Annotated in this window: 52 protein-coding genes and 1 riboswitch (2 of these 53 running past the window's edge); of the genes, 39 read left to right on the top strand and 13 right to left on the bottom strand. The window is 46.4% G+C overall.

From position 1 onward, the window contains the following. From MKX46_RS14085 to MKX46_RS14060, 6 genes are all read left to right on the top strand, one after another. Positions 1-771 carry the 3' portion of an acetylxylan esterase gene (locus MKX46_RS14085; RefSeq protein WP_341071363.1) on the top strand. Its footprint begins 189 nt before the window's first position, so only the last 771 of its 960 coding nucleotides appear in the window; its start codon lies beyond the left edge, outside the window; its stop codon occupies positions 769-771. 57 nt (positions 772-828) lie between these two features. Further along, a riboswitch (purine riboswitch) is annotated at positions 829-928 on the top strand. Positions 929-997: 69 nt separating this feature from the next. Further along, a complete protein-coding gene (locus MKX46_RS14080; RefSeq protein ID WP_209947677.1) occupies positions 998-2,176 on the top strand; it encodes an MFS transporter in 1,179 nt (392 codons plus the stop codon). An 80-nt stretch (positions 2,177-2,256) separates the two neighbouring features. Then, on the top strand, positions 2,257-2,400 hold the full coding sequence (locus MKX46_RS14075) for an RAxF-45 family protein (protein WP_165145821.1): 144 nt from the start codon (positions 2,257-2,259) through the stop codon (positions 2,398-2,400). A 103-nt stretch (positions 2,401-2,503) separates the two neighbouring features. Then, on the top strand, positions 2,504-4,567 hold the full coding sequence (gene abc-f, locus MKX46_RS14070) for a ribosomal protection-like ABC-F family protein (protein WP_341071362.1): 2,064 nt from the start codon (positions 2,504-2,506) through the stop codon (positions 4,565-4,567). Positions 4,568-5,509: 942 nt separating this feature from the next. Beyond that, positions 5,510-5,683 (top strand): FDLD family class I lanthipeptide, encoded by a 174-nt coding sequence (locus MKX46_RS14065; RefSeq protein ID WP_155271705.1) that lies wholly within the window; start codon positions 5,510-5,512, stop codon positions 5,681-5,683. Positions 5,684-5,804: 121 nt separating this feature from the next. After that, positions 5,805-5,996, top strand: a complete 192-nt coding sequence (locus tag MKX46_RS14060) for an ATP-binding cassette domain-containing protein (protein WP_029518683.1) — start codon at positions 5,805-5,807, stop codon at positions 5,994-5,996. Here the strand turns inward: MKX46_RS14060 and MKX46_RS25600 are convergent. Together MKX46_RS25600 and MKX46_RS14055 are read right to left on the bottom strand one after the other, a co-directional pair. After that, positions 5,993-6,319, bottom strand: a complete 327-nt coding sequence (locus MKX46_RS25600) for an IS3 family transposase (protein ID WP_029518682.1) — start codon at positions 6,317-6,319, stop codon at positions 5,993-5,995. The two genes, MKX46_RS14060 and MKX46_RS25600, sit on opposite strands and share 4 nt — an antisense overlap. Next, on the bottom strand, positions 6,202-6,708 hold the full coding sequence (locus MKX46_RS14055; RefSeq protein ID WP_341071361.1) for a hypothetical protein: 507 nt from the start codon (positions 6,706-6,708) through the stop codon (positions 6,202-6,204). The genes MKX46_RS25600 and MKX46_RS14055 overlap by 118 nt, the downstream gene beginning before the upstream one ends. A gap of 466 nt (positions 6,709-7,174) precedes the next feature. Between MKX46_RS14055 and MKX46_RS14050 the strand changes: the two genes are divergently transcribed. The 10 genes from MKX46_RS14050 to MKX46_RS14005 all read left to right on the top strand — a co-directional run bounded on the left by MKX46_RS14050 (position 7,175) and on the right by MKX46_RS14005 (position 19,594). Further along, a complete protein-coding gene (locus tag MKX46_RS14050; RefSeq protein WP_193373363.1) occupies positions 7,175-7,348 on the top strand; it encodes an FDLD family class I lanthipeptide in 174 nt (57 codons plus the stop codon). 174 nt (positions 7,349-7,522) lie between these two features. Continuing rightward, positions 7,523-8,251 carry an ABC transporter ATP-binding protein gene (locus tag MKX46_RS14045; protein ID WP_029518680.1) on the top strand — a complete coding sequence of 243 codons (729 nt, stop codon included), beginning with the start codon at positions 7,523-7,525 and terminating at the stop codon, positions 8,249-8,251. After that, the gene (locus tag MKX46_RS14040; protein WP_029518679.1) at positions 8,248-9,042 is read left to right on the top strand and encodes an ABC transporter permease; all 795 of its coding nucleotides are present in this window, start codon (positions 8,248-8,250) and stop codon (positions 9,040-9,042) included. Before MKX46_RS14045 ends, MKX46_RS14040 begins: the two co-directional genes overlap by 4 nt. A 13-nt stretch (positions 9,043-9,055) precedes the next feature. Continuing rightward, on the top strand, positions 9,056-9,823 hold the full coding sequence (locus MKX46_RS14035) for an ABC transporter permease (RefSeq protein WP_029518678.1): 768 nt from the start codon (positions 9,056-9,058) through the stop codon (positions 9,821-9,823). Between the two features lie 31 nt (positions 9,824-9,854). After that, entirely contained in the window at positions 9,855-13,034 is a 3,180-nt protein-coding gene (locus MKX46_RS14030) for a lantibiotic dehydratase (protein WP_341071360.1), read from the top strand. A gap of 281 nt (positions 13,035-13,315) precedes the next feature. Further along, positions 13,316-14,917, top strand: coding sequence for an ABC transporter ATP-binding protein (locus MKX46_RS14025; protein ID WP_340886744.1), 1,602 nt, complete (start codon positions 13,316-13,318; stop codon positions 14,915-14,917). Next, positions 14,914-16,296 (top strand): lanthionine synthetase C family protein, encoded by a 1,383-nt coding sequence (locus MKX46_RS14020; protein ID WP_039271784.1) that lies wholly within the window; start codon positions 14,914-14,916, stop codon positions 16,294-16,296. Before MKX46_RS14025 ends, MKX46_RS14020 begins: the two co-directional genes overlap by 4 nt. 349 nt (positions 16,297-16,645) lie before the next feature. Then, positions 16,646-17,878, top strand: a complete 1,233-nt coding sequence (locus tag MKX46_RS14015) for an ABC transporter substrate-binding protein (protein WP_341071359.1) — start codon at positions 16,646-16,648, stop codon at positions 17,876-17,878. Positions 17,879-17,894: 16 nt separating this feature from the next. Next, entirely contained in the window at positions 17,895-18,770 is an 876-nt protein-coding gene (locus MKX46_RS14010; protein WP_341071357.1) for a carbohydrate ABC transporter permease, read from the top strand. Further along, entirely contained in the window at positions 18,770-19,594 is an 825-nt protein-coding gene (locus MKX46_RS14005) for a carbohydrate ABC transporter permease (RefSeq protein WP_029518673.1), read from the top strand. The genes MKX46_RS14010 and MKX46_RS14005 overlap by 1 nt, the downstream gene beginning before the upstream one ends. Before the next feature lie 108 nt (positions 19,595-19,702). Here MKX46_RS14005 and MKX46_RS14000 read toward each other — a convergent pair whose 3' ends face one another. From MKX46_RS14000 to MKX46_RS13990, 3 genes are all read right to left on the bottom strand, one after another. Continuing rightward, complete coding sequence (locus MKX46_RS14000) at positions 19,703-21,388, bottom strand: DUF4179 domain-containing protein (protein ID WP_069010992.1); 1,686 nt, start codon at positions 21,386-21,388, stop codon at positions 19,703-19,705. Next, complete coding sequence (locus MKX46_RS13995) at positions 21,348-21,908, bottom strand: RNA polymerase sigma factor (RefSeq protein ID WP_029518671.1); 561 nt, start codon at positions 21,906-21,908, stop codon at positions 21,348-21,350. The genes MKX46_RS14000 and MKX46_RS13995 overlap by 41 nt, the downstream gene beginning before the upstream one ends. Before the next feature lie 257 nt (positions 21,909-22,165). Then, entirely contained in the window at positions 22,166-23,173 is a 1,008-nt protein-coding gene (locus tag MKX46_RS13990) for an acrylyl-CoA reductase family protein (RefSeq protein WP_029518670.1), read from the bottom strand. A gap of 358 nt (positions 23,174-23,531) precedes the next feature. Between MKX46_RS13990 and MKX46_RS13985 the strand changes: the two genes are divergently transcribed. Further along, complete coding sequence (locus tag MKX46_RS13985) at positions 23,532-24,941, top strand: MATE family efflux transporter (protein WP_029518669.1); 1,410 nt, start codon at positions 23,532-23,534, stop codon at positions 24,939-24,941. A 256-nt stretch (positions 24,942-25,197) separates the two neighbouring features. Continuing rightward, positions 25,198-26,211, top strand: a complete 1,014-nt coding sequence (locus tag MKX46_RS13980) for a LacI family DNA-binding transcriptional regulator (RefSeq protein ID WP_029518668.1) — start codon at positions 25,198-25,200, stop codon at positions 26,209-26,211. Positions 26,212-26,392: 181 nt separating this feature from the next. Here MKX46_RS13980 and MKX46_RS13975 read toward each other — a convergent pair whose 3' ends face one another. Then, on the bottom strand, positions 26,393-27,349 hold the full coding sequence (locus tag MKX46_RS13975) for a sugar kinase (RefSeq protein ID WP_029518667.1): 957 nt from the start codon (positions 27,347-27,349) through the stop codon (positions 26,393-26,395). 340 nt (positions 27,350-27,689) lie between these two features. On the opposite strand from MKX46_RS13975, the gene kduI reads away from it, so the two are divergent. From kduI to MKX46_RS13935, 8 genes are all read left to right on the top strand, one after another. After that, a complete protein-coding gene (gene kduI / locus MKX46_RS13970; RefSeq protein WP_029518666.1) occupies positions 27,690-28,520 on the top strand; it encodes a 5-dehydro-4-deoxy-D-glucuronate isomerase in 831 nt (276 codons plus the stop codon). 78 nt (positions 28,521-28,598) lie between these two features. Next, positions 28,599-29,243, top strand: a complete 645-nt coding sequence (locus MKX46_RS13965; RefSeq protein ID WP_029518665.1) for a bifunctional 2-keto-4-hydroxyglutarate aldolase/2-keto-3-deoxy-6-phosphogluconate aldolase — start codon at positions 28,599-28,601, stop codon at positions 29,241-29,243. A 49-nt stretch (positions 29,244-29,292) separates the two neighbouring features. Next, on the top strand, positions 29,293-30,069 hold the full coding sequence (kduD, locus tag MKX46_RS13960; protein WP_069010990.1) for a 2-dehydro-3-deoxy-D-gluconate 5-dehydrogenase KduD: 777 nt from the start codon (positions 29,293-29,295) through the stop codon (positions 30,067-30,069). A 247-nt stretch (positions 30,070-30,316) separates the two neighbouring features. Continuing rightward, complete coding sequence (locus MKX46_RS13955) at positions 30,317-31,555, top strand: CynX/NimT family MFS transporter (protein WP_341071356.1); 1,239 nt, start codon at positions 30,317-30,319, stop codon at positions 31,553-31,555. After that, the gene (locus MKX46_RS13950; protein WP_165145895.1) at positions 31,536-32,687 is read left to right on the top strand and encodes a winged helix-turn-helix domain-containing protein; all 1,152 of its coding nucleotides are present in this window, start codon (positions 31,536-31,538) and stop codon (positions 32,685-32,687) included. The genes MKX46_RS13955 and MKX46_RS13950 overlap by 20 nt, the downstream gene beginning before the upstream one ends. A 92-nt stretch (positions 32,688-32,779) precedes the next feature. After that, positions 32,780-34,141, top strand: coding sequence for an MFS transporter (locus tag MKX46_RS13945; protein WP_340933584.1), 1,362 nt, complete (start codon positions 32,780-32,782; stop codon positions 34,139-34,141). A 62-nt stretch (positions 34,142-34,203) separates the two neighbouring features. After that, the gene (locus MKX46_RS13940) at positions 34,204-34,794 is read left to right on the top strand and encodes a GNAT family N-acetyltransferase (protein ID WP_049817039.1); all 591 of its coding nucleotides are present in this window, start codon (positions 34,204-34,206) and stop codon (positions 34,792-34,794) included. A gap of 354 nt (positions 34,795-35,148) precedes the next feature. Then, positions 35,149-36,336, top strand: coding sequence for a cation:proton antiporter (locus MKX46_RS13935; protein WP_029518659.1), 1,188 nt, complete (start codon positions 35,149-35,151; stop codon positions 36,334-36,336). Between the two features lie 159 nt (positions 36,337-36,495). Here the strand turns inward: MKX46_RS13935 and MKX46_RS13930 are convergent, their stop codons facing one another. Next, a complete protein-coding gene (locus tag MKX46_RS13930) occupies positions 36,496-37,131 on the bottom strand; it encodes an NAD(P)-dependent oxidoreductase (protein WP_029518658.1) in 636 nt (211 codons plus the stop codon). A gap of 260 nt (positions 37,132-37,391) precedes the next feature. Here MKX46_RS13930 and MKX46_RS13925 point away from each other — a divergent pair, with 260 nt between their 5' ends. The 4 genes from MKX46_RS13925 (at position 37,392) to MKX46_RS13910 (ending at position 42,552) form a co-directional block, all read left to right on the top strand. Beyond that, positions 37,392-38,345 (top strand): alpha/beta hydrolase, encoded by a 954-nt coding sequence (locus tag MKX46_RS13925; RefSeq protein ID WP_029518657.1) that lies wholly within the window; start codon positions 37,392-37,394, stop codon positions 38,343-38,345. A 205-nt stretch (positions 38,346-38,550) separates the two neighbouring features. After that, the gene (locus MKX46_RS13920) at positions 38,551-39,108 is read left to right on the top strand and encodes a glycerol-3-phosphate responsive antiterminator (RefSeq protein ID WP_029518656.1); all 558 of its coding nucleotides are present in this window, start codon (positions 38,551-38,553) and stop codon (positions 39,106-39,108) included. Between the two features lie 56 nt (positions 39,109-39,164). Further along, entirely contained in the window at positions 39,165-40,655 is a 1,491-nt protein-coding gene (glpK, locus tag MKX46_RS13915; RefSeq protein ID WP_165145910.1) for a glycerol kinase GlpK, read from the top strand. Between the two features lie 193 nt (positions 40,656-40,848). Then, positions 40,849-42,552, top strand: coding sequence for a glycerol-3-phosphate dehydrogenase/oxidase (locus tag MKX46_RS13910; protein WP_341071906.1), 1,704 nt, complete (start codon positions 40,849-40,851; stop codon positions 42,550-42,552). Between the two features lie 149 nt (positions 42,553-42,701). On the opposite strand, the gene MKX46_RS13905 is transcribed toward MKX46_RS13910, so the two are convergent. Then, the gene (locus tag MKX46_RS13905; protein WP_029518653.1) at positions 42,702-43,379 is read right to left on the bottom strand and encodes a CidB/LrgB family autolysis modulator; all 678 of its coding nucleotides are present in this window, start codon (positions 43,377-43,379) and stop codon (positions 42,702-42,704) included. Then, positions 43,376-43,747, bottom strand: coding sequence for a CidA/LrgA family protein (locus tag MKX46_RS13900; RefSeq protein ID WP_029518652.1), 372 nt, complete (start codon positions 43,745-43,747; stop codon positions 43,376-43,378). The genes MKX46_RS13905 and MKX46_RS13900 overlap by 4 nt, the downstream gene beginning before the upstream one ends. Positions 43,748-43,878: 131 nt before the next feature. Between MKX46_RS13900 and cidR the strand changes: the two genes are divergently transcribed. Beyond that, a complete protein-coding gene (cidR, locus tag MKX46_RS13895) occupies positions 43,879-44,766 on the top strand; it encodes a cidABC operon transcriptional activator CidR (RefSeq protein WP_341071355.1) in 888 nt (295 codons plus the stop codon). Positions 44,767-44,849: 83 nt separating this feature from the next. Here the strand turns inward: cidR and MKX46_RS13890 are convergent, their stop codons facing one another. Both MKX46_RS13890 and MKX46_RS13885 read right to left on the bottom strand, forming a co-directional pair. Further along, positions 44,850-45,023 (bottom strand): aspartyl-phosphate phosphatase Spo0E family protein, encoded by a 174-nt coding sequence (locus tag MKX46_RS13890; protein ID WP_013312483.1) that lies wholly within the window; start codon positions 45,021-45,023, stop codon positions 44,850-44,852. Between the two features lie 134 nt (positions 45,024-45,157). Next, on the bottom strand, positions 45,158-46,234 hold the full coding sequence (locus MKX46_RS13885) for a GGDEF domain-containing protein (RefSeq protein ID WP_340933577.1): 1,077 nt from the start codon (positions 46,232-46,234) through the stop codon (positions 45,158-45,160). A 169-nt stretch (positions 46,235-46,403) separates the two neighbouring features. Here MKX46_RS13885 and MKX46_RS13880 point away from each other — a divergent pair, with 169 nt between their 5' ends. The 3 genes from MKX46_RS13880 to MKX46_RS13870 are packed head-to-tail and all read left to right on the top strand — an operon-like array spanning position 46,404 to position 49,921. Next, a complete protein-coding gene (locus MKX46_RS13880) occupies positions 46,404-48,776 on the top strand; it encodes an ATP-dependent DNA helicase (RefSeq protein WP_341071354.1) in 2,373 nt (790 codons plus the stop codon). Beyond that, positions 48,766-49,275 (top strand): MarR family winged helix-turn-helix transcriptional regulator, encoded by a 510-nt coding sequence (locus MKX46_RS13875; RefSeq protein ID WP_029518649.1) that lies wholly within the window; start codon positions 48,766-48,768, stop codon positions 49,273-49,275. Before MKX46_RS13880 ends, MKX46_RS13875 begins: the two co-directional genes overlap by 11 nt. Positions 49,276-49,312: 37 nt before the next feature. After that, entirely contained in the window at positions 49,313-49,921 is a 609-nt protein-coding gene (locus tag MKX46_RS13870) for a pentapeptide repeat-containing protein (protein ID WP_029518648.1), read from the top strand. A gap of 81 nt (positions 49,922-50,002) precedes the next feature. Here MKX46_RS13870 and MKX46_RS13865 read toward each other — a convergent pair whose 3' ends face one another. Continuing rightward, positions 50,003-50,596 (bottom strand): hypothetical protein, encoded by a 594-nt coding sequence (locus tag MKX46_RS13865; RefSeq protein ID WP_165145925.1) that lies wholly within the window; start codon positions 50,594-50,596, stop codon positions 50,003-50,005. Between the two features lie 210 nt (positions 50,597-50,806). Between MKX46_RS13865 and MKX46_RS13860 the strand changes: the two genes are divergently transcribed. Then, positions 50,807-51,763 (top strand): nucleoside hydrolase, encoded by a 957-nt coding sequence (locus MKX46_RS13860; RefSeq protein ID WP_013312477.1) that lies wholly within the window; start codon positions 50,807-50,809, stop codon positions 51,761-51,763. Positions 51,764-51,902: 139 nt separating this feature from the next. Here the strand turns inward: MKX46_RS13860 and MKX46_RS13855 are convergent, their stop codons facing one another. Continuing rightward, positions 51,903-53,087 carry a GAF domain-containing sensor histidine kinase gene (locus tag MKX46_RS13855; RefSeq protein WP_340933572.1) on the bottom strand — a complete coding sequence of 395 codons (1,185 nt, stop codon included), beginning with the start codon at positions 53,085-53,087 and terminating at the stop codon, positions 51,903-51,905. Positions 53,088-53,459: 372 nt separating this feature from the next. On the opposite strand from MKX46_RS13855, the gene MKX46_RS13850 reads away from it, so the two are divergent. The 4 genes in view from MKX46_RS13850 to MKX46_RS13835 are tightly spaced (at most 51 nt apart) and all read left to right on the top strand, a layout consistent with a single transcriptional unit that may run on beyond the window. Beyond that, complete coding sequence (locus tag MKX46_RS13850) at positions 53,460-54,065, top strand: hypothetical protein (protein ID WP_029518645.1); 606 nt, start codon at positions 53,460-53,462, stop codon at positions 54,063-54,065. Then, positions 54,049-54,573 carry a hypothetical protein gene (locus tag MKX46_RS13845; RefSeq protein ID WP_165145931.1) on the top strand — a complete coding sequence of 175 codons (525 nt, stop codon included), beginning with the start codon at positions 54,049-54,051 and terminating at the stop codon, positions 54,571-54,573. The genes MKX46_RS13850 and MKX46_RS13845 overlap by 17 nt, the downstream gene beginning before the upstream one ends. 2 nt (positions 54,574-54,575) lie before the next feature. After that, the gene (locus MKX46_RS13840; protein WP_029518643.1) at positions 54,576-54,953 is read left to right on the top strand and encodes a DUF4280 domain-containing protein; all 378 of its coding nucleotides are present in this window, start codon (positions 54,576-54,578) and stop codon (positions 54,951-54,953) included. A gap of 51 nt (positions 54,954-55,004) precedes the next feature. Next, positions 55,005-57,671, top strand: the 5' portion of a protein-coding gene (locus tag MKX46_RS13835; protein ID WP_341071353.1) for an NlpC/P60 family protein. It continues 96 nt past the right edge of the window; only the first 2,667 of its 2,763 coding nucleotides appear in the window; its start codon is at positions 55,005-55,007; its stop codon lies beyond the right edge, outside the window.

The following is a 57,671-nucleotide window of genomic DNA, read 5'->3' as shown; positions in this document are numbered from 1 at the left end:
GGCGGAGCAAAGGTTCATGGGAAGCTGGCTCGTCCCAAGCACCTTACGGAACAAGGGCCAGCTTTGGCCATGTTTCATGGATATTCCTGCGACAGTGGCGACTGGTTCGACAAGGTAAGCTATGCGGCACACGGATTCACTGTGCTGGCTATGGATTGCCGGGGGCAAGGAGGGCTGTCCGAGGATAATTTGCAGGTTCAAGGAACGACGGTTCGCGGCCATATTATCCGCGGGATTGATGACCCGGACCCGGATCGGTTATATTACCGCAATGTATTTTTGGATACGGTACAGGCGGTGCACATTCTGATGTCTATGGAGCAGGTCGACCCTGAACGGATTGGGGCATTTGGCTGCTCCCAGGGAGGGGCCTTAACGGTTGCTTGCGCTGCATTGGAGCCGCGTGTCCGTATGGCAGTTCCGGTATATCCGTTCCTGTCGGACTATAAAAGAGCCTGGGCGCTGGATGCCACTACATCCGCATATGAAGAACTGGTTTATTATTTTCGTTGGTTTGATCCGAACCATGTGCGCGAAGAGGAGCTCTTTCACCGACTAGGCTACATCGATATTCAACATTTGGCAGATCGTATTCGTGGTCGTGTGTTGTTTGTGACGGGGCTGTCGGATATCATTTGTCCACCCTCCACGCAGTTTGCGGTGTACAATAAAATCGTATCAGACAAGGAAATTCTCCTGTATCACGAATATGGTCATGAATACTTACCTTATCTGTCGGATCGTGCCATGAGTGAATTTTTGCGGTTGTAGGGGGTTGAACTTAGCCACAGGCTCCTTTATAGTAATAGCTATAACCTTCGTGAATGCGTAATAAATGAATGCCCCATTTGTATAACCTCAATAATATGGTTTGAGGGTCTCTACCAGGAACCGATAAATCCTGATTACAAAAAGTGTACGTCTTGTACATTTCTTGTGGTCAGGATTTTTTTGCGTAATACGAGGGAATTTACATGACAGCAAAGGAGCTAATGTAATGAACTTCAAAGTAGTTATTTTAACGATTGCGACCTTTACGGTGGGGTTGGTGGAGCTGATTATCGGTGGCGTGCTGCCCCAAATTGCACAGGATTTGAATGTCTCCGTAAGTACGGCAGGACAGCTTATCATGATCTATGCGCTCGTGTACGCTATTGCTGGGCCAACTTTGTTGGCGTTGACCGCCAAAATCGAACGAAAACGACTGTACCTGTGGTCGATGTTTATCTTTATTCTGGGAAGTCTGCTGGCCTTCTGGAGTCCGAATTATGCAGTCCTGTTTGTATCCCGTATCATTACCGCTGCAAGCGGGTCGCTGATCGTGACATTGTCACTGACCATTGCAGTCAAAGTGGTGTCCAAGGCTTATCAGGCCCGTGTCCTCGGTGTCATCTCCATGGGGGTTAGCTCCTCCATCGTGCTTGGTATTCCAGCCGGGGTGCTGATTGGAAATGCGTTTGGCTGGCGGGTGCTTTTCCTGATTATTGCCTTGTTGACGGTCGTTGCTATGATCGTTATCAACTTGTTTATGGAACGGATTCCGACGGAACATGTTGTGCCTATGCGTGATCAATTGAAATCCTTAAAAAATGTTAAAGTCATCAGTGCTCATCTGGTGACCACGCTGACACTGGCGGGCCACTACACGCTATATGCGTATTTCACTCCGTTTTTAGAAAATATGATGGGTTTAAATGCTTCGTGGGTTAGTGTGGCCTATTTTGTCTTTGGGCTGGCGGCAGTGAGCGGTGGTTTTATTGGCGGTTCTTTGGCAGATAGGTTCGGGACAGCGAAAAGTATTCTAGTCGTCGTAGGCGTGTTTATCGCCGTGATGTTCCTGCTGCCACTCTCAATCCACTCGGTTTATGTATTTGCGCCATTATTGATCATCTGGGGCATACTGAGTTGGGCCTTGTCGCCCCCGATGCAAAGCTATCTTATTGAAAATGCGCCCGAATCGGGTAGTATTCAGCAAAGCTTTAATTTCTCCGCACTCCAGGTCGGGATCGCTCTGGGTTCTGCCCTGGGAGGCGTAGTAATTGAGAATAGTGAATCTGTTGCCACGAACGCTTGGGTGGGTGGGGCATTTGTGATTGTTGCTTTTGTCTGCGGCGTATTTTCGATTACCAGAGTCGGGACATCGCAGGCTGTCAGAGGGCACCACTCTGTTTCATAGTTCGCTGAACCATCGCCCTCTTTTATAATACGAGCAAACATGATATACTACACACAATTATGAAGAAGGAGGTGAGGTAGGTGAATCACGAGATGCTGAACAACCGTATTAGCCAGCTGCCGATTGCTATGGCTGGCATTGTTCATGCTTTTCCATACAACGGGAGAAGTCTGTCCAATTTTAATCATATGGTTGTAAACATCGCGAGAAGACGCCTACCTTAACTCGAACGGATTGCTGTATCTTCCGAAGAGTCGCGGGGTTGCTCCTGCGGCTCTTTTTGTGTTACCCGGGTAAGGGTCTTCCTAAATAAAGGAGAGCCTGAACATGTATATAGTTAACGGTCAACAATTGAAAAAATACCACGCTGCCAATCTGATTTTGGATGGTGCATCGTTTGAAATCCATATGGGAGAAAAGGTGGGACTCATCGGCCGCAACGGAAGCGGTAAAACCACCCTATTACGCCTGATCGCACGTTTGTCCCGCCCGGATGAAGGGCAGCTCGTCATCGCCAAGGATGCGAAAATCGGCTATTTACCGCAAATTCCGGCGGAGTTTGAGAGCTTCACCGTGTACGAAACGCTGGCTTACGCCTATCGTGAGCTGAAGGATTGCCGCAATCAGATGAGCACACTGGAACGGGAAATGTCAGATCCGATTGTGGTAGCGGATACGGGTCTTCTGGAGAAGCTGCTGCAATCGTATGCTTCCCTACAGGAACGGTTTGAGCGCAACGGCGGCTATGAAATGGATGCAAATATTGATCAGGTAGCGGATGGTCTGCGTATTCCCAAAGGAATGTATACGCGCAGCTTCGGCTCGCTGTCTGGTGGAGAGAAAACAAAAATAGCGCTGGCATCACAGCTCATCGGACGACCGGATTTGCTGCTGCTGGATGAGCCGACCAACCATCTGGATTTGAAAGGGCTGGAATGGCTGGAGCAATTTTTGCAGGGCTACACAGGCGCGTGTGTGGTTGTATCTCATGATCGTTATTTTCTGGATCGGGTTGCCGTTAAAATGATTGAGCTTGAGGATGGTGAGGCGTTTACGTATTATACAAACTACAGCGGCTACGTTAAGGAAAAGGAAGAACGATTGCTACTGCAATTTGAAGATTATAAGGAACAGCAAAAGCGAATCAAAAAGATGAAAGAGGCCATTCGGCGTTTTGAAGAGTGGGGTCGCAACGGTGATAACGAAAAGTTTTTCAAAAAAGCAGCATCCATTCGTAAAGCACTGGAGCGTATGGAGCTGGTGAAGCGGCCTGTACTGGACCCGCAGGGGGCAGAATTTCACTTAAAACTGGAGGATCGTTCCGGTCGCCGAGTGCTACAGTTTGAAGATATTGTTAAAGCTTATGGAGAGCGTCAGATATTAAGCGGGGCAACGGGCAGCCTGGAATTCGGTGAAAAGGTAGCCTTGTTGGGCGATAACGGCGCAGGTAAAACGACGCTGCTCAAGCTGTTGCTTGGTCAGGAAAGCGTAGATGCAGGCACGGTCCAGTGGGGCACGCGCGTAGAGTACGGATATTTGGCGCAGCAAGAGAGAGAACGGAATAGCCGGGCGACTGTGCTTGCTTACTTCAAGGAAGAAGCAGGGGTGGAAGAAGGCGAGGCACGCGGATTGCTAGCGAAGTATTTATTTTACGGTGCCGATGTGTTTAAACCCGTGAGCATGCTGTCCGGTGGCGAATGGTCCCGCTTGCGGCTGGCGTTGCTGGTCATGAAAAAGCCAAATTTGTTGGTGCTGGATGAGCCGACGAACCACCTGGACATTGACTCACGCGAGGCGCTGGAAGAAGCGCTGGACACCTACACGGGAACGGTGCTGGCGATTTCGCATGACCGCTACTTTGTGAACAAGCTGGCAGGGCGCGTGTGGGAGCTGGAGGCTGGAAAGCTGACCTTTTATCTAGGTAGCTTTGATGAGTACCGAGCGAAGAAGCGTGAGCTGGAGAACGCTCGTTTACAGAGCGACGGGGATACCGGGACACGCCCGACATCTGCAAGCAGAGCCGCATCGGGTGGCAGCTCAGGCTCGGGCACAGATGTACATTCTAGCGCAGCGAGCAATGGCGCGGGGACGGCTGCGCGGGCAGGAGCGACCAGCGGAGCCGATGCGAGCCGTGCTCGCTCCGGGTCGGCAGGTCGCTTGGGGGCACCCGGAGCGAAGGCCGCGAAGCTAACCCGCTCGCCCGCTGTGTCCAGCGAGCGCTTGGAGCGAGCGATTGCCGCCAAAGAAGCAGAATTGGCGGCGACAGATGCCGAGCTGGAGCTGCTCGGCACAAGCAGCGACACGATGCACATGGCGGAGCTGTGGGACGCGCGTGAGCGACTGCAAGCTGAGCTGGACACGTTGCTCGGCGAGTGGGTTGAACTGGAGTAAGTGATAGGCTGGTTGCTGAAGATAGGCAACGTATATTTTATAAAGGGATAGCCCTGAGGTAGCGCGTCTGCTGAGGGGCTATTTTTATATGGTAAAGACTAATGAGAGCGTGGGAACGGAATAACCATATATTAAAATAAATTGGTGTTAATTATTTTTTTATTATGTATGTTTACATATAAAGTAATAGATTTACATTTTGAAGCATGTGATATTGTTTTATTTGTAAGAAGGAAATAATCACTGTTAGATAAATTTTTATAATGGTCAACTAAGATCATACATAAGATTTTCCGCATTGTCATATATGGATATTCCTTGAGTAACGATCTGGTCAGGGTGTGGTTCTAAAACTTATTTGATCTGGATATTCAAGTGAATGAAATTTAAGGCTCATTTGAGCTTCAAGACCGCGACCGAGCGAGTACTCGGTATGAAATGATTTCGTCCATCAAGAAAGGATCCATCTACAATAGGTATTTATAATCCCTTACTAAACTTGCTTGTTGCCAGGTTGTAAAGCGGACTTCGCTATATCTTACTCCCAAAGTCGTTTTCGTGTACTTTTAGGACACGCATCAAAGTTGGATCAAGGCCTTTTATGCATCTTGAATATTGAAGTATATCTTCCAATCTTGAATTCATAAAAAATCAGTTACTAAATATGTTTTAAATAATACATAATTTAACTATACATATAATTATGTATTAGTATATATATTTCTTTTTACTCGATACAAGGAGTTTTGATTAGTCATTTGCAGGATTTTTTTCGGCATAATGCCTGAATAAAGTGTCTAACCATATAAAGAAGATGTCATATGAGGATGTTTCAATAGGTGACGATCTGTTGAGATATCTTTCATATAAATTAGCTTCCTAGATTACACAAAATTATTGTATTTATTATTAAAGATGAATATCGAGAGGAGTTTGGAAAAAATGGAAAATAATATTTTTGATTTGGATGTACAAATTAACAAGTCTAAAGGTTCAGTAGAACCTCAAGTAACAAGTTTGGCGTGGCAATGCACCGGAATGTGCGGCGGAACAGCCAACACTTGTGCTGAAACAGCAGGTGTAAAATGTTTTTCTAATATTGGAGCATTGTGTTGAACAGTGTAACCATGGAATTTGAACTCGAATCCTAATCGAATTAGGGTGAAAAATGGAAGGAAGGGGTCTTTTTAGTCCCATCCTTCCCCTCAATTATGATAGATTTGGAAGGAGAGAAAGAATGTCTAATGTTGTTATGGAGGTTCAGCAAATCACTAAAGTGATTGGGAAGCGTCAAGTAATTCACGATTCTTCCTTTCAGCTTGACAAAGGAAAGATATATGGTTTTATTGGTCCGAATGGAGTAGGGAAAACGACGTTGATGCGCATGATGACAGGGTTGATGCATCCTACAAGCGGGCATGAATGCTAGAGAAGTACAACATCTTTCCGCCAAACGGTAAATAGGTGATGTCCGTAACGAGCTTTTGCAGGGGCGCCTCTGCAAGGAATTGCCGCTTCAGCAGATTTTCTGCTGGATAAGCAGCCTGCAGGCTGCCCAGTGACCTTTCGTTTCTTCATTCTCACGCGGCACTGTAGCCCCTCACGCTGCATCATCCGCTGAACTCGTTTGTGATTCATTCTTTGCTCTGCCCGAAGGAGTGCGGTGATTTTCTGGTAACCATACCGAAACTTATGATGGATGCAAAGCTCTCGGATTTTCTCCACCGTAGCATCTGTGCGCTTTGTCTCCATAGTTGCTTTCCAGCGGTAGTAGGTCGCTCTTGCGATCCCGAGCCATGTACTGGATTCGATCCAGGCCACGGCGACTTCTGGTTCCACCTCTTTTCCAGTTCCTTGTACTTTTTTAGCAGGTCCAATTGCTGCTTCAGGAATCGATTCTCCGCTTTTACTTTTTCAAGCTCCGAAGAGTGTTCCGGACCTTTTCTGTAGCTGTATTGTTTACCTACAGGCTGCTCCAGACGATGCACTTCGCCTTTTCGATACCACCTCATCCATGTTTCTAGCTGTGTCTTATTCCGTATTCCCAGTTGCTCCATAACCTCTCTTACCAGAACTCTTGCCAATCTCATTTCAATCGCTTTCATCTTTATTTCTAAGGGATAACTCACTCTCGTTGCCAACGTAAAAACACCTCCAAGGTTATCTCCATATCTTACGACATGGCTTGATTCTCTTGAAGGTATTTTGATGTGTCTCACGTTATGGGGTCAGTCCCCTTTTTTGTATGGTAAAGAGAATGAGAGAGTGGAAATAGAATAACCATATATTAAAATAAATTGGTATTAATGATTTTTTATTATGTATGTTTACATATAAAGTAATAGATTTACATTTTGCAACATATGATATTCTTTTATTTGTAAGGAAGATATAAATTATTATTAGATGAAGTGTTTGTTATCAACAAAGATCATACATACGGTTGTCTACGTGATATATGGCAATATTTCGAGTAGGTGACGATCTGGTCGGGGTGTTGTTCATATAAAATCCTTCTCTTCTATTGCGAGAAGGAAGGCTTTGGCGGGGTAAACATGAACCTCGCTGAAGGCTGATGGTATATCTAAATGAAAGGGGGGGAATGCAATGGCTGAAAACTTATTTGATCTGGACGTTCAAGTAAACAAATCTCAAGGTTCTGTAGAGCCTAAAATTAGAAGTATTTGGAATTGCTCTAGCGGCTGTGGTGGCGGTAATACATCCCAAACTTGTGTTGAGACATGTTCACCTTGCTTCAGTAATTTAGGAACACTTTGTTAATAAATTTTAGTTGTTTTGCAACTTGCAAAACCTTTATATTGGATAACTATTTAATTTAGCAAAGGAGGAGGGACCTTGAAGTCCCTTCTTCTTCTTTGAGAAAACCTTTGGTTTCCTGGTTGTGAATATCAGAGGCATCCTTATATTTGGATTTAGTAATGGAGGGAAAGTGTAATGTCGGATGTCTTATTGAAAGTTGAAAAAGTATCCAAAAAAATGGGGAAACGGGCTTTATTAAGTGACATTTCCTTCGAGCTTGAAAAGGGGAAAATATATGGTTTCATTGGACCGAATGGAGCCGGGAAAACAACAATGATGCGGATCATGACGGGGTTAATGCATTCAACCAGTGGCTCTGTAAGGATAGCTTCATATGACGTACAGGCGGATCGGGAAAAGGCGCTCTCCAAAGTAGGCGCTATCATTGAGTCCCCGGTCTTTTTTGATTATATGACGGGTAAACAGGTGCTGCGTAATTTGTCTCGGTTGCATCCGAATATTAAATCTTCCGATCGGGAAAAGCATATAGAGGAATTGTTAGAAAGAGTAGGCCTGGATTTGCGTGGAGACGACAGGGTGAAAACTTATTCTTTGGGCATGAAGCAACGCTTGGGCATTGCCCAATCTATGCTGGGTAACCCGGAGCTACTGCTGCTCGATGAGCCTTCCAATGGTCTCGATCCTATGGGAATGAGGGAGTTGAGAGATATTATCCTTCGTTTGCGAAATTCAGAAAATTATGCATTTTTTATCTCCAGCCATCTGCTGGATGAGTTGCAGCAAATGTGTGACGAATTAATTGTGATTAAAGAAGGAACGCTAGTTTGGAAGGGACCCGCAGATCAATTGGTTGAGGAAGGTCAACGGCTAGAGGATGCTTTTATGGAGCTAATGGGATTATGAAGACACTCATTTACAGTGAGTTCGAGAGATTGTATAGCAGAAAATGGTTCTGGCTTCTGATTTTATGTACCCCTGTACTCGCTTATTCCACAGCCAGCTATTTTTTGTATCTCAAGACTTCGGTAGAAGTGTTGTCCAAAGTCTTTGTCATTATAGGCCTGCAAGAAAATTTGTTTTTAATATGCAATATTGCTGTAGCTGCATTAGTAGCGACTCTATATACGGAGCAATTCCGGGGTGGACAGTTGCGTCTAATCTTCATGCGGCGTTTTACTCGGGGACAGATTTTCTGGAGCAAGCTATTGGTTTTACAGGTCTCTGTTCTATTACTCTTACTTATATTGGGTCTGTCTCTTTGGGGTGTCGGAGTATGGCGATTTCCCTATTCTGAAGGCGAAACAAGGCAATATGGAGAGCTTATAATGTATGTATTTCAATATTATGCAAAGGCTTTTGTCTCACTTATGGCTATTGGCTGTCTGTATTCCTACATTGCCATGTGTAGCAAGAGTGTAACCCATGCAATTGGTATTTGTACGACCTATAATCTGTTCTCCTTGCTGTTCGATGGCTTATACCTTAAATTAGCATCTCTATTTTCTCATATTCCCTACATACATGATCTTATAGTCTTTTTATTTATTCCTTATATGCAGTATAGAGGATTGAAGACATCCTTATCCGGAAACCTGTCTGCAAATGGGGCGATTGCCACCGTTGTTATTTTATATCTAATCCTTTTTACATGGGGAGCATATCGTCGTTTTACCAAGGATGATTATTTGTATTAGGAGGATTTTTCTTATGCTAGGAATTTGGCGAAGTGAAATGGAACGAATATGGAATCGAAGATCTACTCTTTTATTATATACAATTTTTCTATTGATGGTTATTGCGAATATTGTCAGTCTTAAAATTAATGGAACAATGAAATTCCGCTTTGGCGAAGGGATTGCCACTGTTAATAATCTGAACTTGCCGTGGCTTATGATGAGTGAAATTTCCCTATTTCTGATCCTGGCATTGTTGCCTATTTTGTATGTGGATCAGTTAAGCGGGGATATTCACTCCGGGGCGTATCGTTTATATGTACTGCGTCCATACCGTCGCTTTCAATTTTGGCTTGGAAAACTGTTCGCATTATCGGTCACGACGATCGTTTTTACGGGTACAGCCTTGCTCATAGGCATACTGGCTGGTTGGACTATTTTTCCCCGTAGCTTAACCTTTTTTAAATACGGCTCAGCAGAGGCTTCCACCTCATTAGATGCTATGTCATATACACTTGTGTTTTATTTGGTATTAACGTTGGTTTGCCTGGCAAAGCTCATGCTAAGTAGTGCAGTGTGTTTGTTCATATCCAGACCTTTATTCTCGTTTATTTCTATTTTATTTATATCTATGTTTATCTACCCATTTTACAAGCCACTTGTGATGTTAATAGATCCTTTCCAGCAAATTATGCTTGCTTTAAGAGTGGATGGTTCCACCAGATTCTGGATGTGTCTAATCGTGATTATATTGATTTGTTCGACTATTAGCTTTGTTCGTTGGCAAAAGAAAACAATTTAAACGTTTGGCTTAGAACGGAGGTTTAATGGGAATGGAAGAGCATCTTTATAAAACCCTGGATTTTTTTATGCTTCGTACTCCTGTGCTACCTATGGAAGAGTTCGGAAAATGCTTTCTAACCAATGTCGGAGAGACTGAAGGAATCAGACGAGTTGCAATAAATCGTCTTACGGAATTATCTCGTAATCCATTTATTCGTGAAGCGTTAGCTGCCTCCAGCCCTACTCTGCTTGAATCTTTAGTACATATCAGCGATCAGGACAATCCGCGCAAACAGGAACAAGTTATCAAATCCTTTATGCGTTATATCACTAGAATGGCTACACGACCTACGCCGTTCGGATTGTTATCTGGAGTCACTTACGGGAAATTCGGAGAGCAGTCTCAGCTCATTTTACAAGAGCCAGATATGTATCGAAAGCGTGCAAGACCGGACATGGAATGGCTAATGAAAGCCGTTGAAATGGTCACAAGCAGTAAGGAGGTTGTCCGCCAGCTGCGGGTTCAGCGTAATACATTAATTTATCGTCAGGGTAACCGGGCTAAAATCCCCTACACGACAAGATGCGGCAGTATAGTCGGTGGAGAAGATCAGAGTGTGTCCGTTCGTGCGACTCAGGTATTTGATTGTGTGATGGAAGCAAGTTCGACCCTCATACCTTATCCGGAACTGGTCAACCATCTACATAAGACATTTGAAAGAGCTGATATAGAGACAATTGACCGTTATGTATGGCAGCTATTTGAGCAAGAGTTTTTGATATCTGAGCTTATTCCTCCTACCACTACTACCGAACCGCTGGACCATATACGATCCGTCTTGAAATTAGTAACGGGTATTGATGAGTTAAAAGAGAATTTTAATAACATCGCGGATACTATTAATAAATATAATCGTCTCCCTATAGGCCAAGGGGAAGATTCGTTGGAGCATTTAAGACGAAAGATGGGCAAAATGTTCAGTGCAAAATCAAGCTTGCAAATCGACCTTTCCCTGGAGGATCGAGGAGTTGTTCTTCCCCAATGTATCCGTAAGGATGTTGAATGTGTTGCCGAATTACTAACTAAGCTTTCGTCGCGAGAGAATAGACCTTTGGATGAATTTTGTGTGGAATTTTTGGAGAAGTATGGTCCATATCGGGAGGTCCCTTTGCTGGAGCTTCTTGATGAGGATACAGGGATGGGTGCTCCGGCAGGCTACAAACATCCATTGAGTAACCGAACACGGCTTCAAAACATGTCACCGTCCCAGTCGAGATCACATCAGGAGAAGCTTTTATTTCAATGGTTCGTATCTTGCATCCATGAAGGAAAACATGAAGTGGTACTTACAGATGCCATGATAGACGCAATGTTAAAAGGGCAGAAATCAGGCAAATGGTTGGCAGCACCTTCTATGGAATTGTTTTTTCAGTTGGTCGCCCCTGATCAGCAGGCTGTAGATCGCGGTGAGTATATTTTACTTCTGGCACCTAATCAGGGGTCAGACGGGGCGGGAAAGACGTTCGGGAGATTTCTGGATTTGTTTGACGAGCCTTTTACTGATATGTTCTCCAGCATTCAATCGGAAGAGCAACGGTTACAGCCTGAAAAGCTGTTAGCCGGAATATCGTATTTACCCAGTTCGGGAAGATCGGCAAATGTAGTATTAACGAAGCATACTCGCCCCTATGAAATCGCAATAGGAACCAATCATACCCTGCCAAAGGAACAGCAGATACATGTTTCGGACCTTGCTGTTGGGGTACGTAATGATCATTTTTATTTGAAGTCGATAAGTCGCAATCGTGAGGTCATTGCTAGGGCTGGACATATGCTCAATGCTGAATTGACTCCTAACATACATCGTTTTCTTTTGGAGGTCAGTGAGGATGGTTATCGCCATTGGTCATCTATGGAGTGGGGATTCGCCACCCATGCCCCTTTTACCCCACGTCTAAGATATAAGCATGTCATTCTCAATCCGGCTACATGGAGAATGACATGGGATGCGGCAACTAGCCTATCCAAGGATATGATTGATTTGGAGAATTTAGTGTGTCAGTTCCAAAAAGAATGGAATCTACCACGTTATGTATATATGATTGAATTAGATAATCGAATTCTGTTGGATATGAATCATCCCTTGCATGTTGAACAGGTTTGTAGAGATCTTCAATCCAAAGGAAAAGTTACTTTAATCGAACACATAGGTGAAGTCGGAGAAACGCCAGTCTCTCGTCACAGTGGACGCTTGGCGGCTGAATTTGTATTTCCATGTATACGTAAACAGGCTGTAGCAACGAACCATTTTGAGGAGGAAGTTGCTGCGACACTAGATAGAAGGCATGAGGATACAAGTTGTCTTTCCTCAGAGGCAACCTGTACCTATCTTCCTGGTGGTCCTTGGTTCTATGCCAAATTATATGGTATGAACAGTCGCCAAGATGAGTTTATTGGTGGTTATTGGGATGAATTTGTGCGGAAGCATCAAGAGGACGGTAACATCCTTCAGGGGTACTTTATCCGATACGCTGATCCAGATAAACATATTCGTGTCCGGTTTAAGCTACCGGAGTTTCTGGAGGGAAACTTGTTTCTTCCCGTGTTTCATCAATGGACAGAGATGCTTTTAAATGAAGGCATGATATCCAGAGTTGTGATCGATACCTATGAGCCAGAAGTAGAGCGTTACGGTGGAAAGAAGCTCATGATGTGGGCAGAACGAATGTTTTCTTGTGACAGTGAAGTGACAGCCAAATTGGTACGTCTCATTAGATTCAACCAGACTTCTTTACAGAAGGACGTTATAGCTATTTTAAGCGTGATCAATCTTCTCTACCAGTTTGGTTACTATAAGGAAGATGCGTTTCAATTCTTAAATCGTCAATTTGATCTCAAAGACTATTTGAAAGACTTTCGCAAGGAACGGAAGTTCTTTTTACAATGGATGGCATCAGATCAGGAAATGACAGCTTCGACTGCATCCAGTCGCGAATCCATAGAAAATATTTTTTATGCAAGAAAAGAAGCAGTAGAGCAATATAATTATATACTCCATGAGCAGGAACGGGAGGGGGGAGCTACCAATACAAGAGAGGATATTATATACAGTGTGATCCATATGCATTTGAACCGATTAATTGGAATTGACAGGGATCGGGAGCGCAAAATAATGATCATGGCCAGACATGCTATGAACAGCCTGGTTCAATATCGGGGGAATCGCTAATGAGTAGCGTACAAAAAAGTACAGATCGGAGGACTTCTTCCATATGGAAGTCTGTACGTCAAGGGCTTAAGCTTTTTGCCTTAGTATTTAACATGAATAAGGTCTATATGCTTTCTAGCATTTTTTTGCATATCATTCAAGGTGTGATGCCCGTACTTACTTTGGTTATCATGCAAAATTTACTTAATAGTATTGTTTCTTCTAGTCCTCATGATATCTCTATAATTATGCTACAATTTGGTCTCTTTATATTTATTCACGTTTTAAAAAGTCTAGTTACGATGAGTCAGAGTTATGTAGAGGGCGTCCTTGAATCTGTGCTGTCCAAGTCATTAAATATCATGATTGGAGAAAAATCAGGCTACTTGGGACTGGCGGATTATGAAAATTCTCAAATCAACGACCAGCTAAAGCGGGCTTCCCAAGAAGCTTCCTATCGACCTTACCAATTATATACACAAATGGCTGGTATTTTATCTAGTCTAGTTACCATGCTGTCTTCGGCAGTTTTACTTTTCTTATGGAAATGGTGGGTTGTGGTTATTCTATTTGTGATTTCACTGGTGTCGGTTTACTCGATTTTTAAGTTAAACAAAGAACAGTTTGAAATCTATATGAATCGTACCCCGTTATATCGACAGTCATGGTATATGACCTATTTGCTTACAAATGATCGTGCGGTCAAAGAAGTGAAGATTTTTAATTTGGGTCCTTATTTACTAAAAAGATATGAGAATTTACTGCAAAGATTTTTTGTAGAAGACAGGCGTATATTGGGCAAAAGAGTTAGAATTACTTTCCTGTACAGTTTGCTTGAACTTTCTGTTCTGTTATGGATAGTGTGGATGGCAATCCAGGAAACCTTTGTGAAAAAAATATTAATAGGGAACTTATATGGCTATATTCAAGCGATTATGCTAACCCAAAGTCAAATGCAGGCACTAATCCAAGGTATTGTTCAATTTTCACAAAATAATTTGTATATGGAGCAGTTATTTGTATTTCTACAGTTGCCTACATCGGACCCCATTCGGCGTCAAAAGGAACAGGCACTTCTGGATCACCCAAAGAGCAGCACCGGATTTTGTATTGAACAAATTTCAATTGAAGGGGTTTCCTTTACGTACCCGGGTCAATCGAAGGCTTCTATTCAGGACATGCATTTAACAATGACTAAAGGACAAACGATAGCCATTGTAGGGAAAAATGGATCAGGAAAATCGACGCTTATGAAAATCCTGATGCAGCTTTATTCTGATTATAGTGGCGTCATTAAAATTAACGACCGTCCCGTTCAGGATTATGATCTGCAGCAGGTTCAAGACAAAATTGGAGCCGTGTTTCAAGATTTCATGCATTATGAAATGTCAGCACGTCATAACATTGGGTTTGGATCATTAGGGCTTATGGAGCAGGATGAGGAGCTCATCCATGCAGCCCAGTGCGCAGCTATAGACCATATTATAGCCAAACTTCCACAAGGTTTGGACACACAGCTTGGTAAATGGTTTGAGGATGGCTACCAACTCTCAGGAGGCCAATGGCAGCGAATAGCAATCGCACGGGCTTTCCTGCGTAAAGCAGATGTGTATATTTTGGATGAGCCAAGTTCCTTCTTAGATCCTGTGGCAGAACAGGATTTGTTGGTATTATTTTTGGAGTTGATGAAGGATAGCATTGGTATTTTTATTACTCATCGGATTTCATCAGCACGTCTGGCACATAAAATTGTGGTAATGGACAATGGTTTAATTGTGGAGCAGGGAACACATAAGGAGCTGATGTTACTCAATGGGCTATACGCAGAGATGTACAACATTCAGGCCAGCTCATTCGATGAAGAAGCTTCCTTAATTGAAAGCGGAGGGAGGGTGCTAGGATGACGACGACTTCATATATTTGTGATAAATGGATACCCATTAATTTGGATATGAAGGATAAAGTAACTGTAATCTTACAAGAGATTTCCAATCGTTACAAAGACCCCGATCAAGTGCGTATGTATATGAAAAAAACGCCCCCGATAGAGGCTGATGGGATGAAGATGGACCGTTGGTCAGATGGAAGTTTGGGAAGTGGGTTCACGGGCATCTGTTTGTTAATGGGTCAGTTGGATCGACTATACCCTGAGGATGGTTGGGATATTGTAGGACACCAATATTTAGAGCGAATTCGTATGATCGTGGAGCAAAAGGGTGTCCATGACTTATCCCTGTATAGTGGATTATCAGGTATTTTGCTGGCTATTTACTCTTTATCCAGGAAGGGCACACGTTATCAAGGAATGCTTGATTCCCTTGCCTCCTGGTTCGAAGAGGCTGCTTTACATAGCTTGGCCCTATGTCGGGAGGAATGGGGAAGAGGACAATTACAAATGAGCCAGTATGACGCCATATCAGGCTTTACAGGGATCGGACGCATCGCCATGTTATTTTCTGACCGCCCGACTATGCATACCATATGGAACCAGACGATTGAATTGTTTCAGATAATGTGCAGCGACCGTACTTGGAATGGACATCCTGTACCTGGATGGTATATTACCACGGAGAATCAATTTCAAGAGAATGAAAAGAAACAATATCCGCAGGGAAATTTTAATTTAGGGCTTTCGCATGGTATCGCGGGTCCATTAGCTTTTCTGAGCCTGTCTGCTCTTAATGGAGCCGACTCCCTCCCTTTAGTGGGCGATATCAACAGACTGTCACAATTTATACATCATTGGCGTGTTCAGGATACTGAGGGCGTGATTTGGCCTGGGCGTGTTTCCCTTGAGGAATGGGTGGATAACCGTCTGCAGCCTGAAAGCACGCAGTATTATCGTGATTCCTGGTGTTATGGCGTACCAGGCATTGCACGTTCGATCTGGCTGGCGGGACAAGCTCTTCAAAATAAAGATTGGATCGAAACGGGACTACGTGCATACTTGGATATAGAAAAAAGGCTCTATCGTAAAGGAGGACTATCTTCTGCGACATTGTGTCATGGTATTGGGGGATTGTTGCATCTGATCCAGCGTATGTATTCAGATACGGGCCATGAGCAGTTAGGTATGATGCGAGACAGGCTACTAGAAGAAGTGCTGGATATGTTCGATACTAATTCGGCGTTTGGCTTTTATGATCATAGCCTATTGGATGGGAGGCTAGCAGAAGTAGATGAGGCTGGCTTTCTGAATGGAAGTGCTGGAGTTGCCTTGGTGTTGGCTTCATTGATAGGAAATGAAAATCCGGATTGGGACGCTGCTCTTCTAATTCGCTAAGATATGTCATGTTATTCCCTAACCTGAACATAATAAAAGTAAGAAAAGATCCAATCGACCGTTTGAAGGCCGGTTGGATCTTTTTTAACATACTAATTCCTCCTGAGACTCAAGGTATTTTCATTAGCATCCTTCAAGCTGGTTCCGCTTACATGGAATCCCAAGGCAGTATATGTTGTACTCCCATTCAATAACCCAATACCTGAACAAAACAGAAAAACAAGAGCGAAGATGAGTACCCTTTTACTATATAACCGCCAAACACGGTGTATCGTTTCTTTTCCATAAGGGGCGGGTATTAATTGTTTAGTCCTGCATAGATTGACATAGGGGAAAAGGAGGTATGAGCATGTGGAGTTGGGCCAAAAAGCTGTCTACACTGGCGGCGATCCTTTTGTTGGCTGTTTTTGTGAGCGCATGCAACAAGGGCGATGATTCAGGTAAGGTGAAAATTGAATTCTTTCAAAACAAGCCGGAGGCCAAGGGTTCATTCGATAAGCTAATCTCTCAATTCAATCAGGAACATCCCGGTATTGAAGTGACACAGGTCAACCCGCCAGAGGCAGAGACGGTGTTATTGACACGGGTTGTCAAAAACGATGTACCTGACATTGTGGGGCTTGGGGCCACCGATACCTACTCCATTTTGGCACAAAGCGGTATTTTTACGGATCTGGCGAATACAGAATTGCCACGTACGATTGATCCGATTTACCTCAAGATGCTTAAGGATGTGACCGGGGTCGATCCTGTGTATGGAATTCCTTATGCTGCGAATGCGAATGGTGTGATGTATAACAAAACGCTTTTTAAAGAAATGGGATTACAGGTGCCCAAAACATGGGATGAGCTGATTGCAACAGCGCAAAAGATCAAGGCTGCTGGCAAAATTCCTTTCTATTTTACATATAAAGATGATTGGCAAACGAACCTCCCCTTTAATGCGCTGGGCCCGAATCTGGTGGGCATTGATTTTTTTCTGCAACGGCGTGAAAATCAGGTCACCTTTCAGGACAAGTATCGCGAGGTTGCTGAAAAGCAGCTGGAGCTATTGAAATACGGGCATAATGATAATTTTGGCAAAAACTATGCCGACGGCAATCGTGCCTTCGCTAACGGGCAGGGATTGATGTACATTCAGGGCTCGTGGGCCATTTCTGAGATTCGCAAAGCCAACCCGAAAGTGGAGCTTGGTTTTTTCCCATTACCGACAGGGAATGACGCAAAGGCGGTCAAGCTGGTGTCTGGTATAGATACGCTATTAGCCGTATCGGAGAGCACTCCGCATAAAAAGGAGGCCGAGGAGTTCATTGCCTTTTTGTTGAAGCCAGAGAATAGCAAGCAATACATTACAGAGCAAACGCTGTTTTCGGCGGTGAAGGGAGTCACGCAGGATGATCCAAGTGTGGCGGAGCTATTGCCGTATTTTAAATCGGGTCGCGTCATTGATTTTGCCGATCACTATATTCCCAAAGCGGTCCAATTGAATTCGATTGTCCAGGCCTTCCTGCAAAACAGAGATATCGACGCTTATCTAGCCAAGCTGGACCGAGAATGGGATAAGGTAGCTAACCGCCGATAAGAGAGGAGGAGGAGACATGAATAAGCGACTAACGACTTTTTACTGGATGACGGTGCCGGCGGTGCCGGCGGTGCTATTGTTTTTTGTATTTTTGACCTTGCCTGCCTTGCAGGGATTTTATTATTCACTCACGAACTGGAACGGCTTTGGTCATCAGTACCACTTTGTCGGGTTTAAGAACTATATTAATTTGTTTCAAGACGACAATGTGGGCAATGCTTACTGGTTTACTTTCAAATTTGCGATTGTGGTTACCATTGCGATTAATATTCTCAGCTTGCTGATTGCCATGGGGCTGAACGCTAAAATACGTTTCCGTAATTTCTTTCGCGGGATTTATTTCTTACCTAATATTTTGAGCGTGTTGATCGTAGGTTACATATTCAATTACCTGTTCTCGAATGTATTTACGATCTGGGGACAGAACTTAGGCATCAGTTCATTATCGACAAACATCTTAGGCAGTGAGCAGTTGGCTTGGGTAGGAGTGGTCATCGTAGCCGTATGGCAGGGGATTGCCTTTAATACGATTCTCTATCTGGCTGGGCTGCAAACCATTCCGACAAGTCTGTATGAGGCGTCCAATTTGGACGGTGCGGGTAAATGGCGCGAATTCTGGAGCATTACCTTTCCATTAATTGCACCGTTTTTTACGATCAATATGGTATTGGCGATGAAAAATTCCCTGATGGTGTTCGATCAGATCGTGGCTTTGACGAATGGTGGGCCGGGACGGGCCACGCAGTCGATATCCCACCTGATATACACCGGGGGCTTTAGAGGTGGAGAATTCGCTTATCAGTCGGCTAACTCTGTTATTTACTTTATTGTGATTGCGATCATTTCCATCTTACAGCTTCGATTCCTCCAGAGAAGGGAGATGGATAACTGATGAAAACTAGTAGACGTACGAACTGGCCTGTGCTGCTTCTGGTAGCATTGGGGACAATATTCATTCTGTTTCCCCTCTATATGACGGTGACGATAGCCCTTAAAAATCCCGAGCAGATGGCACATTCTGCCTTTGCCTTTCCGACCGAACTGCATTGGGAAAATTTTAGTCGTGCAGTGGAAATGACCAATTTCTTCAGCGCTTTTCGGAACAGTGTGATGGTCACGACATCGACGGTTATACTCACTTTGCTAACCAATTCGATGGTTGCTTATGCCATTGCTCGTAATATGCAGCGGCGTTTCTTCAAGGGGTTATATTTTTATTTTGTGAGTGCCATGTTCATTCCGTTCCCCATCATCATGTTGCCGATTGTAAAACTGGCCTCGGGCCTTCATATGACTAATCTGTTGGGTCTCATTATGCTGCATACGGTGTATGGTTTGGCGTTTAATGTCTTCGTGTATGTCGGTTATATTCGCTCCATTCCGGTAGCGTTGGAAGAGGCAGCCACGGTAGATGGTGCGACGACATGGGGCACTTTTTGGCGCATTATATTCCCGCTGATGGCGCCGATTAGTGCTACGGTGGGGATTCTCACTTGTCTGTCCACATATAATGACTTTTTGCTGCCGCTCATTATTATCAGCGATGCGGAGCAATATACACTGCCGCTCGTACAGTATGTGTTCCAAGGACAGTTCAACACAGACTTCAATCTGGCTTTTGCCTCGTACCTGATGGCTTTGCTGCCGATGATTATCGTCTATCTGATTGCACAAAAATGGATTATCAATGGCGTTACGCAAGGTTCTGTGAAGTAGGGCAGGAGCCAATCGTTTTAGGCAGACCGTGCCTTACCAGGAAAATAAAAAGGGGCTCCCTATACCACGGTTCACACAGGTATAGAGGACCCTCTTTTTATAGCATTACTATTTAGATGCTTCGCTGTTGCTTGTCAGAGGCTGCAAGGATACGGTTGTCTCTGCTTCCGGGTCGTCCGTTGTATAGTAGAACATATAGATAGAAGCTTCCTTCCCTTTGAAGTTCTTGTAGACATCCACTGCCTTGTTATTGCCGTCTCCGGCAAAATTGGCTGTGATCGGCTTGCCAATGATCCGTTCTTTACCCAGGCTAATATGCGTCTGGTTAATCCCTCCAAAGTGAGCGTCCTCGCTTTCGGTTTCTACGAATAAGTCTGATTCCTGTTTGTAGTAAGTCCACTTCACAGGATAGCCACCGATTTGCGTCGTTAGTGTCTGCTTCTGGTCAGATATATCAGTTAAAAGCTGTGGTGTTTTGTCATCCGAATGGATCGTGACTTTATATTTGCCTGTAAAAGTAATAGGAGTGTCCTTGGTAATCACAAGATGGGACGGTCGTTCAAAACGGATCGTATTCAGATCGTGCTCCTGATCAGGTGAAGACCAACGGTTACCCTCTAACGTTGTGCCGTTCACAGAAAGAAAGTACTTTTGATAAGGTAACATGGCGAATTTCTCCTTGCTTCTGATCGTGACACGGATTTGTGTAGGTGTGACAATCATTTGTTCTAGCAAAACATTCCGATTGTCTTTTTCCAATGGGGTATTCAGCACGCTTTTAATCGTCCCGCTTTCCATCTTCTTCTTGCTTAGCTGCAGGTCGAATTTTATGGGTTCATGTATACTTTTCTCAGTTTGCGCATATTGCAGTTTGAAAGCAGTCTGTCCTTCCGGTATATCTGCTTTAGAAAAATACTGCTGGGCTGTATACTCCCCGTTATCTCCGGGTTTGCCAAAAGTCCCCCCAGGCTGCGACATCACGGGCTCACCGCCTTGGTAAGCAACGATTTGTGGATTGTCCCATTTCTTGGGTATGGAGGAATCGAAGGTGATTGCCGAGGACAGCATCAGCTTATCCTTCCCTTGTTGAAATACCTGTACCTTCATATCTTGTAAGCCGTTACGATCCAGCTTGAATGTCTGCATCTGAGGCGATGTGACATCGAGCGGCAATTCCAGTTCCTGAACGCTGGTGAGCTCTATATGATCTACGGTCAGCCGCATGTTCTCTGTTTCTTGCTGCGGTGTCCAGTCACTTTCAAAGTATCCGTTGTACCGTTGATTTTTCGGGTCCCATTGCTGAAAGTTATATTCCCCTGCACTGCTTTCCCCCGCAGCACCTTTTAGCGATACGCCTTTGACATTCCAAAACTCGTTCTCTGCCCGTTTTCCGACCTCCAAGCTGTACAGAATCACGGTCCGGTTCTCATCGACAATAGCGGTATGCAGCGTCAGCTTCACTCCGTCTCTGGTTACGGATTGCTCCAAGGGCTGTCCAAGGTCTTGATTTAGTGCCGTCTGAATGCCGCTTCTTCCGTGCAGCAGATTGCCCCAATTATAATGGATGGCGGCATAGACGGGAACGGCAACGAGAAGCGCACTCAGAGAGGCGGCGATAGCTATTTTGCGCCAATTTCTATGTCGGTGCGGAGTGAATGAATCGAAAGTGTCGGTTAGCGTAGGGGCAGTATGCCCTGTCTGTTCCATCCGGTTCCACATCTCATCGAAGTCAGGATAGGCCATTTCCGAATCATTATTTAACTTGCGCTTCAATGCCTTTTCTACGTTGTTCATAGTTCTCTCCTTCCATCTCGGGAATTTCTACACCTGCATCCCGCAGTATTTGCTCCAATAACTTTAGCCCTTTATGAGTCCTCGATTTGACGGTTCCCAGCGGAATTTCCAGCAGTTTTGATATTTCTGCCAGTGTGAAATCATGCATATAGCGGAGGGTCAGCACAGCGCGGATTTTGGCTGGAAGGCGATTCATATAAACGATCCATTCTTCTGTCGATTCGCGTTCTTCCACCAGCTTGTCTACAGGCTTACCTTCCGCCCCGCTAAATAAATAGGGATTAGCCGATACTTTCAAATGCAGGCTTTTCCGGCGTTTAAGGTAATTCAGACAATGATTGACCGTAATTTTCATAATCCAGGCTTTTAGTTGTTCGATCTGTTCACGATTGCTGCGAAACAGGGTGATAAACACTTCCTGCGTTAAATCCTCTGCATCCGATGCGTTATGTACCATGTAGTAGCAGGTTCGGTATACATCTCGTTGATACAAATCAAACAACTCTCGATTACTCTCCAATGATGTACTCTCCTTTCTTGTGCAGTTTATCTATATAACAACTGAGGCCCTCATAAGGTTCATTTGGTTGCGAAAAGTAAACCGTCTGATTCGATATATTTTGTTTTTCTTCAAATGTATCACACGAAAAAAGAAGCCTGTAAATCTCAAAAGTTCAGATTTACAAGCTTCTTATGTTTTGCAAAGCTAGACCCTACGGAATGAATATTTCCTCACGCAAAACCAGGTTAACAGATAGATTGCCGATATCTTTCTGCTTAGTCAGCCAGTCGTACAAGCGTTCTTCCTTGCGAGCGGGCTGCAAGGATGTCTTCGAGCGCGCTGGGCAGGTCGGCCAATCCGACTTCGCGCTCAACGAGCTGCTCTAGCTGTTCCGGCTTCCATTCGCTGCCAAGTCGCTTCCAGATCGCTACACGGGTGTCGTATGGGCAGAAGACAGAGTCTATGCCCAGCAGACTTACGCCGCGCAAAATAAACGGCAGCACCGTCGTAGGCAGCTTGGTTCCTGCCGTCAGGCCGCTCACGGCAACGGAGCCGTTGTAGGCGATCTGGCTGAGCAGCGAAGCGAGCGGCTTTCCCCCTACAGGATCAACAGCCGCTTGCCAAAGCTGCTTGCTCAGCGGGCGGATGCTCTCCGCGCCGTCGTAGACCTCCTCGCGAGAAATAACCTCGGCTGCTCCGAGCGCCTTGAGGTAATCATGCGCATCGGCCTTGCCACTGCTGGCTACGACATGATAGCCTCTCTTGTTCAGCAAGGCAATAGCTGCCCCGCCTACGCCGCCCGTCGCTCCGGTGACAAGTACCTTCCCCTGCTCCGGAGTAACGCCGTTTTGCTCCAGCCGATATAACGACAGGGCCGCGGTGAATCCGGCTGTCCCGAAAATCATCGCCTCTCTCGGCGTGAGTCCGTCTGGAAGTGGAACCACCCAGTCCGCAGGCACGCGTGCATATTGGCTGAATCCTCCGAATTGAGACACACCCAGCCCGTATCCGGAAACGAGCACCGCTTGTCCTTCGCTAAAGCGGCTATCCTCCGAAGAGACGACGGTTCCCGAGCAATCTATGCCTGGTACGAACGGATAGGATTTGACGATATTGCCATCCTTGCGGGCAGCAAGCCCATCTTTATAGTTGATGCTGGAATAAGCGACACGAATCAATACTTCTCCAGCAGGTAAACTGCTAGCTTCCAGAGAACGCACCTCTGCTTGAACTTCACCGTCCTGCGTCTGATCGACGACAAGGGCTTGAAATGATTGAGTCATCTGTAAAAGCCTCCTTTATTACCTTTTAACCCTATGAATGTCCTATATATTCCCTCTTTAATTCGTGAATTATGCTTAGGAAGCGTACAACAATTTTCACAACCTGTCAGCGGCAATGCTCACAGGCTCGTATTCTATTATACTCTTTAGCTCATAATTGCGTCGATAAGCCCAGATTTGCCGGTATATTCTTGTAATATCCTGTTTCAATAAAGTTCGATAATCAATTATAAAGAAGGTGATAAATGAATTCTTACACATTTTGCAAACCATTTTACGTAAACGGGATGTATTTTCAGAATGACTATGCTAACATACCTTTTGATCGTTAAATAAATCTATGAAGAAAGGTGAATGAATGACAACCAGAGCACTAAAAAATGGTTCGGTATTGTCCGAAGCCAAGGAACTGAATTTGTTCCGTTTGACATGGCCTATTTTCCTTGAATTATTCCTGTTTATGTTAATGGGAAGCGTCGATACATTCATGCTCAGCTCTGTATCTGATAATGCAGTGTCGGGTGTGGGCGCGTCCAACCAAATTATTTCAATCGCTATCCTTGTACTGGAGGTTATCGGCAACGGCGCTGCTATCGTCGTAGCTCAATATATCGGTTCTAAGAAACTAGTCGAAGCGGCCCAGGTTACAGGTACGGCCATTACGTTGAATTTGATGGTAGGTCTTTTGCTAAGCGTAATTTTTCTTGTGTTTGGTACGCATATGTTGCAATGGTTGAATGTCCAGGGGGACATTCTTACGTATGCGGAATCCTATATGAGCATCGTCGGGGGGGCTATTTTCCTTCAGGCATTGATTAACGCGCTGGCGGCGACCATTCGTACGCACGGTTTTACCAAAGAAACGATGTATGTATCGGTTTTTATGAACGTGATCCACGTGGTCGGCAACTATGTTTTGATTTTGGGGCATTGGGGAATGCCAGCACTCGGTGTAGAAGGTGCTGCTATTTCTACAGTAGGTAGCCGCTTTATTTGTCTCTTGATCTTCTTCTGGCTGATGTACCGGGTCACTGAGGTTCGTGTCGAGTGGAAATATTACGTTCACTTGTCCAAAAAGTTTATCTCTAAAATATTGCGTATTGGTGTACCATCCGCGCTGGAGTCTATCATGTATCAGTCGTGTCAGCTCATATTCACACTGTATGTGACCTATCTGGGCGCAGAAGCGATGGCGACACGTCAATATGCCAATAATATTTCGAGCTATATTTATTTGTTCAGTATGGCCGTTGGTATGGGAACGGCTATCGTAGTGGGAAGGCTCGTGGGAGCCAGAGAGAAGGATACGGCTTATAAACGTGTATTGAACAGTGTGAAATGGGCGCTACTCGTGACTGTGATTATTGATGCGGTGGTTATCTTTTTCCGTGTACCTTTGCTCGGTTTATTTACAGAGAACCCTGAAATCATTCGTTTGGGAGCGCAAGTCATTTTACTTAGCATTCTGCTAGAAACTGGCCGGACGACGAATATCGTCATTATTAACTCGTTGCGTGCTGCTGGAGATGCCAAGTTCCCGGTTTTTATGGGACTAATCTCTATGGTCTGCATGAGCTTGCCGCTGGGTTATCTGCTGGTGTTCAAGCTGGATATGGGGCTCGCCGGTGTGTGGCTGGCGATTGCTGCTGATGAATGGACTCGTGCTGTCATCATGTATGCCCGCTGGAAAAGCCGGTTATGGGAAAAGCATGCGCTGATCGAGCACGATACACCAGATCAGTCTGCAACGCCTGTTCCAGCACACTGATCCGAGTAGTATTTAGGGCCAACTGGAACCTAGCTTTTCGATAGAGTTGTATACGTGGAGGCAGTTCAAGAGAACATCTTGAACTGCCTCTTTTGCTGCCGGGAGAACCATCCTTTTATACAGTGGCACGATAGGCAATTTTGAAGTTCAACTTATATCATAATGGCTTTCATAAATAGAAGTCTGGTAAATTTACTAAAAAAAAGATATACTTTTGTTGCACTAACGCAGTACATGAAAGACAAGGAGTGTACCGATGAAGAAGCCGACGATTGAAGATGTTGCCCAGAAGGCAGGAGTGTCTAAAAGCACTGTCTCGCAATTTCTGAACAAACGATATAAATATATGAGCGACCAGACAAGGGACCGGATTGCCGAAGTTATTCAAGAGCTGAATTATCAGCCTAACGGGCTGGCCCGCAGCTTGAAGCAGAACCGGACATTTATGGTGGGAGTCATTGTAGCCAACATTGATTATACGCTGTCGATCCAGTCTATCCGTGCGATTGAGGAGGAATTGCAGCTTTTCGGCATTCAGGTGATCATTTGCAACGCCGATGAAAACCCCGACAAGGAAGGCCAGTATATTGAGATGCTCAAGGCCCGTCAAGTGGACGGCTTAATTATCTTCCCGACAGGCAAGCATGCAGACATTTACAACCAGCTCATTCGTGAAAAGTATCCATTGGTGTTTTTGGACCGCTTGGTGGACGGTGTCAATACACGTAGCCTGCTGTTGGATAACGAAATGGCGATTAAGCTGGCGATTCAGGAACTTGTGGCTCACAAGCATGAGCGAATTGCGCTGATTACCTTGCCCCTTGGCTTGAATCGGATTACTCCACGAGTGGAGCGGCTCAGCGGATACAAGAAGGCATTGGAAGAGCATGGCATGCCATTTCGAGAAGAATATATGCACAGCGTGCCGAGAGAAGAAATCCAGCAGACGCTGAAGGAGCTTTTCCAACTGCCTGAGCCGCCGACTGCGCTGTTGGCCGGGAATGATATCGTGTTGGCTGAGGTGTTGAAGTATGTGAATGCCCGCCGTATACGCATTCCGGCAGAGCTGTCCATTATCGGAATTGACGATGCGGAGTTTGCCCATATTTACAATCCGCCGATTACGACCATTACGCAACCGATTGCGGATATGGGGAAGCAGGCGGCAAAAACGCTGCTGTCCAGTATTGAGGAAGGCGGCGAATCGGTTCCGATTATTTACCGATTTGTGCCGGATATCAATCGGGGAGAATCCGTCAAAACGCTGTAGACGAGCATCATGTCTTATATTATAAAATAGCCCGTATTCCTTTGTACGACCTGAGTATGCGTATGCTGCTCAGGTCACACAAATGCGAATACGGGCTATTGGAAGTTAAGCCGACTTTGGATGCGGCCTTTGTTGAGCTTGCGCTCATAGCAGTGAAGGTTACGCGGGGGATGATCCCGGACTAATTTGTGCTGGCGCTGAGCAAAAAAGATTCCAGTTCGGCTCGCGTCGGATAGCCATCCATGTCTCCGGCTGACATGACAGCCAGCGCACCAAGTGCATTACCGCGTTTGACTGCCTCTGCCAGGGGCAAGCCTTCCAGTAGCGCGCTGATAACACCTGCGGCAAATCCGTCACCCGCACCGACGGTATCCACGACTTGATCTACGCGGAAGCGTTTGACATATCCCTCAGCATCTGCGGATTTGTAATATGCGCCTTCGGTTCCCAGCTTGATGATGACCAGTGAGGTACCACGGTCAAGGTAGAACGAAGCAATATCCTCGGGCGAAGTATAGCCCGTCAATATTTTACCTTCATGAATCCCCGGTAGAAGCCAGTCGCACCCCTCAGATGCTTCGTTAATCGCCTCCACCATCGTTTGTGTGTCAGGCCATAATTTGGGTCTGAGGTTAGGATCGAAGGATACGGTTTTGCCTGCCTTCTTCATGAATTGCCGCGCATGTCGTGCGAATTCGCGGCATTCAGCGGAGAGGGCAACGGAAATACCTGTAAAATGCAGATGGCGAGCCCCGGCAAAGTAAGCTTCGTTAAAATCAGCGATGCTCAGTGTGGAAGCGGCGGAATGCTTGCGGAAGTATTCCACCTCGGGGTCCCCACTTATAACTTTGGATTTAATCAGCATCCCGGTAGAGTGGTCTTTGGTAAACATGACATTCTGGGTGTCGATTCCTTCCTGACGTAGCGCATCGGCAATGAACTTGCCGAACGTATCCTCGCCGAGTTTGGTTACGAGTCCGGCTCGTAGCCCCAAACGCGACAAACCTGCCGAAACATTCGTCTCTGCCCCGGCCAACGCTTTGGTGAATGAACGCACCTCATCCAGAGAGCCTGCTTCATTGGCGTAAAACATGGCCATCGGTTCTCCGAAGGTAACAGCATCCAATGTTGCGGTCATTTGAATTCCTCCTTGTGTTTAGTAAACTTAATCTGTAAGCGCATGCACCAACTGAATAAATTGAAATTATCACATAAATCGGTTTTTCACAATGATGAAGTTGATATATTTGCTAAAAACTTTTTGGGTAATATAGATAAAAAAATGTGGTTTTGTTTATCAAAAGGTAAAAAACGTGTGAAACTTCGTGTGTATTAAGGGTTTTTCTAGGAAAATCGAAGTTTTAGGTTGACACCCCCTTAGATAATTATTACAATTCTAGCTAAGAAGTAGAGTTAGAAACCGCTTTTATAACAATTCCGTTGATAAAAAAGTTTATCTAAACAGGAGGAATGTTTTTATGGAAATGCGTTATTCAACTCATCCCGAACATGCCAAACATTTTACGACTGAAGAGTTGCGTCAGCACTATCTAATCCAGGAACTGTTTGTACCTGAGGAGGTAAAGCTGGTCTATACGCATGAAGATCGTGTCATTATCGGGGGCATTTATCCCGTGAATAAATCTGTTGCACTGGAAGGTAACGATCAAATCAAAGCGGAAACTTTCCTGGAGCGCCGCGAACTGGGCATTTTTAATGTTGGGGGTAGCGGTACGGTCAAGGTGGACGGTGAAACTTACGAGCTGGCCACAAAAGACTGTCTCTACGTAGGTAAAGGTGGCAAGGAGTTGATCTTTGAAAGCGATTCCAGTGGAAAGCCTGCGAAATTTTATATCGTTTCGGCCCTGGCTCATACCACGTATCCGACGACGAAACAGTCTTTTGCCGATGTACCGTCTGAAAGTCTGGGTTCGCAGGAAACAGCTAACAACCGTACGTTGCGTCGCTTTATCCATGATGAAGGCATTCAAAGTTGCCAATTGGTTATGGGGATGACGACGTTGGAAAACGGCAGTGTATGGAACTCTATGCCGACACATGTTCATGACCGTCGGATGGAAGTATATTTCTACTTTGAACTGGATGAGAACGCAAGAATGTTCCACCTGATGGGTGAACCGAACGAAACGCGTCATCTGGTAATGAAAAATGATGAAGCCGTTATTTCTCCACCTTGGTCTATCCACTGTGGTGCGGCTACGGGCAGCTATACCTTCATTTGGGGCATGGCCGGTGAAAATAAAACATACAAAGACATGGATCAGGTTGCCATGAGCGAGTTGCGTTAATCCGATTAGTGTATTGGAGCGTAAACCTGCAAGCGGCTGAGGTACATGGTCATCCCATTCGTGGAAAGGATCAGGAACATGACGAAAAAGAAAGTTTTGGAACATATCACTTCGGTAGGTGTCGTCGCAGTCATTCGGGGAAACACAGCGGAGGAAGCGTATCTCATGTCTAAAGCCTGCATTGAAGGCGGCTTGGATAATATTGAGCTTACATTTACGACGCCGGATGCGGATCAGGTCATTCGAAGATTGAAAGACGAATTTAAGGATCGGGCAGTGATTGGTGCAGGAACGGTACTGGAGTCACTGACGGCGAGAATTGCTATTCTGGCCGGAGCAGAGTTTGTCGTGAGTCCTTCTTTTGAAGAAGAAACAGCGAAGCTATGCAATTTGTACGCGATTCCTTATATGCCTGGCTGTATGACGCTGAATGAGATCAAGGAAGCCATGAAATTGGGTAGCGATGTCGTGAAGTTGTTCCCAGGCAGTGCAATGGGGGCGGACTTTGTGAAGGCCGTCAGGGGTCCAATGCCTCATGTGCAGATTATGCCAACGGGTGGCGTTGATCTGGATAATATGGAAACCTGGCTGCGTAACGGATGTGTAGCTGTGGGAATTGGGGGTAATTTGACGGCTCCAGCCAAGGAAGGTCGCTACGACTTGATCACAGAAAATGCAGCACGTTATGTAGCTAAATATAAAGAAGTACGCGCAGCGCTGTAGGCTTCAGGAAATATAGGTTTTTATACTAATTTGTGATGGAGGCGTAGACATGGGTCTGGACCATTTTTCATTGGATTTTTTCAGTCTAAAAGGTAAAACGGCGATTGTAACAGGAGGCAACACTGGTTTGGGTCAAGGGTATTCCGTAGCTTTGGCCAAAGCGGGTGCAGACCTGTTCATTGTAGCTAACAATGATGAGTATGAAGAAACAAGACGTTTGCTGGAGCCAACGGGTGTGAAGGTTGCCTTTTATCAGGCAGATCTGACAGAGAAAGAATCCATTAAAAAAATTGTAGAAGAATGCGTCAATGAATTCGGTAAAATTGATATCCTTGTAAACAATGCAGGTACGATTCGTCGCGCCCCTCTGCTGGAGTATAAAGATGAGGATTGGGACGCTGTCATGGAGATTAACCTGAATGCCGTATATCATCTGAGCCAGGAAGTGGCAAAGGTGATGGTAGAGCAAAAAAGCGGGAAGATTATCAATGTCGCTTCTATGCTTGCTTTTCAGGGCGGCAAATTCGTTCCGCCGTATACAGCGAGCAAGCATGCGGTAGCTGGTTTGACCAAGGCATTTGCGAACGAGCTGGCAGTTCATAACGTTCAGATTAATGCGATTGCGCCGGGTTATATTGCTACGGCAAATACAGCTCCAATCCGTGCGGATGAAAATCGCAATCAAGAAATCCTGTCGCGTATTCCTGCGGGTCGTTGGGGCGATCCGTCTGATTTGATGGGAGTTGTGGTTTTCCTCGCCAGTCAGGGTTCCGACTATATGAACGGTCATATCTTGGCGGTGGACGGCGGCTGGCTGGTACGTTAAGCAGCGCTGGTCGCATCGAAGTTTATGAACTGGAAGCTGCCTCAAAAGGAAACGATCCTTTCAGGCAGCTTTTATTTTTTCAATGAAGCTATATGCTGAACTTGAAGACTTGGGGCGCTGTGTCGATCCGTCCTATGCATATGGCACGAATGCCTTTATAATTTAATGAGATAAAAATTGCTAGGCTCCAGCCGTACACTTGGTTGGAGCCTTTGAGCATAACACAGATAGATTGGAGAATGGAGAGATGAGTTCACAGCAACACCAACGAGCTTTGGTATACAAATCTTTGTGGCATGCCGGTCCTTGGGTGCTTGCCGTAGGGATCATTCTGGTAGGTGCCAATCTGCGCGCCTCGATTACCTCGGTAGGACCTCTTATCGGTTTGATTAAGGATTCTTTGCATATTTCGAATACACTGAGTGGCCTATTAACGACATTGCCGCTGCTGGCTTTTGCCCTGTTGTCGCCTTTTGTAGCCAAACTGTCGCGCCGCTTCGGATCGCCTCTTATTATTTTTGCAGCTTTGCTGCTGTTGACCGCAGGTATTGTAGTGCGCTCAACGTTAGGGGTTACTGCATTATTTGTCGGGACCGCCATGCTGGGACTGGCTATTGCCGTGTGTAATGTGTTGCTGCCCAGCTTGATCAAAGAGGAGTTTCCTCGCAACAGCGGACTGATGACCGGCGTATACTCAGTATCCATGAATGTGGTCGCTGCAACAGCATCCGGGCTGAGTATACCGCTGGCTCTGAACGGAGGTATGGGCTGGCGAGGTGCTTTGGGAATATGGGGGATTGTAGGTGTCGTAGGGATTTTACTCTGGGTGCCACAACTCCTTAAGGCAGGAAAAACGGCTAATAAAGCGGCGGTGTCTGCCCGAACCGTGAATGTATATACATCGTCTTTGGCTTGGAAGGTGACGCTGTTTATGGGGCTGCAATCTGCCTTGTTCTATGTTCCTGCCGCTTGGTTTCCCGAAATGATGAGCGGACAGGGAATGGATTCAGAGACTGCGGGATGGATGCTGTCCGTGCTGCAGTTTTCGCAAATGCCATTTACTTTTATTGTGCCTATTTGGGCGGCGCGGGTGAAGGATCAGCGGGTATTGGTTTTGATTATGGCTGCGCTATATTTTATCGGTCTGGGTGGATTTCTGCTTGGAGCTACACAGTGGAGTGTGATTTGGGTCATTTGTATCGGTATAGCGGGTGGTTTTGCTTTCCCGTTAGTGATGATGTTCTTCAATTTGCGGACGCGGACACCGCAGCAGGCAGCAGAGTTGTCGGGTATGGCGCAATCCTTTGGGTATTTGCTGGCAGCGACCGGGCCGACACTGTTCGGTTATTTGCATGATGCGACACAAGGCTGGACCATTCCGCTGTTGCTGCTTTTGTGCCTGAGTGTTCTGCTTATGTTTATAGGGCTGGGTGCAGCCAAGAAACGATATGTCGGAGGCGAGGTGGATGATCAGGCTACAATTTGATGCAGATGGCTACAGTGTGGTTTGTAATGCAGATCGTGTTATGTTGTTGGCTAAAGAATTTGCGCTGTTGCGCTTTCTGTACGATAACCGGAACCAGGTGTTCACCCGGGAACAACTGCTGGATCGGGTGTGGCCGCTGGAGTATCCGGTGGAGCGTACGGTAGATGATCATATCTACAGATTGCGCAAAAAACTTAAGTCATGGGATGGTCTCCGTATTCATACGGTCAGAGGGTATGGCTACAGCTTGACCTTGACTGACGTGCAGCCACAGAATCATCCGTCCTTGCACGATCAGGAGGTGCAAGACGCCGTACATGGACTATTCCGCAAATACCAGCTGTTGGGGCAGGGAAATTCCATCGTAGCGCTGGCTGCCCAGCAGGAGCAGATGGGTTTTGAATTGTCTGTCTTTTATCAAATGTATACCCGTTTTGTACAGGCGGATGTGCCTTGGTTCTTGGAACGGGAGGACTTTGCTCCCGCAGATCGATTGTATTGGATGCTACTGCTATATATGTGCACAGCAGGGGTGACGGATGAGGGGCTTGTCCTATGTGAGCGTGCGCTTTCCAGTGGATTGCTATCTGAAGCGCAGGAGCGGGAATTGCGTATTCTCAACATTCTGGAGGCTTATGTAGAGAACGGACAACCTGAACACGCCCAGGAAGGTCTGCCACTGACCATGATGGTCATGGAACGGGATAATCTCGATAATTTTGTGATGCCTGTTGCGCTGATGGAGATGTATATGCATCTGGTTGCCAATCATATGGAAAAGGCTGCCGAACTGTCTGATCGTCTGGAATGCATGCTGTCGGAGGCCCCGTTTTTGCGCGAGCTGGGCCGTTATCGCATGATGCGCGGGCTTATGCTGTTGCGTACTGGAGATGTGGATAACGCCGAGCGGCTGATGGATGAGGGATTGGATACCCTTGATATGGCTAAACAGGAATTACTAAAAATCAAAGCGGTATGTCAAATTCGCTCGTTCCTGAAGCTTTGCGGTTCCTATCCAGCGCTGGAAGAGAAGTATGCCGCTCAATATGATCAGCTTGACCGGGACAACAGTTTAACACTGCATCGTTCGGCGCTAAGGCGCTGGCTGGAGCAGACAATCTCAATGGCCTGATTTTTTAGCTGTCTGACTTTCCTCTGATATAGACCCGCTAGAATGTTCTTATTGCTAAAAAAAGCTGAAAATGAGAGCAGGGTGAGTAGATAATGAAGGAAAAGAAAGAACTGCAATCCGCGCCTAGCATTTGGCGCAATGGCCGTTTTCGGCGGATGTTTGCGGCACACACGGCTGCTTCCTTTGGCGATTGGTTTGATGCTATCGCCATTCAGGTGCTTGTTGCTTATCGCTGGGAAGCCGACCCTATGCTGATTGCGCTGATTCCGGTAGTGATGGCGCTACCGGGTCTGCTGCTGGGTTCCATCGCGGGCACGTTAGCTGACCGGGTACACAAGGCCCGGCTGATGATCGTCTGCGATGCAGCTATTGCCTTATTGACGCTGGCCATTCTCGCCGTACCGGGTCCGGTATGGCTGCTGCCTTTGCTCGGTCTACGCGCGGCGGCTGGCGTATTTCAAATGCCTTCACAGCAAGGCTTGACCCGTACGGTAGTCGCCAGCGACGACCTGTTTCGGGCGACCTCGCTGAATGGGTTGGTCAATCAGGCCTCCAAAGTGGCAGGGCCGCTACTGGGCGCTATGACCTTGACTGTGTTGTCTCCCCAGGCATGCATTATTCTCAATGCATTGCTGCGCCTCTGTTCCGGCCTGCTGCTGTGGCCGCTTCGCGGAATCGGTCCGGCGCTGGTCAGCCCAGACCAACAAGCTGTTGCAGCCGAGCAGCATGGAAAGTCTGCTACGCATACAGCGCCTGAGGCTGATGAAGTCCAAATGCGGGAGGAGCATGTCCGCGCATCTCGCTTTTTCAACCAATGGCGTGAGGGCTGGGCGTTCTTATGGCGCAGTCGAATGCTTTTGCATACGCTCATATTCGGACTTTTCGGCTTAATCGCCATTCTCATGATCGACTACCAGTTCCCTACGCTGCTGCGAGTGCTCGCTCCGGGTAATGAGTCACTGCTTGGCTGGCTGGTTTCAGCCATTGGTGCTGGCGCCGTCGGCTGCATGCTTGTGCTTAATCGCTTGAATCGCATAAGTGCAGGCTGGGGGCTTGGTGGTGGGTATGTACTGGTTGGCGGAGCTATTGCTGCTTTAGGCTGGGCGCAACCCGGAACAGGATGGCCCGTACTGCTTATGATCGGGGCTGTGCTGGGCGTGGGCAACGGCCTGTACATTATCACCCAGAACTATATATTACAAGCCAAAACCCCTGCTGATATGGTAGGACGCGTCTTCGGTATCCAAAGTACCGTGATTGGAGCAATCATGGTCGTTTCGCCGCTTGCCGGGGGAGTATTGATCCGAATAGCAGGGGCGGGAACGGCTTTTGTCTGGATCGGAATGACTGTTGGAATTCTGGGTTTGGCAGGACTACTGCTTCAATCCGTAATTTGGCGCGAGTCCCTCGCTGATTCTAGCCTGACTACGGAGCAAAATGCAGACCTTGCGTAGTCAAACTTGCGCAATAATTTACTTCGATTTTCGTCATTTATATTTTTAGCATGGGAGAGATCATGATGACTCAACAAACTTCAGCCTCAGAGCCTGTGGCACGGTTACTTGAAGGATCTCGGGTGTACTTGCGTCCCGTTAACGTGGAGGACACCGAGCTATACTATAATACATTGTTCCATCAGGATGTGCGGAGGCTGACAGGCACACAACGCAGCTTTACCAAGGATCAAATTGCCCGTTATATTGAAGCTAAAGGACAGGATTCCTCAAGCCTGCTGCTCTTGATTGCGCTTCGCGAAGATGATCGTGTCATCGGAGATATAGCTCTGCAGGATATGGACAGCCTGAATCGCAGTGCCAACATCCGTATTGCGATCAATGAGCAGGGAAATCAGGGGAAGGGCTACGGCACCGGAGCGCTTGTGCTCATGCTGGGTTACGGATTCGGTATCTGTAACCTGCATCGGATTGAGCTGAATGTATTTGATTTTAATGAACGTGCCATTCGTTGCTATGAAAAAGTAGGCTTTCAGCGCGAAGGTGTACAACGGGATGCTTTATTCTACAATTATGAATACCATGATTCGATTCTGATGAGTATGCTGGACCACGAATACCGCGACCGCTACGTGAAAAAAGTAGAAAATTGATTCAGCACGTTTACACGGGTTAACAGAAGAGATATAATTAAAAGATAAAGTTGCTTGTTTGCGCAAGTATGACCGACAACATCAAATGAAGATATGAATTACCGGAGGAGCCTGTCACCAAGGCTCCTTTATGTCTTTTTAGGGGAACCTGTGCTGTATTTCGGGTTCCCCTTTTTATTTTGCGAGCTGTCCGTTAAGGTCAGACACATATTTTGCACGTTTGTTTTACATTTTATGATTAGGATTTGCAAAATTCGATTCCAGTCGCTCCGATCTATATCTTGTTCATTGGAAGTCGCTTATGGGATTTTTGCAAATAAGTTCAAGGATTAAACAAAAGGAGGTTATCAGCCTATGCAATTTATATTGTATCTTCTGCTGATTCTGTTGTTCACAAAAGTCGCGGGTCATGTGTCTGTCAGGCTCGGTCAACCAGCAGTGCTAGGAAAGCTGATCGCAGGAATTGTGCTGGGCCCAGCGGTATTAGGATGGGTTGAGAATGATTCGCTGATTCATGATATGTCTGAAATCGGCGTGCTGTTGCTGATGTTCATTGCTGGACTGGAGACGGATCTGGATCAACTTCGACGTAATTGGAAGCCTGCGGTAGCTGTGGCGGTTGGAGGTATTATTTTACCGCTAATTTGTGGTTTTGGTGTAGGGGAAGCCTTTGGATTCTCGGTGCATGAAGGCTGGTTTCTAGGGATCATTCTGAGTGCTACCTCGGTAAGTATTACCGTACAGGTGCTCAAGGATATGAACAAGCTGAATACCCGAGAGGGCTCGACCATTTTGGGTGCGGCGGTGCTGGACGATGTGCTTGTTGTGGTACTGCTAGCGGTAGTAATGAGTATATTCGGTATGGGTGGAGAGACTTCGCTGGGACTTCTTGTTGGCAAAAAGCTAGTTTTCTTCGTCGTAGCTATTCTGGGGGGCTGGTTCGTTGTTCCGTGGATTATGAAAATACTCGCTCCACTCAAGGTGACTGAAGCAGTCATCACGACTGCGTTGATTATTTGCTTTGGGTTTGCGTATTTTGCAGATATGTTGGGGATGGCGGGCATTATCGGGGCTTTTGCTGCCGGGATTGCCATTGCACAAACAAGCTTTAAGCACGTCGTAGAAGAAAAGGTGGAACCCATCGCTTATTCCATCTTTGTTCCTGTTTTTTTTGTCAGCATTGGATTAAATGTTTCCTTTGAGGGAGTAGGGCAGCAGCTCGGATTTGTTGTTGTTTTGACACTGATTGCGCTGGTGACGAAGTTAGTGGGAGGAGGCCTCGGCGCGCGGCTGACGGGCTTCAATAACCGTTCTTCTCTTGCGATTGGCTCCGGTATGATATCACGTGGCGAGGTCGCACTTATTATTGCAGCTACCGGTCTACAGTCGGGTCTGTTGGCACAGCAATATTTTACATCCGTGATCATTGCCGTCATTTTGACAACGTTGGCTGCACCTCCAATTCTCAAGCTGTGTTTTAGCGATAAGAGGGAGACTTCCGCTCACGATACAGAAAAGAAGGCCAGCATTGATAAGTTGTAATGAGAGTATCAACAGGTCATAACAAAAAGACCCTTCGGGTTCAGTTTCTCATAGTGTGCATGGAAAGTCCGATTTTAGAGTAGAGCGGACTTTCCATGCAGCATGAGAACATGGGCGAAGGGTCTTTTTTATGCTAAATGTGCTGCAAGAATAGAGAAATTAGGACTCGGACACCACTGTGAAGCGTTGGTTCAGATGTTGTGGTTTTTCGATTTCGTCCACTACGGCAACTGCATAATCTTCGTAACTGACATAGCTTGCACCTTTGGAATTAACCAACAGTGTGTCTTTTCCTACTTGGTAAGAGCCTGTACGTTTACCCAGTGCAAATTCCGCAGAAGGGCTAATAAAGGTCCAGTTCAGGTCGCTGGTACCACGCAAAATTTCCAGGTTTTTTCCTTGGTTGTTGGCTGTTGGATATACGAAATCAGGGAAGCCAGGAGCGTCTTTTACCAAAAGTGTTTGGGATTCATCAGTGAACAAGCTGCCTGCACCACCTACGACAATCAGGCGAGTACCGGATACATTACGCAGGGCTTCGATCAGTACGTTACCTGCATCGACATGCAGATGCTCTTGTCCGAGTGGAGCGGCAAATGCATTAACAACTACGTCAAAACCTTTCAGATCATCTGTTTTCAGATCAAAAACGTCTTTTTGTACCACAGTAGCACGACTTTCTGTTACTTTGGACGAGTCACGGACGATGGCGGTTACTTCATGCCCTCTGTCTAATGCTTCTTTTACGATATTATTTCCTGCTTTACCGGTTGCACCAATAACTGCAATTTTCATAATAGATAGCCTCCTATAAATATGATGTGGATGATTCATTCGTTTGATCGTAAGTGTACTCAGTGCATTTACGAACTTTAATATGTAACTATTATAGTTACAATATAAAATAAAAGTCAAGCTCTTCTGTTGGGCAAACTAAAGTCCTCCGATTGGAAAGAGAGGAACTCGTTTAAATATATAAGGTAAAACTGAATGAGCAAACTTAAGCCAAAATGGATATATGTAGACCACAGAAAAGAAAGGAAGAGTGAATCGATATGAGTAAAAAAGTACAGCTTGAACCCGCAGCACAGAAATTTGCAGACGATAATGCCAAGCCTCCGTTTCTATATGATTTGGGTCCTGAAAAAGGACGTGAAACGGTCAATGAGGTTCAATCCGGCCCAGCAGACAAACCTGCCGCAGATGTAGAAGATCTAACTATTCCAGGCGGGCCTGGCGGTGAGGTGAAGGTCAGAATTGTTCGCCCACAACAGGTGACAAGCGATCTCCCGGTCATTGTATATATTCACGGAGCAGGCTGGGTATTCGGTAATGCTCATACGCATGATCGCCTGATTCGTGAATTGGCAGTCGGCTCACAGGCAGCAGTTGTATTTCCAGAATACAGCTTGTCCCCTGAAGCTAAATATCCGACGGCGATTGAGGAAATTTACGCGGTCGTTCAATGGGTGGCACAGCACGGACGCGAGCATGGGCTGAAGCCCGATACGCTGACGGTAGCCGGAGACAGTGTGGGCGGTAATATGACGGCGGCCGTAACGCTGCTGGCCAAAGAACGTAGCGGCCCTACCATTCGCCAGCAGTTGCTGTTCTATCCAGTGACGGATGCTTCCTTTGACACAGAATCATATCATGAGTTCGCCACAGGATATTTCCTGAGCCGCGAAGGAATGCAATGGTTTTGGGATCAATATACGACGGATCCCAACGAACGAGCGCAGATCACGGCGTCCCCATTACGTGCCACCACAGAACAGCTCGAAGGGCTACCACGTGCGCTGGTCATTACAGGTGAGGCCGATGTGCTGCGCGATGAAGGCGAGGCCTATGCGGACAAGCTACGTGAAGCGGGGGTGGATGTGACCGCTGCACGCTTTCAGGGCATCATCCACGACTTTGTGATGCTGAACCCATTGTCTGAAACCGCGGCCAAGCGCGGTGCGATCATGCTCGCTACCTCATGGCTGCGCCAAGGGTTTGAGGGCTAGTACACTATAGAGCATTTTAAGGGTGTCGTCGTGTGATTTGATCCAGTTCTTTGAATGATTAGGCTGTCTTCTTCCTGCTGACATCTATTGCAGGGAAGGCAGCCTTTATACATATCTGCAATGAAACCGCTTCACGTTCGTCGAACAGAGTGATAATATAAAATTTGAACGAGTTTGACCGACATTCAGCCTAAGGGGGATATCCATGCCATTTCAGGGACAACGCATTTTACCTGCAGCTAAGCATATGAAGCAGCTGGAGGGTATTTTGGACAGTTCTTATGAGTATGCGGTTTTTCTGGATACGCATGTAGCGCAGCTGCGTAGCCTGTACCAGATGGCTAGAAGTCGCAGCAAGCAAATGCTCCTGCATGCCGATCTGGTGCAAGGCTTGAAGAATGACGAGTATGCGGCTGAATATTTGTGTCAGGAAATTAAGCCATTTGGGATTATTTCGACCCGGTCCGGGGTGATCGCAACTGCTAAAAAGAAAGGAATTCTTGCTGTACAGCGGGTGTTCCTGCTCGATACGATTGCACTGGAAAAAAGCTACGCGCTGGTAGAAAAAACGCGTCCGGATTATATTGAGGTGCTGCCCGGTGTTGTTCCACCGATGATTAAGGAGGTCAGCGAACGCACTGGCATTCCTATTTTGGCAGGCGGACTTATTCGCACCCCTGAGGATGTGGAAGCAGCGTTGGCCGCGGGAGCTACAGCAGTTACGACCTCCAATAAACAGCTGTTCGAACACTATAAGCAATAGCTTTTATTTGTATCAAGTGGGTAACCATACATAATAAGCAAGGAGGCTGGGAAACGATGGAGCAATACATTCTTGCCTTAGATCAGGGCACAACCAGTTCGCGGGCCATCTTGTTTGATCGGCAGGGAACAGTGGTATACAAGGCACAACGGGAGTTCCCACAGTATTTTCCCCAGCCCGGGTGGGTAGAGCAAAACGCCAATGAAATATGGAGCTCTATTTTGGCCGTCATCGCCTCCTGCTTGTCAGAATCAGGTGTGAAAGCCAGCCAAATTGCCGGGATTGGTATTACGAATCAACGGGAAACCGTAGTAGTGTGGGATAAACATACGGGTCTGCCTGTATATCATGCACTGGTATGGCAGTCACGGCAAACAGCCGGGATCTGCGAGGAATTGAAAAGCCGTGGATTTGATCATATTTTTCATAGCAAAACGGGACTACTCATTGATCCCTACTTTTCTGGCACCAAGGTCAAATGGATACTCGACAACGTCGAAGGGGCACGAGCTCAAGCGGAGCGTGGGGATTTGCTGTTTGGTACGATTGATACCTGGCTAATCTGGAGATTGTCTGGTGGTAAAGCACATGTAACAGACTACTCCAATGCGGCCCGCACACTCATGTACAACATTTATGAGCTAAAATGGGATGAGGAGCTGCTGGATATTCTCGGCGTTCCTGCGTCTATGCTACCAGAGGTGAAATCATCTTCTGAGATATATGCGCATACGGTGGATTATCACTTTTTCGGACAGGAAATCCCTATTGCCGGAGCGGCAGGCGATCAACAAGCAGCTCTGTTCGGTCAGGGATGCTTCGACAAAGGTATGATTAAAAATACATACGGTACGGGATGCTTTATGCTGATGAATACCGGAGATGAACCCTGTGACTCGGGACATGGACTGATTACGACCATTGCATGGGGGCTGAATGGTCAGGTGAAGTATGCGCTGGAGGGCAGCATTTTTGTAGCCGGATCTGCTATTCAGTGGCTGCGTGATGGGTTGCGTATGTTCCGCGAAGCCAAAGATAGTGAAGCGTATGCGGCGCGTGTGACCTCCACAGAAGGGGTATATTTTGTCCCGGCCTTTGTGGGTCTGGGCAGCCCGTATTGGGATAGTGACGTGCGCGGTGCGACATTTGGTTTGACGCGGGGAACGACCAAGGAGCACTTTATACGAGCGGTACTGGAATCGCTGGCCTACCAGACTAAAGATGTCCTAACTGCCATGGCGAGCGATTCGGGTGTACCTGTGCGTTCATTGCGTGTAGATGGAGGTGCAGTGATGAACGAGTTCCTGATGCAGTTCCAGAGCGATATTCTCGATCTGCCAGTAGAACGACCTGCTGTGAACGAGACAACTGCACTCGGTGCGGCGTATTTAGCAGGACTGGCAGTTGGGTTCTGGAGCAGTTTGGATGAGGTCCGGGGGTATGCGCAAAGTGATCATACCTTTACTCCGTCCATGAGTGAAGACGTGCGGGCTGATCTTTATGGTGGCTGGAAAAAGGCAGTTCATGCCGCAATGGCGTTCAAGTAGCAGGCAGATTTCCCTTTTCATAGCGTATCGTGTGTGCTACGATATAGATAAGTTAATACTCGTCAGGAGACTTGGAGAGACCATGAACCGCTCGGCATCCGCCGCAGCGATGTTCGTGGTCTTTTTTTGTACCTTATGATGAGTCGGTTGGCAGATTGCATCGTGAATATATACAAAGCTGGAGGGATACATGATGGGAGAACAGGGATTTGCTGCGCAGGAGAGAACCGCTGTCTTGGAACGTATGGGACATGAGCATTTTGATATATTAATCATTGGCGGCGGCATTACAGGGGCGGGTATTGCGCTGGATGCGGCGGATCGTGGTTTGAAGACAGCATTGGTGGAGATGCAGGATTTTGCAGCAGGTACGTCCAGCCGCTCGACCAAGCTAGTGCATGGGGGTCTTCGTTATTTGAAGCAGTTGGAAGTTAAGATGGTAGCTGAGGTGGGGAAGGAGCGGGCAATTGTATTCGAAAATGGTCCACATGTGACCATACCGGAGCGTATGTTGCTTCCTTTTCACAAGGGCGGCACGTTTAACGCATTTACCACCTCTATCGGGCTGCTGGTATATGATTTCCTTGCTGGTGTTAAGCGTAGTGAGCGCCGTCGTATGCTGGACATCCAGGCTACACTAGAGCGCGAGCCTTTGCTGAAGCGTGATGGACTGAAGGGAAGCGGCAGCTATGTGGAGTATCGTACAGATGACGCTCGCCTGACGATTGAGGTCATGAAGGAAGCTGTTACACGAGGGGCGCTGGCGGTGAACTATGCCAAGGCTGACAAGCTGCTGTATGACAAAGGACGAATAAGCGGTGCAAGCGTAACGGACCGGGTAACGGGAAAACCATACGAAATTCGAGCTTCGCTGGTTATTAATGCAGCTGGACCATGGGTAGACACGCTACGGGAAATGGATCGCTCCAAGGAGGGTAAGGTGCTACGCCTGACGAAAGGTATTCACCTAGTGTTCGATGCTGAGCGCTTTCCGCTCAAACAGGCAGTGTACTTCGATACACCGGATGGACGCATGGTATTTGCCATCCCGCGTGATGGAAAAACTTATGCAGGTACGACTGACACGGTGTATGAGGGGGATACGGCGCATCCCCGGATGACCGTCGAAGATCGGGCGTATGTGCTTCAAGCGATCAACGGAATGTTCCCGGATGTGAAGCTGACTGTTACGGATGTAGAATCCAGTTGGGCAGGGGTACGGCCGCTCATTTATGAAGACGATAAAAGCCCTTCAGAAATTTCACGTAAGGACGAAATTTGGGAATCCCGTTCAGGTCTGATCACGATTGCAGGCGGCAAGCTGACGGGCTACCGGAAAATGTCCGAACTCGTCGTGGATCGTGCGGTACGGGAGCTGGGGCGCTTGCATGGGCAGAGCTTCCGGGCATGCCGCACCAGACACATCCCGATTTCGGGTGGCAGCGTAGGCGGCTCGGCGGGCTGGGACGCGTACGTAGGTAAGCAAACCGCAGCAGGTGTTGCACTCGGCCTGTCGCCTGAAACGGTTAGAGCATGGGCAATCCGCTATGGCTCCAACACAGAGCGGCTGTTTGCGATAGCGGCACGCAGCATGAAGGAGACTACCGAGAAGGAAGCGGCACTGCCTGTGGAAGTGCGTGTCCCGCTCCTGTATGCGATGGAACAGGAAATGACGGTGACACCGTCTGATTTTTTCATACGGCGAACGGGAGCACTTTTCTTCCAGATTGACGAGGTGAAGCGCTGGAAACAGCCCGCCATCGCATGGATGTCTGAACATGCAGGCTGGAGCGCCGCGCAAGAACGACAATATACGGCTGAGCTGGATGCTTACCTGTATGAAGCTGTAACGCCTTTAGAGGTACAGGTGAAACAAGGTGACGTTAAAGCCATCTAATAGGAACGAGGATGCGTATCCTTTACCGCTCCGCTTCTCTACCATCGTTTCGTTCTCACCGCTGCTTTATGCGGAAAAGGGGCCTACAAAACAAAAGCAGCGATTCTCTATTTTTAAGAGAATCGCTGCTTTTGTTGTATGCAGATTGTTTACAGCATCAAGTGGAACAGGAACGGGGCGGCTGCCAAGGTAAAGAGAGCGGCGAGCACCATCGAGATGCTGGATATCGTCCCCGTCAGCAAACTGAACTCGAATGCTTTGGAAGTGCCCGTACCATGAGCACCGGTACCGAGCAGTACCCCACGGGAGACTTCATTTTCGATACGGAACAGTTTTACAATCACTGGACCGATAATAAGACCGCTCAATCCGGTCAGAATAACGAATACAGCTGTGACCGTCGGATTGCCGCCAATCGTTTGCGATACATTCATCGCAATGGGTGTCGTAATGGAGCGAGGAATCAGGCTGCTCAGCAGGGAAGAATTCAGGTGCATCCACTTGGCAAGCGCCATGGAGGACAACACGGCTACAACAGATCCAGACAGCACGCTAAGCACGATTTGGGTAGCGTGTTTTTTTAACACTGGGAAATATCGGTACAAAGGGACAGCAAATGCAATCGTAGCTGGCTGTAGCAGCATGGACAGCAAGTGGGCGCCCGAATTATAAGAACGGTAATTCACACCCGTCAGCGTCAAAATCAAAATGATAACAACAGGTGTAATGAGCAATGGAGACAAATACACCTTGGGCAGTGTGCGGTACATGCGTTTGGCCATCCAGTAAATAGCGAGTGTCAATACAATACATAGAAGACCGATCATGATGATTTATGCTCCTTTCGTTTACCAAGCAGACTGGCGACCATACCTGTGCAGGCCATCACCAGAAAGGTGCCGAGCAACACGACCAGCATAATGCTCATACCATCGTGTTCCAGCATCGGCCAATAATTCATGACGCCGACAGCGGAGGGAATAAAGAATAATAGCAGCTCGGCCAGCAACCAGTTTGCGCCAACTTCAATCCAGCTTAGCCGGACCAAGCCGGTTTGCAGCAGAATAAAAAGGATTAGCATACCAATGATACTACCGGGTATAGGCAGGTGGAGCCAGGAGACTACCGCGTTCAGGATGAGCGAAAAGGCCATCAGGACGGCGATCTGGAGGACACCGCGTATGAAGCTTTTCATATATAATGACTCCTATCTTTGTGATCGGTTATTTTCAAACTGTAATGAAATTTTACATCACAAGCTTTCATGAGTAAAATGCATATAAAGAATATAATCTATTCCGTTTATCTATGGGAGAAGGTGTAGCTTTGGATATCCGACATTTACAATATTTTTTGGAAGTCGCGCGGTTGCGTAGCTTTACAAAGGCAGCCCAGAGCATGTTTATTACCCAGCCGACGATCAGTAAGACGATTAAAAGTCTAGAAGATGAACTGGGGGTCGCTTTGTTCGACCGAATTGGCAAAAGAATCGAATTGACGGACGCGGGAAAGGTCATTGAGCTTCAGGCACAAGCAATTGTAAAGTCCTTTCAGAGCCTGTCCTCGGAGCTGAGTGATTTGATGAACCTGAAAAAGGGACATATCCGTATTGGCCTGCCCCCTATGGTCGGATCGAGCTTTTTTCCGCGTGTCATTGGAGAATTCCATAAGGCATATCCTGATGTGACCATTCAATTATTTGAGGACGGGGCGAAGAAAGTGGAACGGGACGTAGAAGCCGGGGCATTGGATATCGGGGTGATCGTGCTGCCCGCAGTTGGAGATATGTTTGAGACATTTCTGTTTGTGGAGGAAAAGCTGAATTTGCTCGTTCATCCTACGCATGCATTGGCAGAGTGCAAGGAGGTACCGTTATCTGCGTTGGCGGAGGAGGCATTTGTACTGTTTCGTGAGGATTTTACGCTGCATGACCGTATCATTGCGGAATGTGTTCGTGCCGGCTTTCAGCCGCGTGTAGTGTACGAAAGCTCACAATGGGATCTGATTAGCGAAATGGTTGCTGCAAACCTGGGAGTAGCTCTGTTGCCGGAGGCCATTTGCCGAGATCTGGATACTGAGCGCTTGCGTGTTCTTCCATTGGTAGACCCCGTCATTCCTTGGCATTTGGGGATGATTTGGCGGAACGATCGCTACCTGTCCTTTGCCGCCAGAGAATGGATATCGTTCACACAGCAATTGTTGCGGACGGAATAGGGCGGGAAGTAGTCAGTCCGCGAGAAGGTGAGTACGATGCAGAATAAAAAAGCTGCCCTGAGGGGCAGCGATGTAGCTTGCTTCTATGAGTGTGTTTGGTTTATTGCACGCTTGGTGTGAAGGTACTTGTCCATAATACGGTCAAGTCTGGAGGATTTGTCCAATACACGTTCATCTTTTAATCCGTGTAAGTCAGCCATGCGATTCAGTTCACGGCGTTCTTTTTCCATGAGTTTTTCCAATTGTTCGAGGTTCACAAAGCCCACCCCCCATGTCGATTGTAAGGCATGTCTCCACTAGCGGCAGAAGTTTTTTTGATAACGATGTTATTTCCATTTTACCACTTTTTATTAACAATAATCCAGCTTTCCTGACATTTAGCGACTAATATCTATGGTTTTGCCAGTTTCACCTGATTGCGTCCTGAACGCTTAGCTTCATATAGTGCCTCATCTGTCTTTTCCAGTAAGTGCCTCGATGCAATGACAGGCGAACTACCTGCTCCAAGCGATACGGTTAGAGAGATCGAGGTTCCGTCATTCAAAAGAAAACGTTCATTTTCCACAGCTTCCCGAATCTTTTCGGCAAAGCTTGCTGCTTTCTGACTATCACAATTTCCAATCAGAATGGCAAATTCCTCTCCGCCCTTACGGGAGGGGTACGCCCTCGTTGTAGATTCCCGGGTTAACAGCATTCCCAATTGGCTTAAGACGGTATCTCCGTTCAAATGACCATACGTATCATTAATATTTTTAAAGTGGTCAATATCCAGCATCACGAGTCCAAAGGGTTGTTTTGTAGTCTTGGAAGTATGAAAAACCTCTTCGAATAGCGCATCGAAAGCACGCGGACTGTAGAGTCCGGTTAAATGATCCCGGTTTGCAGCTTCTTCCAGTAGATGAACAGCCCGTTCGGTTTTTTTGATATGGGACATCATAAAATAAGTGAACAGGCCGCCAAGCAACTTAACAGTTGTGATGATTATCATGGATTCATTATCAGGAGGGTTAACTACATAGAAAGTAGATAACAGCGACACTACAGCAGCTCCAATCACGGCCGACATCCACTTGCGGAGTGTTAGGCTTTTTTCTCGAATAAAGATAAGTGAAATGCCCAGTGTCATGAAACAATTGACGGTAGCAGTCAGAGAAACATCTGTCCAACCACCTGTAATGTAAATACGGTACAGGATTATGATCAAAGTGGTCAGCAGACCGGATACCGATCCTCCCATATAAACAGATATGATAATCGCCAAATGGCGCAGATCGACCACAAAGTGCCCGCGGATCCATAAACCGGTCATCATTAACAGAATGCCAAACAGACCCAGCATTAAACCGTTCATTACCCGATAAATGAATATATGTTTTTTTAGGTAACGTTCATATTTGCGGAAAAATAAATTTCCAAAGAATAAGAAGCTTGTTAATAACGCAAAATTGTTAATTAATTCTTTTAACATATCCCTATCCTTTATGCTGTAATGAGAGTTGTAGTATCGTGGGGAATAAAGCAAAAGGCCTCGTTTCTATATTTCGGTAAAAAGTAGGCATGAGTGAATACCAATCGACCATTAAACGATTCTTCTGTCCCTTACGTTTCGTTTATCTACGTGGTACAGTGAAAGGACTATGACCGGAACGGGTGATCGTATGAAGGAACCAATTCACATATCGGTGCGTCCACTTGTGGAATATGTGCATCGGAGCGGCAGCATTCATAGCGGCTTTCGATCGAATAGCAGTATGCTCGAAGGAACTCGCGTGCATCAGGTTATCCAGAAAGGTTACAAGGAGCATGACCGCAAAGAGGTACATTTACGTACAGAAATTCAGTATAAGGACGAATTGTTTATAATTGAAGGCCGCTGTGACGGACTGATTGAGCTGGATGGCGTATGGACGGTCGATGAAATTAAATCGATCTCTTTGCCTCTCGAAGATATTCAGGGTGACGGTCAACCCGTACACTGGGCGCAAGCATTTCTGTATGCCTATATGATTGCTCGTGAGGAACAACATCATTCCATGCAGGTCCAGCTTACTTATGTGCAGGCACACAGTGAAGACATTCGCCGATTTAGGCGCGAGCTATCCTTTACTGAGCTGGAAGCTTTCGCGCAGGAGATGATTGCTGGTTATGCACCGTATGCATTCCTGCTGAGAGCACATGCGGAAAAGCGGGATGCCAGCATTGCTATGTTGGACTTTCCCTTTGACACGTATCGTTCGGGTCAGCGAACGCTCGCGGGTTCGGTGTACAAGACGATTGCCGAAGGGGTTAACCTGTTTGCCAAAGCGCCTACGGGTATCGGTAAAACGGTATCCACTTTGTTTCCTGCGATCAAGGCGATCGGTGAGGGGCAGGTTAGGCGAGTATATTATGTAACGGCTCGTACCACCACTCGGGCAGCAGCTGAAGAAGCTTATGCCAGAATGCAGACCCAAGGGCTGCACATGCATGTGGTGACTTTGACTGCGAAGGATAAAATATGCTTTAAGGATGAAAATGATTGTGACGCTGGATCATGCAGCATGTGCGAGGGCTACTACGACCGGATCAACGGTGCGGTATCCGATATTTTGGCGAATGAGACGTTAATGACCCGGGCGGTGATTGAGCGTTATGCGCGCAAGCATAAGGTTTGTCCCTTTGAATTTTCGCTGGATGTGGCGTATGCCTCGGATGGTATAATCAGTGATTATAATTATGTTTTCGATCCACGGATTTCTCTGAAAAGATTGCTGGAGGAGCACAAGCGAAAAGGTGTCGTACTGGTGGATGAGGCGCATAATCTGGTAGAACGCGGCCGGGACATGTTTTCGGCGGAAATTTTGAAATCTTCTTTTTTGGAACTGAAACGAGAATTTAAGCTGCTAAGTCCAGAGATTGCTGCGGCTGCGAGTGCAGTGAACGCACATATGATTACGCTGCGCAAGCAATATGCAGACACAGGAAAAGCAGTGGAGACAGTAGCGCCGCAAGAGGTGCTGGAGCTGCTGGTGCCTTTTGTGGAAGCTGCTGAACGTGAACTGGTAACGGGGAGTAGTACAAGTCGCGCAAGCAGTGAAAGTACGGCCTACGCATTGCTTCTGGATACGTATTTGACTGCTCAGAATATGCTGCGGATTGCTGCTTTATATGATGAACGGTACGTTACTTATGTGGAAGCAGGGCGCAGTGAAGTGAGGGTCAAGCTGTTCTGCCTCGATCCTTCTCACTTGCTGGGACAAGCTATTAAGGGCTACCGCTCAGCCATTTATTTTTCCGCGACGTTGACACCGCTTGCTTATTATCGGGACATGCTCGGAGCAAACGAGGAAGATTATACGTTACAGGTTCCTTCCCCTTTCCATCAGGAGCAATGGGATGTACGTCTGCTGCCGCTCTCCATCCGTTATCGGGATCGCGAGCGTTCCAAAGGGGCGATTGCGGATATGCTGGCTGCATTGGTTGTGGAACGGAAAGGAAATATGCTTGTGTTTTTCCCGTCCTATCCATACCTGCGTGAGGTATATGAGGAGTTCATGCTTCGGGACGTGTCCGCAAATACGTTGGTACAAAGTCCGGGGATGACCGAACCAGAGCGGGATCGATTCCTAGAGGCCTTCCAGCCTGGGCAAGAGCACACCTTGCTTGGCTTTGCCGTATTGGGTGGTGTGTTTGCTGAAGGTGTTGATTTACCCGGGGATCGCTTAAATGGGGTAGTCGTCGTCGGCGTTGGCTTGCCGCAAATTGGAGCAGAGCGAGATGTGCTGCGGGATTACTTTTCGGAACAGGGACGGAATGGTTTCAACTATGCGTATGTATATCCAGGGATGAACAAGGTTCTTCAGGCAGGTGGCAGGCTTATCCGCACAGAGCACGACGAAGGATTGTTGGTCCTGGTAGATGATCGTTTTGCCAAGGAACCGTATGCTTCTTTGCTGCCAGATGAATGGAAAAGCTACCGTCTGACGGAACAAGCGGGATTAAGGAAGGAATGGATAGACTATGAACTTTAATTTTCATAATGACTCCATACGCGGGGTGCTGCGTAGCTTTGGACATGAGGATGCCGAAGTAGATAATATAGAGACTTTTGTGACATTTGCGCGCTTGGCTAATGGTATTTTCAGAGAAATGGATACAGATTTGACCAAGTTGGGGGCTTCTCAGGGTCGGATTATCGTGCTTAGCCTGTTGCATTGCCACTCCCCACATCGCATGACACCGTCAGAGTTGGCGGAAAAGGCTGATGTGACGCGTGGAACCATGACGGGGTTGATCGACGGATTAGAGCGAGATGGCATGATTGAACGTGTGGCTCATGAGAGTGACGGACGGATGGTGACTGTCGGATTAAAAGAGGCAGGACGAGAGCTATTAAGTAAGATAGTCCCTTATTATACGAAGCTGATTCGGTCGTGTATGTCTGAGTTTACGCCGCAGGATCATCAGATGATGAAGGGTTTGCTGGGGAAAATGAAAGGCGGTTTTGAGCGGTCCTTGCCGAAATGCTGAATTCCTGATATAGGGAATAAGGAATAGGAGAGAGAACATGTTCTTTTATACAGATGAGGTCTATGAAGACCGTGATTTTGGATCAATGGATGCCAGAGAAGGCGAGTGGAAAAATTGCGAGTTTACCCGATGTCGCTTTCGGGGTGTGGAGATGAATGAGTCCCTTGTGGAAGGCTGTACTTTTGTGGACTGTGATTTTACCGGGGCCATTCTGAATGCATCTCACTACAAGGAGTCGGCTTTTACCAATTGTTTGTTCACCAGCGCCAATCTGTTTGTAGTCCGGTTTGATAACTGCAAGCTGGTAGGTTCAGATTTTGCGGGGGCGAATATGGATGGTATCACAATTACGGGCGGAGATTGGTCTTATACGAATTTGCGTCATGCAGATTTAAGAAAACAAGATTTGCGAAAAATACGATTCAAGGAAGCCGACTTATCCGAATGCAATTTGGAAAAAGCAGATTTGCGAGAGGCTGATCTTAGCCGGGTAAGACTGCACAAAGCCCATCTTCAAGGAACAGACCTGCGCGGTGCGAAGATGGATGGCGTGAATTTTAAAGATCTGGACATCACTGGAGCCAAGTTGGATATCGAGCAGGCAGTAGCGGTGGCTCGCTCCTATGGAGCCAAGGTAGAAGGCTAAAAAGCACGGGATACCGATGCTGGTTTTGATCTGGAGTACCCCGTGCGGGTGAAATGGACGGTTGATTCGAAATTGAAGGACTTAATCTTTAGTGGATGCCGGCAGTAGTGGAATTGCTGCTTCCGGGTTCTGGTTTGGCAAATGATCAATTCCCACAGGCTCTAGAGGCTGCTGTGGAACCGTCCAGTTGCGCGCGATATCTACGGCAGTTCGCTGTTCCAGCAAGCGTTTGGCTACTTCATAACATTGATCGACATGCCGATTGCCAATGGTTCGCATAGCAGTAAAGCCAATTGCCGCGGCTAGCCCTTGCCCCAGAAGGGGAACAAACTTGCTAACCTGCTTGGTAGCGATCCGAATGCCCATCTTTTGCAAAATCTGCACGATAACTTCACGGGTGATGAGTCGCCCAATCAGCTTGCTGCCAATCGAAGTGATAAAACCATACACCATGGATTTGGTTTCTGCGTCCAGACCTTCCAGCTGCTTCTCAGATAATCCGAACTTTCCATTAATGGCTGGCAGTAGCTGCATCAAAATGCCAACATCAGCAAGAACGTCAGCCCCTGGAACTGGAACTAATACCGCTCCACCCGAAGCCGCAGCTCTTTTTGTCACCATGGATTTACACTCTTTACGGATCTGCTCCAACTCTTCTATTGTTTGGGCTGTCATATGCATCTCTCCTTCATACGCTTCCGATTAGGACCCATGATTCTACCCTGTTATTACACACATTTCTACCTATCTTAAGCATGGCGCAAGCAAAAAATCCCTGATTCACGCACTATCGCACATTTACTCCTGTGAAGCGATCAGGCATAATGAAGGGTGGTTGCCGATAAGAACAAGCCTGCTTACGGGGATAAAGGAAGGAAGAGACAGATGAGTCAGACAAACGTTTATTTTAATCATGATGGTGGAGTGGATGATCTAGTATCCCTTTTTATGCTGCTTCAGATGGAGCAGGTTCATTTGACCGGAGTATCGGTGATTCCAGCAGATGGTTATCTGGAGCCTGCGACGGATGCCAGCCGTAAAATTATTGATCGTTTTGGACAAAATAAAGGGCCTGTGGAAGTCGCAAAGTCTAATTCACGCGGTAAAAATCCGTTTCCTGCCGCTTGGCGTTTACATTCCTTCTATGTGGATGCATTACCCGTACTGAATGAATCGGGGCGTATGGAAGCACCGCTTTCATCCCTGCCAGCTCATCAGCATCTGATCGAAAAGGTACGCGGAGCTGAAGGTAAAACGCTGTTGCTATTCACTGGACCGCTAACCGATCTGGCGCGGGCGCTGGATGAAGCACCGGATATTGAAGCAAAGATTGAAAAGCTGGTATGGATGGGCGGCACCTTTGAAAAAGGGAATGTGGAAGAGCCGGAGCATGACGGCACAGCAGAGTGGAATGTATTCTGGGACCCAGAAGCGGCATATCGGGTGTGGCAAAGCGGCATCACGATTGATCTGGTAGCGCTGGAAAGCACAAGCAAAGTACCATTAACTCCAGCAGTACGCAATCGTTGGGCTGCCGAGCGCCGATATGAGGGCGTGGATTTCCTAGGCAACTGCTACGCGGGATGTCCGCCGCTCGTCTATAGCGAAACGAACTCAACCTACTACTTGTGGGATGTACTGACCACTGCATCCGTAGGACGCCCGGACATTGTCAAGAAAAAGACGGTGCATTGCAGCGTGATCGCAGAAGGGCCAAGTCAGGGCAGAACGGTGGAACAGGCGGATGGACGTCCTGTGAATCTGGTGTATGATACAGACCCGGAAGCCTTCTTTACGTATATGGCGGATTTGGCCAAGCTGGCTGCTCCCAAACGTTACTAAGTCTGGCAATGTACAGACGTGCGGCATAGGGCGATAATACTGCCTAGTGAGACGTACCCATAACATAAAGCCCGTGAACGTTATGCGTCACGGGCTTCTATTGCATGATATCTCTATATATCACAAGCTAATCTCTGTTTCAGGCAGACTCCTGGTATATTTTCAGGGTGAATTGGAGCGTTATCTCCGTCCCGCTACCAGGTTCACTCCTCCCTGTCATCTTACCCTTCATTCGTTTTAATAGATGTTTGGTAATCTGCCAACCCAAGCCTGGATTACCATATGAGGGGGAGTACCCACGGTCATGTTCAAGCCACAATTTCAATTTATTCGGAGATATACCGATTCCAGTATCCTTCACCTTTAATTCCAGTTCAACCTCAGGTGCATCGGTCACAGATCGGGTGTTTGCAGATAAAGTGACGGTTCCTGTGTTTGTAAACTTCACTGCATTATCTACCAAATTAATCAACATACGGCGAATTTTAGCCTCATCCCCGATAAAAATAGGCGAGCTGGTGAGATTCCAGTCAAGCTTCAACTCTAGATTCCGCTGTGCGGCTACCTCTGTATACAGACTCAATACATTTTCCATCATCGTTCTCAGATCAAACGGATCTTCAATATCATCGATCTGCCTGGACTCTATATTGCTGTAATCCAAAATATTACTCAACAACGTCATAAGCGAGCGACTGCTCGACTCCATGATGCTCATATATTGCTGTTGTTCCTCTGTTAACTCTGTCGTCAGCATGAGGTCGGTGGCTCCCCATATTTCGGTTAGCGAAAACCGAATTTTATTACTCAGGGAAGAGATCAAATCCAGCTTGCTCAGGGCAGAGATCTCAGCATCTATCTTTTCTTTCTCCAGTTCCACCACATAACCCAGAAATACAGCCATAGCCTGTAGGGCCTTCAGTTCGGATTCTGTCAAATGTACAGATGGTGCGTCCAAGATACAAATGGTTCCGTAAGCCTGACCATTTTTCATGCGAATAGGGATTCCTGTAAATGAGTGGTTTCCGATAGTTTTAGTCACATCTAAGTCGCATGTGTGCGGGTGAATAGTCGTTTCTGAAATCGTGAGGTGATCCGCAGGATGATCCAACACCAGACTGCAATAGCTAAGCTCAAAAGGGAGCACATCCCCTTTCTTAACGAGTATCTCTTCCCGGTTAAATGAATCAACGATTACATTCGTAATCCCATCATTAGCGGTAATAAAAATGGTGTTTACATGTAAAATATCACTCAACACATCAATGACGTGCGCGGTAGCCTCTTGAATACTATTATAAAAACCTGTAGGTGAAGTAGTCATGTATCTCCAATCCTGATGCAAAGTGGTGGTTATCCAAAAACTTTAGCAGTTTGTGTATCCCATTCTCGATCCTCTGAATGTGCTTTTGGAGCGTATTGTTAATTATACATGATTATTTCATTATAAACCGATCTTTCTACTTCCATTTACCTATTCGCTTGCGCAAACCTTCATTTTTTAGGTCTAATGCTAGCCTTTCTGGGAAGGTTTTTGTTTGTATTATTACACATTCACGAAAATATATGATTATTTTCATTCTATTTTCATAAATTCATATGTAATCTCATGATATGAAAATTGTGTAATAAAATAGGAGGATAGAACCAGTAATATCATGTAAATATTCTATATAATAGGTTCAGAGGTGGAATTATGAATAGACAAGAAGCCCTAGAACACTTCCTTAAGACCTATGCAGAAGATGTATTGAACCAGAAATTACATCAGGCAGCGTCTTTATATGAACAAAGAAAAGATGAGCTCATCTCTTCTTTTATTCAATCCTTTCAATCGATCTGCCTGCAAGCCCATTCTTCAGAAGTGGCCAAGACAAGGATCGGATACATTACTTATTCTATGAGGCGCACGTATCTGGTGGATCGCAACTATAACTATGTCGTCGAAGCCTATGATAAAAATTGGTTCTTTGATCCTCAACCTTGTTATGGAATCTATGATGCAGGCTGGGCATTCAGCTTTTTAGCAGAATTGGAGGATGAATTGAATCAGCTTCGAAAACCTTATATGAACAAGATTTTTCAGCCTGATGTGGAGCGATTTGTACTCCAGGCTGCAGGGGAATTTCATCAATATATTCTGAAATTAGCGAAAGATGCTATTCAGCAGGTTGTACATTTACCTGAATTCAAGGCCTTGAAATGTGAGGACGATTTGGAAGTAAGAATAGGGGAGTATAAAGGAATCAGTGAGGTGGTGTATTCAAGAGCTTATGGAGTACTACATGATTCAACAGGATAATCGTATTACGGAGTATATGTATCCAGTAGGGACGAATCGCCGGCAGTTATTGGAATGGGCAGAAAGCTCATCATGTGCCGATGAAGAATCTATTTTACAATTTTATGTATCAGGTGATGCGGACTATATTGATTTTATAGAGCATCCGTTACCCATCGTTTCGGAACAACTAAAGGAAATCTTTGATATATATCAAGCCGGATTAAGCTGGAAGTTAGTTGTTTTTGCCGATATGCAGCGAATGCAGCAAACAAGGTATTGGCTGGCAAATCCGCCTAGCCTGATGTGTTTATCACCACGCAGTGAATATCATAGGGACGGTACACTGAAGAAAATCATTTTAGATGAATATGCAGTCGAGAATCATAAAATATTCAGGGTTCAGGGTGCCAATCATCATATCATTGTAGACCTCGATGTGGCTGAATGTATTTTGAAGTTCAATCTGGCAGGCTTGAAATTACAAAAGGTCGATACAGAGGGGCCATCTATACAAAGGAGAGTCTAAGAATGAGTGAGAGCTATGTAGTGGATGGGGCACAGATACATTGCAGCTATGGAAGTCATACAGGAAGATTTAGTGTTTCAGCTAACAGGGGAATTAGTATTGGTGACAAACTACAAGGGAATATTCAGGATTTTCACCCGCAGACGCATATCCCTTCTTTCGGAATGTGTCGTAGTATGCATAATCCTGCAGTCTCTTCTGCTAACAAAGGGAATTCCGGGAAAATCATTCCGCAGTCCTGCAAACCGAGCGTTTCTATGCCTTGGTTGAATGGAAAAAAGGATGTATACGTAGATCAATCTCCGGCTCTGATGAGCTGCTCCACGAACTTATGCATGTGGTGTGGAAAAATCTCGTTCACCACAGACGGGCAGGAATAGTTAACAGATTGTAGGATTTGCATCACATGAAAAGCAACCGGGGGGAGTAAGATGGGACTGGCAGGAACTGTGCTGACTTATGGAAATATTAAAGTAAATGCACCGTATGAGATTATCAGGCTGCTTGATTTTGAATTGACACAGAAGATAAATGAGCACGGCAAGGTGTACATTACTGCTCTCATACCGGATGAGGACCATGCGAAGTATGACGGTTTAGCACATGATGAGGATGTGCTAGAGGTATATGAGATGGATGAAGACCGAGGGACAGTTAGCATCTTTAAAGGAATCGTCACCAATATTAGAATTGCATTCAAAAATGGCGTATATCACATGTACATCGAGGCTGCCTCTTTTACATATCTGATGGATCAACAAAGGAAAAACCGTTCGTTTCAAAACGGCAAATTGACATATTATCAACTATTCCGCGAACTCATAGATGCCTATCCACATGGGGATTTTATTGACCTGACGGACAGCAATCAAAAGTTAGATGGCTTTACTATTCAGTATGGGGAGAGTGACTGGGAGTTTCTGAAAAGAATGGCTTCTCATCTACAAACTGGACTGATTGCCGAGATTACGTCCATGTTCCCGAGACTATGGTTAGGTGCCTCAAAAGAACAGGTGAAAGGTGAACTGCGCAGCATTAACTTTTCCCTCCAAAAAACAAAGTCAGGCCCCCGGTATACATATGCTGAAGTGGAGGATACGAAGCGTTTTGAACTTGGAGATGTCGTCGTGTTTCGACGAAAGCATTGGGTTATTGATCAAATTCATGCAGAGATGAAGCAAGGTATTATGACATATGACTATGTTCTCGTTCCTGAAGAGGGTATTCCGAGGGGGGTCATACATAATCAGTTTATTAAAGGTACCTCTATTGAAGGGAAAGTTATTGATTTAAATAGTGAAAACGAATCCGTTAAACTTCATCTGTCCGTGGATTCCATGCAGTCCAAAGTTGAAGGGTGCTGGTTTTCTTACCCCACTATGTATACCGGAGATGGGATCGGTTGGCATTGCATGCCTGAGCTGGGGGATCATGTCCATTTGTATTTTCCATCTAACAAAGAAAAGGAAGCTCGTGTAGTTCAATCCCTGCGTAAGAGAGACTACAAAGGAGATGAAATCAGTCAACCGTCAAGAAAGCTATTTCATACCAAAACACAAAAAGTGGCGAGATTCGATGATAAGGAATTAGCCCTCTCCACCCAGAAAGACAAGATACTGGTACGCTTAAATCCTGCATCCGGTATTCACGTGTACAGTCATCACGATCTTACCTTTCACGCCGATACAGACCTAGTGCTGCATGGCAAAAAGGTACAGATGACCGCTACTCGCGAAATATCTCTGACGTGCAAAACCAGCTATATCCGAACCGATGGAACGCTTCATATCAAGGCCAGCAAGCTCATGAAAAATCAGGTGCCTGATGCCGAACTGAAAGCTTATAAATCCCTGATTCAAGAATTGAAGGGAAAAGGGTATCCGCAATGGGTGCAGAATTTGCTGCTTCAATTTAAAACGGACTACTACAAAGCCGTGGCAGCCGGGGACAAAAAGGGGGCCAAGGAAGCAGCGGCCAAGGCCAAGCAATTGCGTCAGCAGGTGGCAGAAATAGATCGTATGCCTGCCTGGGCCAGAGCGCAAATGCATGAATACACGTCCCAGTGGTGGGAAGCGCATGGAGCCAACGACAAAGCCAAGCAAAAGCAGATGCATCTTCTCGCGAACCAACTGCGTGACAACGTGCTAATCAACGAGCTGATTCGTGGTCATTCAGCCAAATCCTATCTGGATGCGAATCGGCTGGAGGAGCTGTCCGGACAATACGCAGATGCGGCCCATAAGCTGACCGTTGCCGATCAAAAGGCTATTGCCAAGAAAGCGGCTGCTCTGCGGAGTAAGTATGGCGTGAACAGCCAGCTTGCCAGGGAGAATTTGAACAAGCTTGCCAAGATGTATCCAGACAGCTTCTCGTACAAGCTTCCAACTACAGGCGATTGGGATCAGGAGCTTAACGCCGCACTGCATGATTTTGCGAAAAAATACGGCTTGGAAAATAAGGGTTATGGTCGTGATGTGCTGGCCGTATACCTGCATCAAGTAGCCAATGGCATCCTTCCATGGCCCAAGGTTAATAAGGCTGCAACGCCAACAGTTCCAGCAACGACAACAACGAAAACGGAACCGGGCAAGAAGCCGCCGACTACTCCTGAAAAGCCGACGAAGGAAGAACCGAAGCCTACTCCATCCAACAGTTCTGCCGAGGAGAAAAGGAAAGCAATTGTAGAATTCGCTAAGAAGTTTTTAGGCAAGATTCCTTACTGTATGGATACTAAAATTACAACGATGAAGCTGGACCCCAACAATCCACCTATTTATATGGACTGTTCTGATTTTAGTTCCTCGGTGTACTTTACCATATTAAATGTGCGTATAGGCGGTACTACAAGCGATCAAATCCATCGGGGAACAGAGGTTGACTACAAAGCTTTACGATCCAGTGGGGATTATAAAAATTTGAAGTTAGGTGATTTAATCTTATTTGATTGGGGGAGTGGGGGGAAAACCAAATTCAAAGTAGATCATGTAGGAATATATGTGGGAGATGGAAAGTTCATTCACGAGCATGGTAATGCACAAACTCTTGCTGAAATGAAAAAGGACCTCAAGCCATCTCATAATGTAACAATAGATAAATTA

It is taken from the genome of Paenibacillus sp. FSL P4-0113 (assembly GCF_038009305.1).
GTDB lineage: Bacteria > Bacillota > Bacilli > Paenibacillales > Paenibacillaceae > Paenibacillus > Paenibacillus polymyxa_D.
This window is presented reverse-complemented; position numbering and strand designations above follow the sequence as displayed.

Excerpts from the sequence above, each read along its gene's own strand:
- MKX46_RS14080 (WP_209947677.1), top strand. The coding sequence starts at position 998 with ATGAACTTCAAAGTAGTTATTTTAACGATTGCGACCTTTACGGTGGGG.
- abc-f (WP_341071362.1), top strand. The coding sequence starts at position 2,504 with ATGTATATAGTTAACGGTCAACAATTGAAAAAATACCACGCTGCCAAT.
- MKX46_RS14065 (WP_155271705.1), top strand. The coding sequence starts at position 5,510 with ATGGAAAATAATATTTTTGATTTGGATGTACAAATTAACAAGTCTAAA.
- MKX46_RS14060 (WP_029518683.1), top strand. The coding sequence starts at position 5,805 with ATGTCTAATGTTGTTATGGAGGTTCAGCAAATCACTAAAGTGATTGGG.
- MKX46_RS25600 (WP_029518682.1), bottom strand. The coding sequence starts at position 6,319 with ATGGAGACAAAGCGCACAGATGCTACGGTGGAGAAAATCCGAGAGCTT.
- MKX46_RS14050 (WP_193373363.1), top strand. The coding sequence starts at position 7,175 with ATGGCTGAAAACTTATTTGATCTGGACGTTCAAGTAAACAAATCTCAA.
- MKX46_RS14045 (WP_029518680.1), top strand. The coding sequence starts at position 7,523 with ATGTCGGATGTCTTATTGAAAGTTGAAAAAGTATCCAAAAAAATGGGG.
- MKX46_RS14040 (WP_029518679.1), top strand. The coding sequence starts at position 8,248 with ATGAAGACACTCATTTACAGTGAGTTCGAGAGATTGTATAGCAGAAAA.
- MKX46_RS14035 (WP_029518678.1), top strand. The coding sequence starts at position 9,056 with ATGCTAGGAATTTGGCGAAGTGAAATGGAACGAATATGGAATCGAAGA.
- MKX46_RS14030 (WP_341071360.1), top strand. The coding sequence starts at position 9,855 with ATGGAAGAGCATCTTTATAAAACCCTGGATTTTTTTATGCTTCGTACT.
- MKX46_RS14025 (WP_340886744.1), top strand. The coding sequence starts at position 13,316 with ATGAGTCAGAGTTATGTAGAGGGCGTCCTTGAATCTGTGCTGTCCAAG.
- MKX46_RS14020 (WP_039271784.1), top strand. The coding sequence starts at position 14,914 with ATGACGACGACTTCATATATTTGTGATAAATGGATACCCATTAATTTG.
- MKX46_RS14015 (WP_341071359.1), top strand. The coding sequence starts at position 16,646 with ATGTGGAGTTGGGCCAAAAAGCTGTCTACACTGGCGGCGATCCTTTTG.
- MKX46_RS14010 (WP_341071357.1), top strand. The coding sequence starts at position 17,895 with ATGAATAAGCGACTAACGACTTTTTACTGGATGACGGTGCCGGCGGTG.
- MKX46_RS14005 (WP_029518673.1), top strand. The coding sequence starts at position 18,770 with ATGAAAACTAGTAGACGTACGAACTGGCCTGTGCTGCTTCTGGTAGCA.
- MKX46_RS14000 (WP_069010992.1), bottom strand. The coding sequence starts at position 21,388 with ATGAACAACGTAGAAAAGGCATTGAAGCGCAAGTTAAATAATGATTCG.
- MKX46_RS13990 (WP_029518670.1), bottom strand. The coding sequence starts at position 23,173 with ATGACTCAATCATTTCAAGCCCTTGTCGTCGATCAGACGCAGGACGGT.
- MKX46_RS13985 (WP_029518669.1), top strand. The coding sequence starts at position 23,532 with ATGACAACCAGAGCACTAAAAAATGGTTCGGTATTGTCCGAAGCCAAG.
- MKX46_RS13980 (WP_029518668.1), top strand. The coding sequence starts at position 25,198 with ATGAAGAAGCCGACGATTGAAGATGTTGCCCAGAAGGCAGGAGTGTCT.
- MKX46_RS13975 (WP_029518667.1), bottom strand. The coding sequence starts at position 27,349 with ATGACCGCAACATTGGATGCTGTTACCTTCGGAGAACCGATGGCCATG.
- kduI (WP_029518666.1), top strand. The coding sequence starts at position 27,690 with ATGGAAATGCGTTATTCAACTCATCCCGAACATGCCAAACATTTTACG.
- MKX46_RS13965 (WP_029518665.1), top strand. The coding sequence starts at position 28,599 with ATGACGAAAAAGAAAGTTTTGGAACATATCACTTCGGTAGGTGTCGTC.
- kduD (WP_069010990.1), top strand. The coding sequence starts at position 29,293 with ATGGGTCTGGACCATTTTTCATTGGATTTTTTCAGTCTAAAAGGTAAA.
- MKX46_RS13955 (WP_341071356.1), top strand. The coding sequence starts at position 30,317 with ATGAGTTCACAGCAACACCAACGAGCTTTGGTATACAAATCTTTGTGG.
- MKX46_RS13950 (WP_165145895.1), top strand. The coding sequence starts at position 31,536 with ATGATCAGGCTACAATTTGATGCAGATGGCTACAGTGTGGTTTGTAAT.
- MKX46_RS13945 (WP_340933584.1), top strand. The coding sequence starts at position 32,780 with ATGAAGGAAAAGAAAGAACTGCAATCCGCGCCTAGCATTTGGCGCAAT.
- MKX46_RS13940 (WP_049817039.1), top strand. The coding sequence starts at position 34,204 with ATGATGACTCAACAAACTTCAGCCTCAGAGCCTGTGGCACGGTTACTT.
- MKX46_RS13935 (WP_029518659.1), top strand. The coding sequence starts at position 35,149 with ATGCAATTTATATTGTATCTTCTGCTGATTCTGTTGTTCACAAAAGTC.
- MKX46_RS13930 (WP_029518658.1), bottom strand. The coding sequence starts at position 37,131 with ATGAAAATTGCAGTTATTGGTGCAACCGGTAAAGCAGGAAATAATATC.
- MKX46_RS13925 (WP_029518657.1), top strand. The coding sequence starts at position 37,392 with ATGAGTAAAAAAGTACAGCTTGAACCCGCAGCACAGAAATTTGCAGAC.
- MKX46_RS13920 (WP_029518656.1), top strand. The coding sequence starts at position 38,551 with ATGCCATTTCAGGGACAACGCATTTTACCTGCAGCTAAGCATATGAAG.
- glpK (WP_165145910.1), top strand. The coding sequence starts at position 39,165 with ATGGAGCAATACATTCTTGCCTTAGATCAGGGCACAACCAGTTCGCGG.
- MKX46_RS13910 (WP_341071906.1), top strand. The coding sequence starts at position 40,849 with ATGGGAGAACAGGGATTTGCTGCGCAGGAGAGAACCGCTGTCTTGGAA.
- MKX46_RS13905 (WP_029518653.1), bottom strand. The coding sequence starts at position 43,379 with ATGATCGGTCTTCTATGTATTGTATTGACACTCGCTATTTACTGGATG.
- MKX46_RS13900 (WP_029518652.1), bottom strand. The coding sequence starts at position 43,747 with ATGAAAAGCTTCATACGCGGTGTCCTCCAGATCGCCGTCCTGATGGCC.
- MKX46_RS13885 (WP_340933577.1), bottom strand. The coding sequence starts at position 46,234 with ATGTTAAAAGAATTAATTAACAATTTTGCGTTATTAACAAGCTTCTTA.
- MKX46_RS13880 (WP_341071354.1), top strand. The coding sequence starts at position 46,404 with ATGACCGGAACGGGTGATCGTATGAAGGAACCAATTCACATATCGGTG.
- MKX46_RS13875 (WP_029518649.1), top strand. The coding sequence starts at position 48,766 with ATGAACTTTAATTTTCATAATGACTCCATACGCGGGGTGCTGCGTAGC.
- MKX46_RS13870 (WP_029518648.1), top strand. The coding sequence starts at position 49,313 with ATGTTCTTTTATACAGATGAGGTCTATGAAGACCGTGATTTTGGATCA.
- MKX46_RS13865 (WP_165145925.1), bottom strand. The coding sequence starts at position 50,596 with ATGACAGCCCAAACAATAGAAGAGTTGGAGCAGATCCGTAAAGAGTGT.
- MKX46_RS13860 (WP_013312477.1), top strand. The coding sequence starts at position 50,807 with ATGAGTCAGACAAACGTTTATTTTAATCATGATGGTGGAGTGGATGAT.
- MKX46_RS13855 (WP_340933572.1), bottom strand. The coding sequence starts at position 53,087 with ATGACTACTTCACCTACAGGTTTTTATAATAGTATTCAAGAGGCTACC.
- MKX46_RS13850 (WP_029518645.1), top strand. The coding sequence starts at position 53,460 with ATGAATAGACAAGAAGCCCTAGAACACTTCCTTAAGACCTATGCAGAA.
- MKX46_RS13845 (WP_165145931.1), top strand. The coding sequence starts at position 54,049 with ATGATTCAACAGGATAATCGTATTACGGAGTATATGTATCCAGTAGGG.
- MKX46_RS13840 (WP_029518643.1), top strand. The coding sequence starts at position 54,576 with ATGAGTGAGAGCTATGTAGTGGATGGGGCACAGATACATTGCAGCTAT.